This window comes from Ignavibacteria bacterium (assembly GCA_036262055.1).
GTDB lineage: Bacteria > Bacteroidota > Ignavibacteria > Tepidaquicellales > Tepidaquicellaceae > DATAJP01.
In genome coordinates this window covers 576,714-634,384 of the sequence record DATAJP010000003.1, presented here as the reverse complement: position 1 = coordinate 634,384, position 57,671 = coordinate 576,714, and the positions used below count along the sequence as shown (strand labels likewise).

Genomic DNA, 57,671 nt, shown 5'->3' with positions numbered 1-57,671 from the left:
CTGGCAGGTCCTAAAACATTTTATAAAATAGATTACCGCGGTGGCGATGTAGTATGGTCAAATCCCGTAGATAACACATATATACTTGGTGCTGCAATTTTAGGAAAAATATTTACTGCAGCAGGCACTGACGTTGCAGCTGCTACTCTTGGAAATAAGGTTTTTGTGATGAATGAATCCGGTGTAACACAGTGGACTTATGAGTTTGGAAGCGGTAATACGGATTTTGCGGCTGAGAGAGTAATAGGTCTTAAAAATATTAATTTTAATTTGGGGCAAGTTAATAATTCGGATGAAATTCTTGCGCAGTGCAGAGACGGAAGAATAAAATGCTTCTCAGGCGGAAATCATGTTGAGGTTAATATCCAAAATACTGGAACGGGTGTACCTGAAAAATATGAGCTTCAACAGAATTATCCGAATCCGTTTAATCCTGTGACCACAATTAAGTTTGGAATTCCGAAAGCTGAAATGGTTAAGCTGAAAATTTATGATATGCTTGGAAGAGAAATCCAAACTTTGGTAAATGAAAATCTCAACGCAGGAAATTATGAATTTAAGTTTGATGCTTCTGCAGTTTCAAGCGGAATCTATTTTTATAAGCTTGAAGCGGGTTCATTCAGTTCAGTAAGACGAATGGTTCTTGTGAAATAAAGCAAAAGTAAAAAGTAAAAAAGCAAAAATTAAATGGGGCGAAAGCCCCATTTGTTTATAAATGAATTTTAAAATATTGAATTATGGATTCAAAATTTATAACTACGACTCCTGATTTTCACGGGTATAAAATCACCCGCTATCTTGGGATGGCGTGCGGATATGGAAATGGCTGGGGAAAATTCGGAACAAGTTCATATGACGAGGCATTTCATCAAATGATTAATTATGCAGAACAGCTCGGAGCCAACGCAATTGTCGGCTTGAAAGTTACCATAGATAACCCGGGTCTGACCTCACAATTTTTCGTTTATGGAACTGCTGTGATTGTAGAAGCTTTATAAAAAAATTTAAAAAACAATTTATAAAATAATTATGGATACAAGATTTATTACAACGGCGTTTGAGCTTCCGGGATGCAGGATTTCACATAATCTGGGAATAGTGAGAGGTATCACAGTGCGCTCAAGAAATTTCTTTGCTAACATCGGCGCAGGTTTCCAGACTCTTGTCGGTGGTAACATAACTTTATATACCGAGCTTTGCGAACACGCCAGACAGGAAGCTTATGAAATTATGATCAAGCATGCCGAACAGCTTGGCGCAAACGGGATTATCGGGATGAGATATGATGCGAATGAAGTTATGTCAGGCGTTACGGAAGTTCTTGCATATGGAACAGCGGTAGTGCTGGTGTCATCTCAATGATTTATTCATGAATGTGTAGAGACGCAAAATTTTGCGTCTCTACTAAGTGAGCATATTTAAAACAAATCCATCTGGTCGGGGTTGCGGATGAATAAATCTGTTCTAAGCGGACTTCGTTCCTGATTGAGCTTATATTTTTTTACGTTCAGATAAAAAATCTGGTTTATTGTTTCCGCCCATTGTCCGCTGCCTCTGAATCTTTCATGAAACTCCGAGTTATAAAGTTTTCCGCTCATTAAGCTTTTTATGCGGTTTAAGATTTTATCTTTTCTGTCGGGAAAATTTTTTATTACCCAATCGACAAATAAATCTTTGTTCTTGTAGGGCAGGCGGAGAATTACTTTTCCGACGCTTTTTGCTCCTGCTTCGGCTGCAGCTTTCATAATCTCGGGAATTTGTTTATCATTAATGCCCGGAACAATGGGAGCGATATTCACTCCCACCCTTATTCCTCTTTTCGCAAGTGTTTCCACTGTTTTTAATCTTCGTTCGGGACGAGATGTGCGCGGCTCCATTATGGCGGTTAAATTTCTGTCGAGTGTTGTGATTGAAATCGTTACGCTGACTAACTCAAGCTTGGCAAGTTCTTCAAGTAAGTCAAGGTCACGTTCGATTAAAGAATTTTTTGTTATCATTCCCAAAGGGTTTCTGAATTTTAAAAAAACTTCAAGTAGTCTTCTTGTGATTTGGAATTTTCTTTCACCCGGCTGGTAGCAATCTGTATTACCTGAAACAATAACGACCTGCGGCTGCCAGGATTCTTTGCGAAAAGTTTTTTCAAGCAAGGTTGCAGCGTCAGGTTTGTACATTATCTTGGTTTCGAAATCAACTCCCTGATTGAATCCCCAGTATTCGTGTGTGGGTCTTGCGTAACAATAAATGCATCCGTGCTCACAACCTTTGTATGGATTAATGCTGTACCCAAATCCCAAATCGGGACTGTCGTTTTGTGATAAAACATTTTTTGAATGCTCACGGATAAAAGTTGTTTCAATTCTTTTATCAAGTTCATCGGGAAACTGCTCGTAGTAATCCATGTCTTTGATTACTTCAGTTGTTTCAAACCTGTTGCCCGGGGCTAAGTCTGTTCCTCGTCCTTTCATAAATTTTCTCCTTAAAATTTTAATAATTTATACCCATAATAATTTATGGTATAAAATTATGAGAAGCAAGATATATTTTATTTTCAAGAATGGGATTCCCGCGTGACCCATAGGGTACCTCGCGGGAATGACTTCTTATGAAATAATATTTTTTCTCACTCTTACTCATTCCTTGAATTGATTTTATAAAGCATTTTTGGTATTTTTATGTTTGTCTGTTTATGGGTATAAATTCTGACAAACTGAAGGATAACGGTTCTTCTAAGAGCCAATCCCCAAGCAGTTCTCAAGGAAATTCAGACAATTCGAAAGAGAGTTCTTTGAAAAAATTTCTTGTCAGTCCGTTAATAAAATCGGACTCAAAAGCATTGCAATATTCGGGATTAGGAATCCAGTTAGCAGGTACAATTCTGGTGTTTCTCTTTATTGGTGTCTGGCTTGACGGTGAGTTCGGGACAAAGTTCATCTGGACTTTGGTTCTGACATTTGTCGGTTTTGCCGGAGGGTTTTATAGCTTCATTCTGACTATAAACAAGCTCACGAAGGAAGAGGACGCAAAGAAAACAGAAAAGAAATATATTAAGTAAGTATGATGACGATTCAGGAAAAGGCGAAGTTTAACAAGTTTATAATCTGGATATTAGTACTTGGAGTTGGTATCAGTCTTATTTCAGGATTGATTGTTAACTATTACAGTAAAACATTTCCGACAGCAGATATACTTGTATCATTCATTGTTGCTACGGTAAATGTTCTTGCGGGGGCTTTCGTAATTGTCCGGGTTCTGCATAAATCAAACAAAGCATTTTTTATTTACATGCTGTTGAGCGTTGGCGTCCGGATGTTCGTTATTATGACTGTGTTTATTGTATGCTTGCTGGTTTTTAAATTTAGTCCTGTATATTTTACAATCACTTTTTTTGCTTTATATTTTTCATATTTGATACTCGAGTTATTTTTTATTATCAAGTTTAAGGAAACAACTAATATTTAATCTAAAGATTTGAAGCCTTTTCACTTTTCTTTTAAATCAAATTCCATTCGTTTTTTAATTACTGCTCTATTCTGTTTTATTTTATTTTCATCAACTGCGCTTGCATCCGATGCACCGACAGAAGATGAAGGTAAGGTTGACATAATAGATAAAGTAGTTGACCACCATTATGTGGATTTTTATTTTCTGGGTAAACTTCCTTTGCCGCATTTTGCTCCCGTAACAATCGGCGGCATTACTTTCGATTTTTCGATTACGAAGAGTTTGTTCATGATGATGTTATCAAGCTTGCTTCTTGTCATTGTTTTAAGCGCAGCAGCATCGTCGAACACAAAGAATAGGGTGCCTAAGAAACTGGGCAACATGATTGAAACACTCATCGTGTTTGTCCGTGATGAGATTGTCGTTCCGAGCATGGGACAATCAGGCGTTAAGATGCTCCCGTTTTTTCTGACAATATTTTTCTTTATTCTTTTTGCCAATCTGTTCGGTTTGTTTCCTTTCATGGCGCAGCCGACAAAGAACATTAACGTAACAGCGGCGCTTGCATTAATAGTATTCTTCACCGTTCAGGCAAAAGGCATAAAGCAAAACGGATTTATAGGATACTTCAAAGGGCTTGTTCCTCATGGAATTCCGGTATTCGTTCTTCCGATTATGATTATCATTGAGTTCATCGGATTGTTCATTAAACCGTTCTCTCTCATGATCAGGTTGTTTGCGAATATCACAGCGGGTTCTATTATAGTTTTATCATTGATTGGATTGATTTTCATTATGGGTTATGCAGGAATAGTTATTGCTGTTCCGTTTACATTATTCATTTACATACTTGAACTTTTCGTAGCAGTTTTACAAGCATATATTTTTACGATGCTCGCGGTCTTATATGTCAATATGGCAGAGCATCAGGAACATTAATTTTTACGAACCCTAAATGGTTCGGCTACATTTTAATAGTAATAAAAAAAACAAAACCTTAAAAGGAGAATTAATTAAATGGACTTAGCATATTTAGGAGCCGGTCTCGGAGCCGGATTAACAGTAATCGGAGCAGGTATCGGTATCGGTAAGCTTGCTGCATCAGCTTTAGAAGCTATCGGAAGACAGCCGGAGGCAATGGGCGGTATCAGAACTTCGATGATTATTGCCGCAGCTCTTGTTGAAGGTGTTGCGCTTTTCGGATTGGTTATCTGTATATTGCTTGCTATTAAAGCGTAAGCTTAATTTTAAATTTTAAATATTTTTTAAAATGATACATTATTTGATAGCTTATTCAAGTAATATCCTGCTATTGATGGCACCGGAAGAGAAACCGTCTTTGCTTTCTGCAAATCCGGGACTTATCATCTGGACTATTATCATCTTCACGCTGCTCTTGCTTCTGCTTAAGAAAATTGCGTGGGGTCCGTTGATTAAAGCATTAAACGACAGAGAGAACACGATTCAGAATGCAATTGAGAACGCTGAGAATCTTAACAAGGAAGCTCAGAGACTGATTGAAGAGAATAAGAAAAATCTTGCTGAAGCAAATGCGCAGTCAATGAAAATCATCGGTGAAGCAAAGGATATGGCAAACAAGCTAAGAGACGAAATAATCTCGAAAGCTAACGATGATTCAAGGAAAGTTATTGACCAGGCGAAAAAAGAAATTGAACAGCAAAAGGAATCTGCTCTCAATGATTTGAAAGATAAGATTTCTGATATTGCAATTAATGCTGCGGAGAAAATTATTTCAGAAACGCTTGATAAAGATAAGCAGAAAAAGTTAATAAAAGATTTTTTAACCCAGGTTCCTAAAAACTAAGAAATATGTTTCAAAAGATAGCACGCAGATATTCTAATGCTTTATACGGAGATGCCTTAGCAACCAAGAAACTTGATAAAATTTCTTCAGATGCTGCAGTTATTCTCGATGCGGTGAACAATTCGAGAGAGCTTGAGCTTTTCTTCAAGAGCCAGATTATAGATAAAACAAAAAAAGAAGAAATCGTTAAAGCTATTTTCGGCAAAAAAGTTGATTCTTTAAGTCTTAACTTTTTACTTTTGCTTATTGAAAGGGGACGGGAAGAGTTTGTAAAGGAAATTCTTGACGATTATCAGAATCTCGAAAACCAGAAGAACGGGATAGTGAAAGTTGAGATAACTACTGCGGTTGAACTTTCAAAAGACGAACAAGAGTCTTTGAGGAAAAAAATAGATGAATATACCGGCTTAAAGAGCAAAGCTGTTTATAAACTGGATAGGGGTCTTATCGGCGGTTTTGTTGTGAAGATTACAGATGTGATTCTGGATGCGAGTATTAAAAGGCAATTGGAGCTGTTGAAAAAGAAATTTAAAGAAGGCGAATTAATTTTAAACTAAAGAAAATTAAATTTTAAGTTATGGCTGAAGTTAAATCAGATGAAGTATCCTCGATACTTCTGAAACAATTATCAGGATTTGAAAGAGAGCTCGACATTTATGAAGTCGGAACTGTGCTTTATGTCGGTGACGGTGTAGCGAGAGTTTATGGTCTTTCAAACTGTATGGCGAGTGAGCTTATAGAGTTTCCAAACGGAGTGGTTGGAATTGCTCTTAACCTTGAAGAAGATAACGTCGGATGTATTTTGTTCGGTGAATCGTCATTGGTAAAAGAAGGTGACCTTGTTAAGAGAACAGGAAAGATTGCATCAATGCCTGTCGGTGAAGCGATGCTTGGAAGAGTTATAAATCCGCTTGGACAGCCAATCGACGGTAAAGGTGAAATCAAAACCGATAAGTTTTTACCAATCGAAAGAAAAGCTCTTGGTGTTATTCAAAGACAGCCGGTTACCGAGCCGCTGCAGACAGGTTTGAAATCTGTTGATGCGATGATTCCGATTGGCAGAGGTCAAAGAGAGCTTATAATCGGTGACAGACAGACAGGTAAAACTGCTGTTGCTATCGATGCCATCATCAATCAAAAAGGAAAAGGCGTTTATTGTATATATGTTGCTATTGGTCAGAAAGGTTCGACAGTAGCACAGGTATTAAAAAGCTTACAGGATGCAGGTGCAATGGAATATACTACGATTGTTTCAGCAACCGCTTCCGACCCTGCACCTATGCAGTTCATTGCTCCTTACTCAGGTGCAACTTTGGGCGAGTATTTTAGAGACAACGGAAAACATGCATTGGTTGTTTATGATGATTTGTCAAAACAAGCAGCTGCATACAGAGAAGTTTCTCTTCTTTTAAGAAGACCTCCGGGACGTGAAGCATACCCGGGTGACGTATTTTATTTGCACTCACGTTTGCTTGAGAGAGCATCTAAGCTTTCGGATGATTTGGGCGGCGGAAGCTTAACAGCGCTTCCGATTATCGAGACAAAAGCAGGTGACGTATCGGCATATATTCCGACAAACGTAATTTCGATTACTGACGGTCAGATTTATCTTGAGCCGAATCTTTTCAACGCAGGTGTCCGTCCCGCTATCAACGTAGGTATTTCTGTATCCCGTGTGGGCGGTAACGCACAGATTAAAGCGATGAAAAAGATTGCAGGTACCTTGAGACTTGAGCTTGCTCAGTATCGTGAGCTTGAAGCTTTTGCAAAGTTCGGTTCTGATTTGGATAAAGCTACACTTCAGCAGTTAAGAAGAGGTGAGAGACTTGTTGAGATTTTGAAACAGAAACAGTATTCACCGATGCCTGTTGAACAGCAGGTTGCAATTATTTATGCAACAACAAAAGGTTATCTGGATGAATTACCTGTAAGCTCAGTAAAAAAATATGAAGCTGATTTATTGACTCAATTGACAAGCATGAACCAGGATATATTGACAGAAATAGCTGAGAAGAAAGTGATGAGTGATGAAACCGAGAAGAGATTAAATGATGTATTAAAAGAGTTCACTGAAAGATTTAAAACTACAGTTCAATAAAAACAAGGCAGTCGTTACTGTCAGAAATAATAGGACAGTCAAACTGTCCAAAAATTGATTTAAGAATTTGGCAACTTTAAAAGAAATAAAAGTCAGGATAGGCGCTGTAAAGAATACGCAGAAGATTACTAAAGCTATGCGTATGGTTGCGGCAGCAAAATTAAGAAGAGCTCAGGACAGAATGATTTCTGCAAGACCTTATGCAAGAAAGATAAACGAATTATTGACTCATCTTGTTTCTGCTTCTGAAACGGTTAAAAATCCTTTAATGGAAAGAAGAGAGGGAGCAACTTTAGTTGTTGTTGTAACTTCAGATAGAGGATTATGCGGTTCGTTTAACACTAATCTTTTGAAGGTTGCCGGAAACCATATAAAGCGTCTTGGTGCAGGAACTAAAGTTGTATGTGTAGGCAAGAAAGGATTTGATTTTTTTAAGAGCAGAAACGTTGATTTATATGAAAAATATCTTGGTGTTTTCAACAATCTTAATGTTGAAGCATCAAATGAAATCGTGAATAGAATAGTAGATGGGTATATGAAAAGGGAGTATGGCAAAGTTGAAATAATTTATAATGAATTTAAATCCGTTGTGAAACAAGAAATAAGAATTGAACAGTTTTTGCCGATAGTAAGCAAAGATACCGACGGTAAAAAAGCTAAGAATTTATATTATATTTATGAGCCGGATATGGAAAGTATTCTGAATACACTTATTCCACGCCAGCTTAAAATTCAGTTCTGGAAAGCACTTTTGGAATCAAATGCCTCGGAGCAAGGTGCAAGAATGACTGCTATGGAAACGGCTTCGCGAAATGCAACTGATCTAATTAAATCACTTGAGATAGAATATAACAGGGCACGTCAGGAAGCGATTACGAAGGAAATCCTCGAAATCGTCGGCGGTGCTGAAGCTCTTAAAGAAGCATAATTTTTAACTTTAGAGTTCATTCTTTTATAAATATAGTTTTACTAAATTAAACCAACTCATTATCAGGGTTGGTTTTTTTGTTTTATAAAGATTTTATGAAGGTAAATAATTATTACATAATAAAAGAAACTGCAAAATTTTTTGACAAAGAAATCACAGGGTGCATTATCGATGAAATAATTACTCAGGAGAAGAATATTCTTAATCTGATTTTAAGAAACGATGTCGAACAGAAAATTCTTGAATTCAGCATCGAGAAAAATTATGAATATCTGATTTTAAAAGATAGTTTTGGCAAAGCCAGGAAGAATGTGCTGAGTTTATTTCCTGAGATTTCAGGCAAAATAATTGATAAGGTTTCATTGTATGGTGATGATAGAGTTGTTTCTTTTAAACTGAATGACAATTATGAAATTTTATTTTCATTCATTACAAACAGTGCAAATTGCTTTATTGTTTTAGATAATAAAGTGATTGATGCTTTAAAGAATGCCAAGATTTATACAGGCAAGCATATTGAAGAGTTATTCCCCAGACCAGATACAATTGCTGAACCAAAAACTATTCAAGATTTTATTTTTGCAAAGTACTTTAAATACGGTAAAGAAATAATAAGCTATGTATCGAGAAATTATGATTTGAGTTTGGAGCTTAATGCAAAAGTGCAGAAATCAGTTGATGATAGGTTTTCGAATATAGAGAATGAATTGCGAAAACCTGGTTACTCTTTGTTGAAGGGCAAGCAATATTCAGTTTCATTATTAAGCACAAAATATTTTCAGGGAGATATAATAAAAGAATATGATAATATAAATGAGCTTATCACCGATTACATCAGGAAAAATAAATCTTTTGTAAATGTTTCTGCCATAAAAGAACAAAAGCTTAAAAATCTGAACAAAAAAATTGCGGAGAAGGAAAGAAAGATTGATAATCTGAAGATGCAGTTGTTTAATTGCGAGAATTCAGAACAGTTAATGCAGTTTGGGAATATTATTTTAGCAAATCTCGATAAGATTAAAGCAGGGGATAAGCTGATTGAAATTGATAATCTGAAAATAAAACTGAAAGAGGATAAAACACCCGTTGAGAACTCACAGATATATTTTGAAAAGTATAAAAATCAGAAAAATAATATTTCTTTTCTGAAAGCAAAAATTAAATCGACTGAAAGTGAGTTAAAAGAATTAAAGGATGAATACGAAAAAGCAAAGTTAACTGAAGACTTTAAGGATATAAAGAAAATGGATAAAGAAAATAAACGAGCTGACGAAAAAGATGAAACAAGCAGATTGAGGAAATTTAAACTGAATGAAAGTTATGAGGTTTGGGTGGGTAAGGACAGTGTTTCGAATGATTTGCTGACTATGAAGTTTTCGGGACCTGAAGATTTGTGGTTTCACGTACGGGGTGCAAGCGGTTCTCATACTGTTTTGAAACGTGCAAACAAAAAAGAATCACCTGATAAAAAAATGGTTGAAATGGCGGCGAGCATTGCTGCATATTACAGCAAAGCAAGAGCAGGAAGAAATATTCCTGTGGCTTACTGCGAACGTAAATATGTGAAAAAGAAAAAAGGATTTAAAGCTGGGAGTGTGATAATGGAAAGAGAAAAAGTTATTTTTGTGAATCCGAAACTGCCGGAAACAACCCCCTAACCCCCTTTACTAAGATGGAATTTAGCTTTCTTATACTGAAGCCAATTTGAAATATAGATTGCGTTCATTAATATTAGCAAATAATCAAAAGGAAGGCGGAACCGTATTCTTGTAAAGAACACAGAGGTAACCAAAGCATTTAATACATAACATCCTAAAATAAAAATTTCCAGTTTGCTTAAAGGAAATCTTTTCCTGTCTATAATTCTTATAATTATCATTATTAAAATAAAATAGTAAGTTATAAACATTATAATGTCATAGTAAATGCTTTGCTGTTCTGTTGTTTTTAAATTATTTCTATAATTAAAATAATTCAGAAATTTAATAAAGTATAACTTTAGTGCTGCGAATGGATTATCTTTTATGAAAGTTAATGCAGCGGATTTCAACGCTGAGTCTCTTTCAACTTCGTTTTCTATTTTTGCAAACTTCCCTTCATCCATGTAATCAATATCTGCCACCGCATAAGGATTGTCATTTGCAAACTGGGAATTTCCGTAATAAAAATTAATACTCAGGTTGGTTGAGAATATAACAGGTTTTCCAAAAACAAAATAATTTCTCAAAAACCACGAACCGATTAATATTGAAGCAATAATAAAAACCCACTCCAAATATTTTTGTTTTAAAGAAAATCTTGTAAATAATAAATAAAATAGGAAAATAATAAGAAAAGTCGGAATTGATAAAATTAAAATTCCCCATAGTAATCCAATCACTACTGCCTTTTTAAAGTTCAAAACATCCTTAAAAGTCACATATAATATTACTAAAAGCAAAAGTGAAGCTAATGTCTGGGGATATAAAGTTCCTGCTGTGTAAAATAAAACCGGATACAAACAAATTAGAATTGCATATAAAGTGGGAGAAGTATTATAAGAATATTTTTTTGCGATTAACCCACCGGTAAAAATAGCAGCGAGATAAAATAAAAAATTGACGCATTTTATTAAATCAATATTGTCTGAGATTTTGAAGAATGCATATAAAACAAATGAAAATCCCGGTGGTTTTATTGCAGTTGGGACAAGATTATCGAGCGCATATACATTATGCTCAACAAGATTTTTTGTCAAATCATAATAAATTTGTTCATCTGTGAATTTGAATGGCTGTGAAGATTGAGAGAAGATGTAAAATAATCCGCACATAAGAATAGCTATAAGCAATCCATTGTATACTTTTTTATTTTCTAATAGGGATGCCAATATGTTACGATTTATTGAAACTCAGAATCTTTTATGAAGTTTCTTTCGAGAGCTATGAGTTTTTCTTCTATGCGCTTTTTATTGGGTGAACCTGCTCTGATAAGAAAATTATACGAATTAAATGCTTCTTTGAAGTTTCCTTGTTTGGCATAAATATCGGCGAGAGTTTCGGTAATTATTTTCATTTTTGACATTACATCATAATCGCTCGTTTCTTTAGGTTCAGTTTCCGACTCTGATTTAGAATCAGAATCTTTTTCAAGTTTTAATGCAGACAATTTGTCGAGAAACAAATCATATGTATTCATATCAAACTCTTCATTTGAATTGGGATTAAATTTATCGAGATTTATTCCATTAGTATCATCATTTGGTTCAGTGAAAGAAATATCTTTAACAATTTTCTTAATTTGTTTTTCAAAAGCTTTGTAATCGAGGGATTTATATAAATTACCGGAATAATAAATCCGTTCCTGGCTGGAAGTTTTTTTAAGAGTCGAAATTTTATTTATGAAAATCTGGTAAATGTCTGTCTTCAAAATTTTATTCTCAATTTTTTGTAGTTCCGTTTCAGCTTCACTGATATACTCAAGCTTTAATAACGCTTTAATCAAAAGTATTCTTGGAGTAATATAATCAGGCATCAACTCAATTCCTATTTTGCATATATTTATACACTCATCGAACTTGTTATTGAGATAAAAGATATTTGCTAAACGCAAAAAAGAAGGGGAGAAAAAATCTTCTTCGAGCTTTTCTTTTAAATTATTAATATGACTGTCGAGACTATTCAATTTTGCAAGCTTAATTTAGCAAGTTTATTGGACGTTACAACTTGTTTAATCGATAAAAAAGAAATTAAACCGAATCCAAGTGTAAACATCATCAGAAAGGGAATTGCGGCAATCTGCGCATTTGCAATGGCAATGACGACGCCTGCAAAGCAATATAGAGCGAGAAATGCTTCGATATAAACAATAAAGTTTAATTTCTTCGGCACATAAGTTTTTCCTTTCCAGGAGTCTTTTTCATTAGTGATTTTAAACTTAGGTGTGCGGACAAACTCACTTTTCTTATTTATTAAACCTTCAAACACGGCTTTGGTATTGTTTACGGAAAGCCCCATGCTTCCCGCCATGAATACAGGAAAATAAATAATTCTTTTTTGCCAATCAGTATATATGTCTTTCTGCGAGTATAAATAAAAAAGAAATGAGCTTATAAAAGCAAAAATGAAAATCGACATAAATTTAAAAACTTCATCATAATCTCCGGTTAGTTTAATCAATAAAACCGGTACCTGCAGAAGAGCGCATAAAAGTATGAACGGGTAAGCAATGTTGCTGCAAAGATGGACAAATGATTGAAACTTTAACTTTGCAGACATGTCGGATTTCAAAACTTTTGGGAAAATTTTCTTTGCTGTTTCAATTGCACCTTTAGTCCAGCGAAATTGTTGGGAGCGCAGTGAATTAATCTCCGCTGGAAGCTCTGCCGGTGAAGTGAAATTAACTAGATATTTGAAATTCCATCCTTTCATCTGCGCGCGATAAGACAGGTCAAGGTCTTCTGTCAATGTATCAGCTTCCCAGTTACCTGCATCGAATATGCATTCTTTGCGCCAGATGCCTGCGGTGCCGTTGAAGTTTATAAAAAATCCTGCGCGGTTGCGGACTGCCTGCTCGATTACAAAATGTCCATCAAGAGCAACTGCCTGCGTTTTGGTCAGTATTGAGTAATCACGGTTGAGGTGCTCCCATCTTGTTTGCACAAGACCAAGCTTTGGGTATTTATAAAAATAAGGAATGGTTCTTAATAAGAATTTTTTTCTGGGAATAAAATCGGCGTCAAAGATTGCAACGAACTCTCCCTTAGCAGTTTTCAATCCTTCTTTTAAAGCACCGGCTTTATAACCACTGCGGTCTTTTCTGTGAAGAAGTTTTATATCATATCCTTCGGCAATCAATGGCTTTATATGTTCTGCAATTATTTCAGTGGTGTCGTCGGTTGAATCATCGAGGATTTGAAATTCAATTTTATCCTTGGGGTATTCCATTCGTATCGCTGCATTGATTAATCTCAAAATAACATACCGCTCGTTGTAGAGAGGGAGCTGGATTGTTATTAAAGGAAATTCTTTAAGATCAAAATCTTCGGGATTCAAGTCTTCAGTCCGTTTGCGGAAAGTTCTGAAATAATGATAAATCATTGAGAAGCCGTGCGTGCTGAAAAAGAAAAGTATGGTAAGAGAGACTATGTAAACAATTAAAATTATGGATTCAATCTTCATTAATTGTGGCTTACCAGTTTGAGGTTAAGTCGTTCAATATATCCTGACATATTTTATTAGTTGCTTCGATAACGCCGGCATCGCGATTTGAAAACCCTGTGTTGTCTGAATTATATTCGCCGAAGTTCGAGAAAGTTTTATTCCAGATGCTTCTTTGTTTTTTAATATTCTGAAAATTCACATCAACTGTAATGGTAATTTTTCTTTTCGTAACAGTTTCATTTCCTGAAATTACCAAAGGGTCATCGGTTATGGTTTTTATTGTTCCGCTTACTAAACCGTCTGCTAAAGTTCTATCGGTCAATTGAAAAGTATTATCAGAAATAACAAGATTTTTCAGAGTTTCGGTAAACCTCTCTTTCACACCCGGTTGTGAAAACCCGCTAACATCCTCGAAAAGAGGAATATTAATGCTCTTTATTCCCTCAGGAGGGTTGTTGCCGCGAAAACCATAAACTCCGCACCCGCTGAAAAGAAACAAAAGCAATACCGGAATTAATAAATTAATCTTCGAAACGTATCTCATATTTTTTTACTTTGCGATAGACGCTTCTTAAAGATTGATTAAGGATTGCAGCAACTTTTTTTACGTCCCAGTTATTATTTCTGAGTAAATATTTCAAATATTCTTTTTCAAATTCATCGATGTTCATATGCATAACCTGTTCTTTGGGGATAATAAAATCATCTTCATTAAATGTGTTCTGAATTTTTGAAATCTCCTGCTTGTTCAGGAAATTTTTTACATCAATAATATCAGATTTTAATTCAATTAATGCACGTATAAAAAATTCCTTATCGTAATTATCTCCGGTTTTATTTACGAGAACCGGAAGAGCGGAATTGTATGTCTCAATATGAAGATGTTTCTTTACATCGTCCAAAGTTAATTTCTTGCCTGCATTTAAAACCAAAATACTTTCAACAAAATTTTTAAGCTCCCGTGCATTACCCGTCCAAACGTAATTCATAAGGAATTCCATTGCATCATCATTGATGCCGTTGAACGTTATGTTGTTATCTCTCGTAAATTGCTGAACGAAATAATAAAAAAGCAGTTTTATATCCTGTTTGCGCTCGCGAAGAGGAGGAATGTGAAGGTTAATCGATTTAAGACGGAAGTATAAATCTTCACGGAAGTTTTTATTCTGAACTTCTGACAGCAAATCTTTATTCGTTGCGGCGATTACACGGACATCGACTTTGATGTTTTTATTTCCACCAACGCGCATGAATTCTCCGTTTTCAAGAACTCGAAGAATCTTTACCTGAGTTTTCAAAGGCATATCACCTATTTCATCTAAAAAAATCGTTCCGCCATCTGCCATTTCAAAAAAACCTTCTCGGCTTTCAATTGCTCCCGTGAACGCTCCTTTCTGATGTCCAAATAATTCGCTTTCGATTATGCCTTCGGGTATTGCACCACAGTTAACTATTATGAGAGGTTTTGTTTTCCGTTTGCTTAAACTGTGAATTAAATTCGCGACAACTTCCTTACCTGTGCCGCTTTCTCCAGTAATTAAAACGCTGATATTTGTCGGCGCAACCTGCTTAATGGTTTCATTTAATTCTTTTATCTGAACCGAATCGCCTAATAACTTATAATTCATATACAAATATAACGTTTACCTTTGCGTTATTAAAGTTAATTAATAATGTTAATTACTTTGAAATTCACGTTTAATTGTGATATTTTTAGTGTTTGCACGATAATTTTAACGGCTACATTTATAAAATTTGAGTAAAACAAAAGCGAAAACCACTTCTCATATCCAAACGGATAAAACTATTCCTTTAGACAAAAACGAGTTACTGAATAAATATTTCTGGCTGGTCATTCCCATGTTTGCTGCCATTTATTTTATAATGAGCAAGTATTCAGTCGGATTTTATCAGGATGATGAGATTGCGCAGTATCTGAATATGGTGCAGTTCTGGAATGACCCGGGAGTGATTTTGGGGAACAATCCGAAACCGGGATATAAAATTTTTCTTGTTCTGCCTGCACTGATAAGTTATGATGCAGTGCTATTGGTCAATGCGTTAATTGCATCGGTAACGGTTTATATGACTTATCTTCTGATAAAAGCTTACGATATTAATTATGCTTTTTTCGGAGCAATACTTTTAGGATTGCAGCCGTTATTTTTTGATTTATCATTCAGATCGTATTCTGAAATTTTTACTGCGTTGTGTCTTGTATCTGTGCTGATGCTTTATCTGAGAAAGAATTTTGTGTTGAGCGCATTACTGATGGGATATGTATTTACAATCAGACAAGAACTTGCGTTATTAATCATTGTATTTTTTATTCTGTTCATTAAAGATAAAAAATTTATTGCTGCTATTTGCTTGGCGGTATTTCCGGTTTTATACAACCTATTAGGGTTTATAAAGACAGGTGATATATTGTTTGTGCTGACCGAGATGCAGAAAGTAGCAGGGTTGAATTACAAGTCGCAAGGATTGATGCATTACTTTGCTGTTTATATTTACATTGTCGGTCCTGTGAGCTTGACGTTATTTCTTTTGGGGTTTTTTGGATTTTTTCAGAATAAAAATAATTATTCGGCATACATAAAAAAATATTTGCTGCTGTATATTACATTCATCTCTATATTTGTTGTGCAGATGCTGACGATGATAAATGATGGACCAAACCCGGGGAACTGGCGTTATTTATTACATATTTCGCCTATTTGTGCGGTTTTTGCAACGCTTGGATTGAACAATCTTGTAATTGAAAATTTCAAAAAAATAGGAATAATCATTGCCGGAATTTTTGCTTTTATTGTGCTGATGTTCTTGTCTAAAGCAACGGATGGGTTTGTGCTGACTGATGAAAGCAGTTATTCAAATTTGTTGATAACTGTTGCTTTGATTGCATTAGCGTTCATGTTTTCAAATAAGTCAAAAGTAAAGTATCTGAATAATTTGTCATTGAGTTACCTTGTGTTGGCATTAATTTCTTTGCTGTTAATTTTTCAACCTAAAAAATTATCCGCTGAAAATGTTTCGGTCAAAGAAGTTTCTGAATTTATTAACACGCTGCCTGATGCAAAGTCAAAAAAGATTTTATCTAATCATTCAATTCTTCAATTTTATTCATCACAGTTAAAGTTTAATCCGAACAGTTTCAGTTCGATTAACAAAAAGAGCTTGGATGAACTGCCAAGCGGTTCCATAATCGTTTGGGAAAATCATTACGGATACAGACCTGAGTGGGGAAGTGACGTCAACATCGAAACATTCCAGAATAATCCTGATTATGTTTTGTTAAAACAATTTCCTGCTGCGGATAGAAGATTTATAGCATATGTCTTTGAAAAAAAATAAAAGGTGCATAATATACGGCGGCGGCGGATTTATCGGCTCACATCTTGCAGATGCGCTTATCGAGAAAGGGCATAGTGTTACTATTTTTGACAAGCTGAATTTTTCGAGAAATAATATTTCTCATTTAGGGAAAAAAGTTAAAATAATCGAAGGTGATTTTAATAACGAGATTGACATAAAAAATTCTTTAAAAAACATTGATTATGTTTTTCATCTTGTGAGCTCTACTTTACCCGCGAGTTCAAACACAAACCCGATTTATGATGCAGAGACTAACCTTGTTTCTTCCTTGCGCTTGCTTGAAGAGTGCGTTGCAAACAAAATTGAAAAAGTAATCTTTGTTTCTTCGGGAGGAACAGTTTACGGCGACCCGCAATATTTGCCTGTGAACGAAAATCATCCGCGTCATCCGATTGTTTCATATGCGATAATAAAAAATACGATTGAAGATTATTTGTTTATGTTCAACAAGCTTTACGGACTTGATTATACTGTCTTTCGTCTTGCAAACCCTTATGGAGAAAGGCAAAACCCGCTTGTTGCTCAGGGAGCTATTGCAGTTTTTTTGCATAAGATAATTCATAATCAGCAAATAGAAATCTGGGGAGACGGAAGCGTTATTCGTGATTATATTTACATTAAGGATGCTGTTGAGGCGATAGCAAAAGGAATCGATATTGATAATAAGCTTAAAATTTTTAATGTTGGTTCAGGCAAAGGGTACAGTCTGAAGCAATTACTGAACTTCATGAAAAAGATTTCAGGGAAAAAAATTAAAGTAAAATATGAAGAGGGAAGAGTCATTGATGTGCCGGTGAATATTCTCGATATCTCACTCATCAAAAAAGCTTATAACTGGAAACCTCAGACTTCAATTGAGACAGGAATAAAAAATACTTATAATTTTTTTGTGAATAATAGTTAATGTTTATTTGATGCAAAGCTCTCCAATCTTAGATACTTCAAAAATCTCCATTACTGCATTTTTCCCTGCGTATTATGATGAAGGAAATATCGGTAAAGTCGTTTCTAAAGCCGTTGAGGTTCTTGAATCATTGAAACTGAAAGACTATGAAGTGATTATCATCGAAGACGGAAGTCCTGACAAAACCGGGGAAGTTGCAGATGAGCTTGCTGTAAAATATGAGAAGGTCAAAGTAATCCATCATAAGAAAAATATGGGTTACGGCGCAACTCTAAAGGATGGTTTTTTAAATGCAAAAATGGATTATGTTTTTTATTCGGATGGTGACAATCAGTTTGACTTGGATGAGTTGAAAAAATTTGTTGCATTGATTCCGTTCACGGATATTATTGTGGGTTACAGAAAACACAAACAATACTCTCTCTACAGGAAATTTACATCGTTGTGTTATAATTATTTATTGAGATTGTTGTTTGATATTCATTACTGGGATATAGATTGCGCTTTTAAGCTTTTCAAAGCTGACCTTTTCAAAAAAATAAACATTGATTCGATCGATGCTTTTATTGATGCGGAGATTATGCTGAAAGCGAATTTGCTGGATTACCGTGTTACTGAAATGGGGGTTGAACATTTGCCTCGCCTTGATGGTATATCAACAGGAGCAAGACCTTCTGTTATAATTAGAACTATTAAAGAAGTGATGGAATTTAGGAAAGTGTATAAGAAAGAATTAGAGAAGAAGAAAATGTCTAAGTCTTAAAATTATTTTGTCACCCTGAACTTGTTTCTGAGTCAATGTAATGTATTTCTTTGATATTTTAGTTTGGATTCCAGCCTTCGCTGGAATGACAAATTAGTTTTTACTTGCCATAACGAAGTATTGACCACCCATCGGAATAAACCTCAAATAATTTTCCATAAATCTCAAGGACTTTAAAAAAGCAGGGAAGAAGAGTGTGTAATTCATTTTATCGAGCTTTAAGCCTGCATAAGAAATTAACTCCTTTGTTTCTTGCGGCTTTAACAAAATCGCATCTGCATCCCATACGCAGTCTTTTACGATTTTCAAAGTAACAGGGTTATAAGGATTGTGTTCAAATATGAACAACTTACCTTTGCTTTTTAAGAGCTTTGAAATATTTGTTATTGCTCCATGGCGCAAGGAAGGTTCGATGTGATGAAATACACAGGAGACAAAAATTAAATCAAATTTACCAGCGTTTTGATTTACAAACTCATCGCTTATTAAGTTAAACTTCACATCAGGGTTTTCTTTTTTTGCTATTTCCAGACTTTTTTCAGAAATATCACAAGCTTCGACATTTGCGTTAGGAAAATACTGCTTAAAAAATTTGACATTGCGACCTATACCGCAGCCGTATTCCAGAATATTTTTTGAAGGAGAGCTTAATAATTCTTCGACGAGCTTGATTTTGTATTCTGCAAAATAAGAATTTTCTTCACCGAAAAATTTTAAATCATCTTCGAGAGTTTTTTCATAAACATCAGCATATTGGTCAAAGTCAACTTTATCTGCTTTTTTTGCTTTCTCTATGGACATATCAAGCTGTTTTATATTTTATGTAGTCTGCAATTTTTACCGCACGTAAATTTTCTTTTATATCGTGAACCCGCAGGATATTTGCGCCGTTCATAATACCGATTGTATTTGCGGTAATAGTTCCTTCAAGACGTTCGTTCATTTCAACAGGAAAAATTTTATTCATAAAACTTTTTCTTGAAACACCAAGCAAAATGGGATGACCAAGTTTCTGAAAATAATTCAGATTTTTTAATAAGACCGTGTTATGTTCGAGTGACTTGCCGAAACCAATGCCGACATCGGTAATAATCTGCTTTACACCGGCATTCTTTGCAATGTTAATTGAATCATTTAAATAATCATAAACTTCTTTAATAACATTTTCATATTCGGGATTCTTCTGCATGTCTTTAGGCGTTCCTTTGATGTGCATCAAAATGCATGAAGCATTGTGTTTCGCAGTAATATCTGTCATTTTGTTATCAAACTTAAATCCGCTAATGTCATTTACAATCTCTGCACCGTTTTTTAAAGCTTCTTCTGCAACTTGGGATTTATATGTATCAATTGAAATGGGAATTCTAATTTTTTTTGAAAGCTCCGAAATTGCAGGAATGACACGATTTAATTCTTCATTAAGTGAAACCGTTTCAGCACCGGGACGGGTTGACTCACCGCCAATATCAATGAAATCCGCTCCATCTTTTTCCATTTGTATCGCGTCGGCAACAGCTTTTTCAGTTAAAGCGGTTTCGGAATAATATTTGCCGCCATCGGAAAATGAATCGGGAGTAATGTTGATCACGCCCATTAAAAAAGTCCGTTCGGAAAAATTATAAATAAAATTTCGGAATTTGTATATCAAGGTTTTAGATTAACTTACTTCAGCGCCGTCATCGATTTCATTATCAACGGTCACAATACGAAGCTTGCCGTCTTTCTTTGCTGCGAGAAGCATTCCCTCAGAATCGATTCCCATTAATTTCGACGGCTTCAAATTATCTACGATAACTATTGACTTACCGATAAGCTCTTCGGGGGTATAATGTTCTGAAATGCCTGAGACAATCTGCTTGGTTTTATCACCTGTTCTTACTTTCAGCTTAAGAAGTTTTTTGCTTTTAGGAACTTTCTCTGCTTCAATTATCTTGGCAATTTTTAATTCGGTTTTTTTGAAGTCATTTATATCGATGAGATTATCTTTTTGGTTAATAACGGGTTCTTTGTTTTCTTCTTGCACAGGTTTTTCAAGTTTAGGAAAAAGGATTTCATTCTCGCCGAGAGAATTTCCTGATATTAAATTTATTTCTCCGATTCTTTCCCAGCTGAAATATTTTTTATCTGTATTTAAAATATTAATAATTCTATCTGAAGTAAAAGGAAGTACGGTTGAAATCGCAATTGCAAGACTGTAGCTTATTTGCAGACAGTTATTTATTATGTGACCGCATTTGTCTTTATCTTCTCTGATAACTTTCCAGGGTTCGCTGTCGTTGAAATATTTATTTGCAAGGCGAGCCATGTTCATTGTTTCGGCTAATGCATCTTTGAAGCGATATTTTTCATAATGAGAAGAAATTAATTCAGCTTGTTTTTTAACTTCATTAAGAATCTCATCGTTTCCGTTTTCAATTCTGGCAGGAATTTTGTTATCGAATTTTGATTTTGCAAAAACAGACACACGGTTTATATAGTTGCCAAGAATATCGGAAAGCTCGGAATTGTTTTTGTTGTAAACATCATCCCAACTGAACTCAGAGTCTTTGTTTTCGGGCATGTTAGAAGCCATTGCATAGCGTATAACATCAGGATTAAATTCTTTAACGACATCTTTAACAAGCACACCGATGCCTTTGCTTTTTGAAAATTTTGCTCCGCTGATATTCAGATATTCATTTGCCGGAATGTTATCAGGCAGAACAAAATCACCGTGAGCCATCAACATAGACGGGAAAATGATTGCGTGAAAAATAACGTTGTCCTTGCCGAGAAAATGAATGAGCTTTGTATTTTTATCTAACCAATAGTCTTTCCATTTATCAGGTTCGTTTCTTTGTATGAACAAATCTTTAGTTGCAGAAATATATCCGACGGGAGCTTCAATCCATACATAAATTACTTTATTCTCATATCCCTGAACGGGAACAGGTATGCCCCATTTTAAGTCTCGTGTAACGGAACGGTCAACGAGTCCTGTTTTGAATAAACCTTTTGCGTAATTTACGACATTCGGCTTCCAGTCTTTTTTAGTATCAAGCCATTTTTGTAAATCATTTTGAAATTTTGTAAGCGGAAAATAAAAATTAGAAGTTTCCTTAACAATCGGAACATCACCTGAAATTTTTGAAACCGGATTTATCAATTGAAGCGGGTCTAAGCTGTTGCCGCAATTTTCGCATTGGTCGCCACGTGCGGCTTCGTATCCGCATATGGGGCAAGTTCCTTCAACAAACCTGTCGGCTAAGAATGTATCGAGCTTAATAGAGTAAAGTTGTTTTTCGGTCTTAGTATATAAAATGTTTTTGTCATAAAGATTCAGGAAAAAATCACGGGCGGTTTGTTTATGAATATCAAGCGAAGTTCTGGAATAAACATCGAACGAGATTCCAAAATCTTCGTAAGCTTTTTTATTTGCGGTATGGTATTTGTCGATAACTTCCTGAGGAGTGATATTTTCTTTTATCGCAGCCATTTCGATTGCGGTGCCGTATTCATCCGAGCCGCAGACATAAATAATATCATCACCTCTTAAACGGCGGTAACGCGCATAAATATCACCTGGTAAAATTGAACCGGCAATATGACCTAAATGTGTATCTCCATTGGCATAAGTAAGCGCTGAGGTTACAATATATTTTTGAGATTTTGGTTGTTCTTTTGATAATTCTTTGGACATATACAAAGATACCGAATTTGGATGAGTATATAAATGAATGGTTATTTCTCTTCGAGGCGATGACAGATTATTCTGAAGTCACAATACTTGCATCTTTTCATATCAGTTGCTTGTGTAAACGGTATTGATTTATCGAAAATGTTATTAAGAATAGTCGTAATATTTTCAGATGCATTTTTATAATCTTCATCTGAAAATTCCTCGCGTGAAATCACTGCTTCATTTGCAAAATATCTCATTGAATAAAATCCTGTTCTTAATGATTTTCCTTCGAGCAGTTTTTTTAACTCGTCGTCATTTTTTAGCAAATAGCTGTAAAACATCAATTGAAACTCAGTGGAATAATCAGGATTGGAATAAATTTCATCAGGTGTTTTTGAAATTTTTACTTCCCCTGTTTTATAATCGATTATTCGGACAATCTTATCGGTATAATCAATACGGTCGATTGCTCCTTTTAAGCTAATGGGTTTATCATAACCGGGAATTTTTACCGCTTGAATAATTTTTTTCTCAAGAGCATAGATTCTAAACGGAGCATGAGCAATGTCCATGTTGAGAATTTTATCGATGTAAAACTTTAGAGTTCTCTTTATAAGAATGAATCTTCCTTTGTGTTCAATGTTTTTAAATTTTTGAGTTAAAATTTTATTTATGAGATCATCGATCTTAGCTTTTAAAGAATTAATATAATCTTCCGTTACTTCAATGTTTTGTTCTTGTGCTTTGCTATATAGTTCCTGCATAGCATTGTGAAGCAAAGTTCCGAATAATCCTGCATCGACATCAAGCGCAAGTGTCTCGGGTTCTTCAAGCTCAATAATGCTTTTAAAATAAAATTGAAGAGGACAGTTTATATATTTATTTAAAGAAGTTGCTGAGAAATATTTTTTGTCTTCGTTGGTGTCAGGGTAATCAAAATCATATTTTTGCATGCCGGTTAAAATCGAGTCGGATTTTTCAACAGTAATTTCACCAGGCTCTACATATTTATCTTCAAAAATTGCGGATTCATTTTTAATGGTTATGTTTGAATTTCTTGAAAGCTCATATTCAATCTGATAAATATATCTGCTCTTTTCTTTGCTTTCGGATGATAAATCAGAATTATAAAGCAGGTTAATGTTTTTACTTTTTTGCATAAGCCGGTAAAAAAGATACGCGTAATTTTTCTCCATATCTTCAGGCAGAGTCATTCCGAATGCTTTGCGTAGATTATATGGGATTATGCTTTGATGTGATGGCATAGGTGGAAACTTGCCTTCATTTGCAGAAAGAATAATTACGTTTTCAAAATCTATAAGGCGGCTTTCAAATAATCCCATGATTTGCAGACCTTTCAGCGGTTCGCCTGTGAAAGGAACGGTTTCGTTATAAATAAGCTCGGTGATTAAATTTGCAAAAGCAGTATAATCCATTTCATATTGGTTCTTTTTCAAAATATCACCAAGGTTATTCAAACATAAAATTGTTTTATATAAAAATTCTATTTCAATAGAATTAATTTCATATTTTTTTAAATTGTTAATTATTTCCGTAAAAATGTTTTTTATTAAATTAACAATATCCGAAACAGATTTAATTTCTGCAAACAATAATTCAAAAATACTGAGGTCGACTTTAGATTTTGTAAAAAAAGATTTTACTTCATTATATGAAATATAGAATAGTTTATTTTTCGTAATATTAAATTTTATATTATATATTACTTCCGTATTTAAAAATTTAAAATAAGGTTGAAGAATGATTTTTTGAAAATCTTCGGTGTTAAAATGAATTATGCTATCGAAATATTTTTTATTTTTATGAAGAGATATAATATCGTTTATGAAACTTTTAACCGGGGTTAGATAAAGTGGATAGCTCATTGAGACGTTAAACTCTTTGCATGATTCAGGAAGGGAATTAAGAACTGGCATGAGCAAATTTTCATCAGAAAGAATTAAAACAGTTGAACCCGCATCATATTTTTTTTCATTGATAAGCTGAGATGCAAGTTTTGACTGTCCGGAATCAGACGCAACCGAGTAAACAGAAATATTTTTTGTGCCGGTTTCAAAGTTGTTGTCAATCCATTTTAAATTTTTACTGTTAAGTCTGAGTATATTAACATCTTTTTGTATGAACCCCCCTGCCTCGTGATTTTTAATGTTATCATTAGAATAGTAATATGAATCAGCATCAAAATAAAATTCGGCAATGTTTTTTTCTTTATAGTACCTAAATATCGCGAGTTCGGATTTAGTTAGATAATTAAATCCTGCAAAAATGATTTTTTCAAATTTATTTTCTAAGCCTGATTCTGAAATTTTATCAACAAAATTTCTATAAATCATTCCTTCATAACCAATATTTTTCGCTGTTAAACGGGCTTTGTATGAGTTATATAAATCATCAATTTTATTCCAGAATTCTTTGAAAAAATCATTTTTGGAATTAGAAAGATAATTGTCATAGTTTTTAAAAAATTCTTTCAGCGCTTCCTCATCTTCAAGCGGGTGAGTAAATTTGAAGTCAATTTCTTTGTAATTTTTAATTAATCCGAATAATCTTTCCGTATGAGTCAGAGCTTTATCGATATTATTGAAATCATTAATGAGCAGGTTTCCGAATGAATAAAATTTTTCAAAGACAAAATCTTTGCTGTAAATCTCTTTATATTGTTCAAACAATTCATATACAAGCACTAGATTATCGGCAAGAATTAAATCGGAATGAGATTCAATAAAATCCTGTATACTTAGAATATTGGGTGGAAAAAAATTCTTTTGAAGTATACCGGATAAATATTTTTTTAAATATAAACCTGCGCGTTTAGTAGGAAATACCACGCACAATTTATCGAAATCAGTTTTTTCGCTTACTATTTCGTTTGCTAATTTATATAAAAACTTATCCTGCATTGAATATTTTATCAGTAACTTTTGAGCTGTTTTAATCTAGTGTATAAAACAAATTTTTTGATATTTTTGAAATTCATTCCTGTCAAAGCATTTTCATAAGCTTCCATTTGTTTTTTATGTTCAGATAGTATGGTCGTAGTCGATTTAAACTCTATAAGTTTTATCTCATTATTTTTAACAATCATTTTATCAGGTCTTATTATCTCGACGTTTGTTAAGACAATTTCTTTTTCATTGTAAATCAAAGATTCTTCTTCAGTGAACCACGAATTAACTTCCTTGATTTGTAATAGCTCAGTTATATCATTTTTAATCATATCAATTTGTTCTGTACTGATTAATCCCTCATAATGAATTTTATTAATTGACGGTTCCAAATCTTCAATAAAATACATATTAGAAAATATTTTGTGAATAATATTACCTTCGATTAAACTTGTCTGAATATTTTCGTTCAGGAGCTTATCAGTGTCAATAGAATTTTTAATAATAATTTCTTTTCGCCAGTCTATATTTTTATAATTATTTATTTGCACTGAAGCTGATACATCTGACCGAATTGTGTCAAAATATTTATTTTCGCCAAGTTCAAATTTATTGTTCGGTTGATTCCAGTGTGCAAGAAATGGGAACGAACTTGCGGAAATTGTTTTATGTAAAAGTGAATGAATACTTATCCTCTTTTCATCTTCCGTATCCTTTGGTTTGTTTGTTGATTCAGACGGTAATTTCGTCAAAACAAATAATTTTTCTTTTGCGCGTGTGAAAGCAACATATAATTTATTGAGCTTATCAAGCATAATTCTATTAGACTCAATGGAATATTCTTCAGCAAAGGGCGTATTTGATAAGTCTTTGACTGCTTTTATAAGAACATTTAACTTAATGTCATCAGAATTAAACGTTGTCCATAAGGTGTCCTTAGTCCCTTCAGGGTTTAGCGGGTAATCACATAAAGGAATTATCACAATTTCTTTTTCGAGACCTTTTGCTTTGTGAATTGTCATGACTTCGACTGCATTCAAGTTATCAGGAACGGCAATGGAAAAATCTTTAGATTCATCATTTGTTACTTCGTCCCACCAGTTAAGGAATCCATCGATATCGGAACTATACCGGGATGAATAATCCGAAACAACATCGATAAATTTGCTCAAAAAGTTTCCTGAGAATTTATATAAATCAAAAATCTCTATAAGCTTTAAAACAAGCTCGGCAATTGGAAGTTTTAAATAAGCAACACGGTGTTTGATAAATTCTTCAGGAAGGAGTTTCTCAATTAAAATTGACGCATCATCAATGTGCAAATTTGACGCAGTAGATTTATTTAGTAAATCAATATGTTCCGAATAAAAATTTAATATGCTATAAGCAGCTATGTTGTTATTGAAATCATTGAGATATGTCATTAAGCTGAGAAGAAAATTAACTTCGGATGAATATTTTAATTTTAAAGATTCAGAGGATATAATCTCATAGCTAATCCTATCATTTTTCATTTCGTTTTTTAAAAACTTTATAATTTCCGTTCCTTCGTTATTTTTATCAACAAGTATTAATATATCCTTATAGCTGTAGCCCAAAGCAATCTGCTCATTAATGATTTCATATAATCTCTGTTTTGCTGTGTTTTTCCAAAGCTCTTTTCTCCCGCTGTTTTGGTTATCAATGAATTCAACTGAAACATATCCATCTGTATTTTTTGGTCGAGCTTGCTGTCTTATTTTTGTGTAAGCTTTGTGTAGATAATCGTTTTGCAGTTCAACGAGAGCAGATGAGAAAAATTCATTATTAAAATTCACAATATTCTCACGGCTTCTGAAATTTTCCGTTAGTTCTTTCAGATTAATAGGGTGAACAAAATGAGATTCGATTTCAATCAATGTTTCAGGATAAGCATCTCTGAACCTGTAAATTGATTGTTTTTCATCGCCGACAAAAAAAACTTCATTACCGTTACTTAATGAATTTTCTATTAACGGTTTGAGGTTTTCAAATTGAAGACGGGAAGTATCCTGAAATTCATCAATGAGGATATATTTATAAAATGTCCCTGTCTTTTCATATAAAAACGGAATGTCTTGCTCAAACATCAATTTTGAAATAATAATATTAAGCTCTGAAATTAATGTAACATTATTCTCCGACTGGTATTTGTAAAGCAATTCCTTGAGTATTTTTAAAAGAGCAACGGAGTAAATATTATTAAGAACTATATTTGTAGAAATATATTTTTCATATTCCAAGCTGTGATAATTTTTCACTGAAATTAATTTGTCAAGCAAACCGCTGTTTATGCAGTCTTCAATCGAAGATTTATCTTTTTTAGTAGTTGATGAAGCCCATCCTTGATTCTGTTCTAATACATTAAAAAAAGTATCTGCAATTACAAAATTTGCTTTATAAAAATCTTTCGGATGCTTATTTATGTATTTTATAAAACTTTTTCTGAAATCTTTTTCATCTAAACCATGGCTTTCCATAAACGCAACTGCTTCTTTGCATAAGCGCAGCAAGTTTTGTTCAAAATTCTTTTTATAGTTTTCAAGAGATTCTATAAAATTCAGATAATCTTTTTCATCTTTCTGAGTGTTTTCATTTTTATGAAGCAGGTTATAACGGTCTTTGAAGATTTCTTTGCTGACGGATAAAATTTGGCGTTCTATGTTTCGGGATTTTGCTTCTGAAATATTTTTGAGCAAAAACTTTTGTAAAATTTCAGTCTCAAATTGGTCTTCTTCGAGATTATTTAAAAAATCATTAATTATATCATTTAATACCTGAGTCGTATTAATTTCTATTTCATTACCGATATTAAGATTCAGCTCAAGCGAAAAAGACTTCAGTATCCTGCTGAAGAAAGCATCTATAGTCATTATAGAAATATCGGAAAAATTATGAAGCATCATTGAAAGCAAAACAGGTGAGTTTTGCTTAATGGTTTTTTCATCCAAACCATTTTTCTTAAGCTCGTTAATCATCCCCTTAACATTCTCGGCGTCGGTATTGGTTGAAATACCGTGCAAATATCTGAACAACTTTCTTTTAAACTCTTCAGTTGCCTTGTTGGTAAAGGTTATGGCGAGAATATTCTTGAACTCGTGAGGACGCTTCAATGCAATGGTGAGATATTGCAAAACGAGGTTAAAGGTTTTTCCAGAACCTGCTGAAGCTCTATATACGGTTAAACTGCTTGTCATTTAATTTATGTAAAAATAAATAATTAAAATGCATTTATATTCTAAAAAATTTAGAATAATTCAATCGAAGTCATTCCCGCGAAAGCGGGAATCCCAAGAGTTGGCTAAATGCAAAACTTGTTTTTGGCTTTTAAATTTTTAAAGGTTACTATATTTTGTAAAACTGTGAGTCGGATAACAATTATTATACCCTATAAATTAATTAATGGTTTCTGATAATACTATTGCTGTGATTGGGGACATACACGGATGTATAAACACCCTCAGAGCATTATATGAGAAGATAATAAATTTTACGACGGAAATTTATTCAGTTGGCGACCTCGTTGACCGGGGAAATTTTTCAAAAGAGGTTGTGGAGTTCTGCATTAAGAATGAAATTTTGTGCGTGCGGGGGAACCATGAGGACATGCTCATCAATGCTGTCGAAAAGCCTAATGAAAAAACTATTCATCTGCATTTTAACAATGGCGGGAAAAAAACTTTTCATTCTTATCTTGGAAATCTTGTGGATGCGACATTCAAGGATTATCTCGATGCTTTGATTCAAACAAAACATCTTTATTATTTTAAGAACCTTCCGCTTTATATCGAGCTTGAAACAATAATGATTTCGCATGCGGGATTTTTCAGCTATGAAGATAAGGAATATATTTTATGGAATCGCGAAAAGCCAAAGAAGCTTGAAAACAAGCTTCAGGTTTTCGGACATACGCCGAAAAAAAGTCCGGACCACAAGCGGCATCATTACGTTAATATCGATACCGGCTGTGTTTATTTTAATAAATTATCTGCAGTAATTATCAATAAAGAAACGGGTAAAGTCATTGATTTTATTGATGAAAAATGTAACTCGTTTGATACTTCTCTAAACCTCAGTCGCTTCCTCTAAATTCCTGATTTTTTAGTAAAATATATCAGTCTATTCATTGAAAAAGCTAAAAAATTTTGTTATTTTTGTTAATACAATTCTACAGGAAATTTATTAACATTTCAGTTACAAAAAAATTAAATACGCATAAGTAAAATGCCAAATGAAAAAATCATTCCCGTCAATATAGAAGACGAAATGAAGTCGTCTTATATTGACTATTCCATGTCTGTTATCGTATCTCGCGCACTTCCTGATGTTCGTGACGGCTTAAAACCCGTTCACAGAAGAGTGCTTTACGGCATGAACGAACTTGGGCTTGCTCCGAACAGACCTTATAAAAAGTCAGCAAGGATAGTAGGGGAGGTTTTAGGTAAGTATCACCCGCACGGTGATAAAGCAGTTTATGATACTATGGTAAGAATGGTGCAGGATTTTTCTTTGCGTTATCCGTTGGTGGATGGTCAGGGAAACTTTGGTTCGGTTGATGGTGACTCTCCCGCAGCAATGCGTTATACTGAAGCGCGTCTTGCAAAAATATCCGAAACGCTTTTAAGAGACTTAGAAAAAAATACGGTTGACTTCGTTCCGAACTTCGATGATACTCTTACCGAGCCGGCAGTATTGCCATCTGTTTTACCAAGCTTGCTTGTGAACGGTTCAAACGGTATCGCGGTTGGTATGGCAACAAATATTCCTCCGCATAACTTAAATGAAGTTATTGATGGAATTTCTTATCTGATAAAAAATCCTGATGCTGATATTAAGAAGCTTATGAAATACGTTACTGCTCCTGATTTCCCGACAGGAGGCATGATTTATGGTTATGACCCGGTCATCGAAGCATACAATACAGGAAGAGGAAAAATAAACCTGCGCGCAGTTGCAAGCATTGAGACTGAAAAGAACGGCAGACAAAGTATTATCGTATCTCAATTGCCTTATCAGGTGAACAAAGTTGCATTGATTGAAAACATTGCCGACCTTGTGCGTGATAAAAAGCTTGAAGACATTGCTTCAGTAAATGATGAGAGCGATAGGGACGGTATGCGTATCGTGATTGGCTTGAAACGAGATGCGAATGCAAACGTGATTATGAATAATCTTTATAAACATACGCAAATGTCGGTGACGTTTGGTATCATTATGCTTGCGCTTGTTGATGGTATTCCGAAAGTTCTTAACCTGAAGCAGATGATGGAGTATTTTATTAAGCATCGTCTGGAAGTAATCATAAGGCGTTCAAAATATGAGCTTGAAGCTGCCGAAAGACGCGCACATATACTCGAAGGGTATATTATTGCTCTAGATAATATCGATGAAGTAATCAAAGTTATCAAAAAATCCAAAGACGCGCCTGATGCAAGAGCGGCTTTGATGAAAAAGTTTAAGCTTTCTGAAATTCAATCGCAGGCAATACTTGATATGCGTTTGCAAAGATTGACAGGGCTTGAAAGAAAGAAAATCGAAGATGAATATAAAGAGATTTTAAAAACAATCGAGCGTTTAAAAAGAATTCTTGCAAGCGACCAGTTGAGAAGAGAGATAATTACGGATGAATTGAAAGCATTAAAGGAAAAATTCGGTGATGAGAGAAGAACTCAGATAATTTATGATGCCAAAAAGATGTCAGATGATGACATGCTAAAAGAGCTCGTGAAGGAAGAAGACGTTGTTATTACGATTTCGAACAAAGGTTTCATAAAGCGTATTCCTGTTACTTCATATAAAGCACAAGGAAAAGGTGGAAAGGGAATTACGGCAGCATCGACGGGAAGCACTGAAGAAGATTTTATCGAGCATATGTTCATTGGCTCGACGCATCAGTATATAATGTTCTTCACCGACAAAGGGAAATGTTACTGGCTGAAAGTCTATGATATTCCTGAAGGAAGCAGAACATCGAGAGGTAAATCGATTTTGAACCTCATTGAAAAAGATAAAGATGAGAAAGTTAATGCGTTTGTGATGGTGAAGGATTTTGCGGAGCCGCTTTTTGTAACTATGGTTACGAAACAGGGTGTGATAAAAAAATCAAAGCTCGAGAATTATTCCAACATAAGAAGAAACGGAATCATTGCGATTAACCTTAACTCAGGCGATTCACTTGTTGACGTTCGCTTGACAAACGGCAGCCAGGAGCTTCTCATCGGAACTCACGACGGACAGGCAATCAGGTTTAATGAATCCACAGTAAGAGACATGGGCAGAACCGCAACGGGTGTTCGCGGTGTGAATCTTGCGAAAGGGGATTTTGTTGTCGGGTTAGTTGCTGTGACCAGACAAAGCGCTACGATTCTTGTTGTTACGGATAAAGGATTCGGTAAACGAAGCGACCTTGATGATTACAGAGTAACAAACCGCGGAGGTAAAGGTGTTCGTACGGTCAAAACCAGTGATAAGAACGGAAAGCTTCTTTCGATTAAAGAAGTTACCGACCATGATGATTTGATGATTATCACAAGCAAAGGAATTCTTATTAGAATACGAATGAAAGATGTCCGCGTGATGGGAAGAAATGCGCAGGGCGTTAGATTGATAAGAATAAAAGAGGGCGATACGATTTCTGCGGTTGCAAATATACTTGAAGACGATAAATCCGGACAGGAAAAAATATTTTAATTTTTCTCAACGCAGATTATTTAGACGCTGAACAACGCTGATGATTATGATTTGTTCATAGAAATTCTTAATTAAATCTGCGCAAATCAGCGTCAAAAATTTATATGAAATATATTGATTTAAGAAGCGATACTGTTACGAGACCGGATAAGCCGATGCTTGATGCAATGATGTCGGCGGTTCTTGGCGACGACGTTTATGGAGAAGACCCGACTGTTAATGCTCTTCAGGAGAAATGCGCAAAGCTCACAGGCAAGGAAGATGCTTTATTTGTTCCTACAGGTGTGATGGCTAATCAGCTTTCCATTAAAGCACATACGCTAGATGGAGATGAAGTAATTGTTGAAGCTGAATCTCATATTTTAAACTATGAGACTGCTGCTCCGGCTGTAATTTCGCGTGTTCAATTGTTGCCTGTAAGAGGAACTAATGGAGTTCTTTATGCGAAGGATATTGCGCAGTTTGTCCGCTCAAAAGAATATTATTTTCCGGCTACCAGATTAATCTGTCTTGAGAATACGCACAACCGCGCAGGCGGGGTCATACTTCCGATTGACAGCATAAAAGACGTCTCAGGGTTCGCAAAAAAGAACGGCATCAAAATGCATCTCGACGGCGCAAGGGTTTTTAATGCGGTAGTTGAGACAGGAATTTCATTGAAGGAGTATGCGGGATATTTTGATTCGATTGCTTTTTGTTTTTCAAAAGGACTTGGAGCGCCGGTTGGCTCGATTATATGTGGAAGCAAAGAATTTATTGCCATTGCAAGAAAATGGCGCAAGATTATAGGCGGAGGAATGCGGCAGGCAGGGATTCTTGCTGCTGCCGGACTTTATGCTCTGGAAAATAATGTCGAACGCCTCAAAACCGATAACGACCGCGCAAAAAATTTTTCAAAAGAGCTTCAGAACTCAGGTAACTATGAGCTTTCAAGTGAAGTTCAGACCAACATCGTAATATTCAAATCCAAGAAACACACCAAAGAAGATTTCATCACAATGATGAAAGAAAGGGGCATCCTCGTCTCCTCAGGCAGTTACGACTGGCTGAGAATTATTTTTCACAAAGATGTGAGTGAAGAGGATATGAAGAAGGCGAAGAAAGAGTTTTTGAGTTAAAGGGTAGGACAGACATTCTGTCTGTCCCGACAGGCAGGAATGCCTGTCGTACCAAGCATTTTTATTTAAGTAAACTTATTATCTCCTCCATCCATTCAATTTTATGCATAGGGAAGTTGGCGATGCGGATTTGGGAATTTAGGTAGTCGCCATAACCGGAGCCGATTATGTAACCGTGTTTGGCTAACTTATCTTTTATTTCTTTTGGGTTTGGGGTATCGACAACAATAACTGTCTGTGAGCGGTCTTGTTTGTTTTTCACAAACGGCTTGAACTCCGAATTATCAAAAAAATCATACAACAGTTTTGCTTTCTCTTCAGTTTCCTTGCGCATTTTATCTACTCCATAATTATTCAGATGCTCGGCGACTTTTCCAATGAGGTAAATTCCGAGAACGTTTGGCGTTTCGCTTGTCTGAAATTTGATTGCGTTTTCATGAAGCCAAATCATGTTATGAAATCCTCCGATGTGAACTTTCTCCGACCTCAACTTTGCGCTTCGCTCGATGACTTTTTCATTTACAAACAGAACGCCAAGTCCTGAAGGCATTCCGAATCCTTTTTGCACGGAAAAAAACGACGCATCAATGCCGGAGTAATCAAGCTTCATATAAGGAGCTGCGGTTACGATATCGACTACAAGAATGGAATCGGGGAATTTTTTCTTTATGTTTGTAATGTAATCGGATTGGATTGCAACTCCCGTGCTTGTTTCATTCTGGGTAATGGCGATAAGTTCGGGATTGCCGGGGATATCAATATCATTTAAATCAGAAAATGCCTGTCCGTAAGGAACGTCGATTTTTTTTGCTTTTTTTTCGACTTCGTTGGCGATATTAAAAAATCTTTTTGAAAAACCTCCGTTGACGAAATGATATGAATACTCGCGGGCGCATCCACGCAGGATTACATCCATGCATTCGGTTGCAGAGCTGACAAAAAGCATGTGAAAATTATCGGGTATATTTAAAAGCTGCTTTAGGTTATCAAAAGTATGCTTGTAAATATCCATAAACTGCTGAGAACGATGGCTCAAACAGCAAATATCTTTATCGATTGCTTCGGCAATAGATTTTTTTACTACAGGATAAAGCTCCGTCGGTCCGGGTGTGAGGTATATACTTTTCAAATTTATTGAAATTATTAAATTAAATTTTTAATGTTACTTTCTTTTCAGATGAAAAGAAAGTAACCAAAGAAAAATCTTCCGCTTCTGAAAAATTGTCTAAATTATAAAATAATTGCTATAAAAATTCAAACTCCTCACTGCGTTCGTCAGACAGCGAATTTTTATTGACGCAATTATTATATAATTTTAACGCCAATTTTTCAAATGCGGATTAAAACTTATATTCTCTTTCATTCCTCTGACCTTTCACAACTTCGCTATTTCACAAATTCACATTTAATAAAGAACTCTGAATTTTATTGTATGTTCGATTTTTTTAAGCTCGTCGAGAACCTTTGGATTGTATTTTTTTGAAATGTCGGTGATAACATAACCGATGTTTTCATTTGTTTTAAGATACTGCCCGACGATGTTAATTTTTCTTTCACCGAGAATATTGTTAATCTTTGCGAGTATGCCTGGAACATTTTCGTGAATGTGAATCAATCTGTGCGAATTACGAAGCTCAGGTAGTTGCAGGTTAGGGAAGTTCACGCTGAACTGAGTATCGCCTTTGTTTATGAAATCGATGAGCTTTGTCGAGACAAACTTTGCAATGTCAATCTGAGCTTCTTCGGTGCTGCCGCCGATGTGAGGAGTTAGGATAACATTCGGAAGTCCCTGAAGCTCGCTAATGAATTTTTCATTATTGCTGTGCGGCTCATAAGGAAAAACATCAATTGCTGTGCCGAGGATTTTCCCTGACTCAATATTTTTCTTAAGAGCTTTCATATCGACAACAAACCCACGGCTGAGGTTTAAGAAAATCACACCGTCTTTCATCAGCTTGAATTCTTTTTCCCCAATAAAATTTTTGTTCTGCTGGTTATCGTCTATGTGCAATGAAACTACATCAGATTTTTTCAAAAGCTCTTTCAAGGTCAGGCATCGTTTTGCATTGCCGAGCGAAAGACGCTCGATAATGTCGTAATAGATGACGGTCATTCCTAAATCTTCAGCGAGAACGGAAAGCTGGGAGCCGATTTTCCCGTAACCGATTATGCCAAGGGTTTTTCCGCGAAGCTCATAGCTGTGTGCAGATGATTTATCCCAGATGCCTTTATGAAGAGCGGAAGACTTATCAAAAATTCTTCTGATTAGCATAATCATCTCGCCAAGGGCAAGCTCAACAACACTGCGGGTATTGCTGAAAGGAGCGTTAAAAACTGCAATTCCTTTGTTCATTGCTTCATCTAAATCAACCTGGGTAGTACCTATGCAAAACGTTCCGATTGTAACGAGACGGTTTGCATTTTGCAAAATTGATTTTGTAATGTTGGTCTTCGAACGTATGCCGAGAATGGCAACATCTTTAATTTTTTCTTTCAGCTCTTTTTCAGATAAGCTGTGATTCAAATCTTCAATCTGGAAACCTTCATCCTTGAAAATTTTTATTGCATTATCGTTTATTTTTTCGAGCAATAATACTTTGAGGCGATTTTTAGGGTAAGAAATTTCCATCGGCAGCTTATTTACATATAAGAACTCATCAAAGCTTGGCGTAACGTGGTCAGCTTTTTTTGTAACTTTATCACGAGAAACGTTCTCGGTGAAGGCATAAAATTTTTCTGCGACACCTGATTTTTTTAGCTCATAGTCTGTGTAACCGTCACCGATTACATAAACATCACCTTTAAGCTTCAGATTTTTTATTACGTTAATCTTGCCGTTATTTTTTGCTAGAAGGTTTTTTTTATCAAAGCCGGTTATCTTTCCTTTTTTATCAAACTTAAAAGTATTTGCAAAAATATTTTCTTCTTTAATATCGAAATCTTTAATGATAGGGAGAATCAGCTCTTTGAAGCCGGATGAAACTATATAAATATTATCTGAATTTTTCTTGAAGAAAGGTTTGTTGCGTTTTATAGATTCGGAAATTCTTTTTTTGATTTTATGAACAGCTTTATCTATGTGAGCTTTATCGGCATCAAGTAAAGCCATGCGTTCTTCGAGAGATTTTGAGATTGACAACTCGCCATTCATTCCTTTTTTGGTAAGTGCGGAAATTTTTTGAAGAACCTTATCTTTGTTTTTTATACCGTTTAGTGACACTTCAAAGAGCTCTTCAAGGGCTTCTGTTTTTATGAAAGTGCTGTCAAAATCAATTATGTAATATTGCTTTTTTTCAGGCATTAGCAAAAATCGGAAATTAAAAGATGAAATATTAGTCTGAAAGGATGGAAAATTTAAGAAATTTATTCAATCCAAGTAAGTTCTGAAAAAATTAATTCCCACTTGCCGTTATTGTTTCTGAGAAAGGCGTGACCTCCTTGATAAATCATCCTGAAATCAATTTTTGCATACTCCATATTTTTATCAAATATAATAGACCCTACCGGATATGTATCTAATTGCCAGTAACCGCCCCAATGACCATAGAAGATTTTAACAAAGTTTTCCAAGAATTTTTTTCTTTCTGCACTTTCTTCTACAGAATAAGCCGGCATCATAATATTATTCTCTCCTAAAGAAACATGGTCACTACCTAAAAATTTATTCAATATCATTTCATATTTTTCATTGAGATAAACAGGAATAGCAAAATTTTTTGAAACAACTTGAGGACGGAAGTTTGTGATTGAGTCAGTTAATTTTTCTTTCAGATCAAATAGCATGGAATAAGGACCCCACATATCTATTACTCTTTGGGAAAACTTGCCATTTTCTCTTTTCAGAAGCATTGCTCTTACCGAATCATTATCTTCAATTTCATAGATATAAGCAATTATAGCAGAATCAACTTCTGCATCATTGAAATATACTTTGTCTGCAAAATAAATTCTTATATAATTCTGAACAAGAAAAAATCTTACACTATCATATGTATGAAAGCCAAACTCCGGATTGCCAATTTTTTTTAAATCTTGTGGCTGGTAAAATTCCTTAAAAGCGAGATAAGCATTTTTTAATGTATCATTTAGCTGATTAAATTCTTCTTCCGTAATTGTCGGAATTTCTTTATGCCATTGCAAAAAAAAATTCCAAAGCTGTAATTTTGAATTATCATTATAAGCTTCTTTTAATTTGAAATATTGGGGTTGAGAGAAAGAGTTGTCAGGTGACGAAATAAAAACAATCAATATTAAAAATATAATTTTCATAATAATATATAAATTTACTTAATTTTTTTCATTATTTGAAATGCCAAATGTTTAAAAAATACTATGAATTTGCTAACTTTTAGTTTTAAAACATACAATAGAAGTTTTTTTACTCATATATTATAAAAAAAAGTAGTTGCTATATTCTTTTTAATTAGGGATTTTGGCTAATGTTTAAAAATAAAAGCCGATTAACTTAAATCGAAATTAATAATAGCAAATAGACTATGAAAAAAATTTTAGTAGTTGATGATGAAAATACCTCTCAACAAATCATCAAAAGAGTTTTAGAAAGCGCAGAGAATGACGTAACCATTGTTTCGGATGGTTTTGAGGCGCTGACGAAAATGAAGAAAGTAAAATATGATGTAATTGTTACCGACTTAAATATGCCGGACATGAACGGTATTGAGCTTACGAAAAAAGCTCTTGAGATTGACCCGGATATTATGATTATTTTGATTACAGCATACGGAACAATTAAGTCTGCAGTTGAAGCTATAAGAATAGGTGCTTATGATTATTTAACAAAACCGGTTGATAAAAAAGAATTGCTGCTTTCAATTGATAAAGGCATGGAGCACCAAGCGCTAATAAAAGAAAATTTATTATTGAAATATGAGTTGGATAAAGTCGAAGACAAAACCGAATTTCTGACCGACAACGAACAGTTAAGAATGCTTTTAGGTGAAGTGAAAAAAGTTGCTAGTTCGGATTCGACAATTTTGATTTCAGGCGAGAACGGAACAGGAAAAGAATTGCTTGCAAAATACATCCACGAAAATTCTCCGAGAAGAAAACAGCATTTTGTTGTGGTGAACTGCGCATCGATTCCGAAACAATCACTTGAATCAGAATTGTTCGGACACATTGAAGGTTCATTTGAAGGAGCAATTCGCGACCACAAGGGCTATTTTGAAATTGCAGATAACGGAACGATATTTCTTGATGAAATCGGAAAAATTGACCCCTTGGTTCAGATAAAAATCCTGAGAGTATTAAAAGACAGGCAGTTCACGAGAATAGGAGATTCAAAAACTCAGACAACGAATGCGAGAATAATTGTTTCTACAAGTGATAATCTTGAAAATCTGATAAAAGATGGAAAGTTTATTCAGGATTTATACTACAGGATAAATGTATTTGATTTCTTCCTGACTCCTTTGAGAGAAAGACCTGATGACATTATTTATTATTTTAAAAGATTTGTAAAAGAATTTTCAGAAAAAAACGGTAAAACGATAAAAGATATTTCTCCTGAAGTTAAAAAAATTCTTTTAAGCTACAGCTGGCCCGGTAATGTAACGGAATTGAAAAATGTTGCTGAGCGATGCACTATACTTTGTGAGGGTGAAAAAATCACTACCGATTATCTACCGGAAAGACTTAGTTACTCACGTGAATATAAAGAAGCGGTTGCGTCAAATGATTTTAATAAAAACAAACGTGCACGTGTTCGCGATTTCGAAATGAATTTCATAAAGAAATTTCTGCGCATTAACCGCGGTAATGTTACTGCCACAGCAAGAGACATTAATTTTCATCCGGTAACGTTGCGGCAGAAAATCATAAGACTTGGAATTAATCCAAAGGAGTTTAAAGGCATTAAATTGAACTCGTATTATTAATCCTCCATAATGTCCCGCGTATACGATGGGTTGGGGGTTATACGCGGGATGTATGTTTTTCATGCCATAACATTCCATTAAATAGACTAAATTATTATAAAATTATTGAGTAATTTTGTCATTATGAGAAAATTACTCCTCATTTTTTTTATATTTTTTAGCTTTTCTGCTCAAATTTTTCCTCAAAATTCTCCCAAAGTTCTGGTTGCAATTGCGCATCCTGATGATGATGCGACTTTTGCCGCTTCAGTCTATAAAATCACACATGATTTAAAAGGTCAGGTTGATTATTTATTAGTTACAAACGGCGAGGGTGGTTATAAATATTCAACTTTGTCGGAAGATATATATGGCTTGGAGCTTACTGACGAAGAAGTCGGAAGAAAATTTTTGCCGGAAATCAGAAAAAAGGAATTGAAAAACGGCGGGGATATTATCGGGGTGAAAAATTATTATTTCTTAGAACAAAAAGACCATAAATACACAAACAATATTCGCGAAGTGCTGGACAGCGTATGGAATGTCCCTTATGTCAAGAGTCAGATGAAAGAATTAATCGAACGAGAAGGATATGATTATGTCTTTGTTTTGATTCCGACGGAAACAACTCATGCGCATCACAGTTCGGTTGGAATTTTGATGCTGGAAACTGTAAATGAAATGCCGATTGAAAAAAGACCTGTTGTGCTTGGAGGACGAGGGCAAAATATAAATGATACCACGAATTTTGTATATAGGGGATTGAAAGAATTTCCGCTTACGAGTTTTACTGATGATAATTTGATTTTTACTTTTGACAGAACAACACCGTTTGGATTTAATGATAGATTGAATTACAAAATAATTGTGAACTGGCTGATTGCCGAACACAAATCACAAGGAACTATGCAATTGGGAATGAACTATGGTGATTATGAAAAATATTATTTCTTTGACATGAATGATAAGAGTAAAGTCGAGCAGACGCGACAGCTATTTGAAAAATTAAAAGAAGTAACTTATAAGAAAAAAGAATATCAGGAATAAATTGAAAACTAGATTTTATATAATATTTCTATTTACCATTTCACTGCTCACCACTTCGCTAATAAGTTGCGGTGATTCTAAAAGAAAAGTTGTGGTATATTCTCCTCACGGCAAGGAAATGCTTGCTGAGTTTGAGAAACAGTTTGAAACAGCAAATCCTGAAATCGATGTTCAGTGGTTGGATATGGGTTCGCAGGAAGTTTATGACAGGGTCCGCAATGAAAGCGCGAATCCGCAGGCGGATATATGGTGGGGGTCGCCGTCAACGTTGTTTATGAAAGCGGAGAAAGAAAATTTGCTTGCACAGTATACACCAAGCTGGAGCAGTTCAATTTCAGCAAATCATAAAAGCAAAAATAATTTTTGGTACGGGACTTTTTTAACTCCCGAGGTGATTTCTTTCAACAATAAAGTTTTAACAAAAGAGACCGCTCCGAAAAGCTGGGAAGAAATTATTGCGCCTGCATGGGATAATAAGTTTGTAATTAGAAATCCGATGGCATCGGGAACGATGAGAATAATTTATTCTGCAATGGTTGAAAATTCTGTTAAGCAAACGGGCAGTGATGTTAAAGGTTTTGAATGGCTTAAAGCACTGGACAGAAATACAGGTTCTTATGCTGCCGACCCGACACAAATGTATCTGAAACTTTCGAGCAATGAAACACCTGTTACGCTCTGGAATATGCCCGATATAATTTTGCAATCGAAGTTGTATAATTATCCTTTTGATTATAATTTTCCACAGCCATCAACTGTAGTTGCCGTGGATGGAATAGCGCTGGTTGCAAATTCACAAAATCCCGAGGATGCAAAAAAAGTTTATGAGTTTGTTACTTCGCAGGAAGCAATGATTTTGCAGGCGAATAAGTTTTACAGGATTCCGTCGAGGACGGATATTCCGAAAGATAAGCTTCCTGATTGGATTCAAAATGCGAAGTATAAGGAAATGCAACTTGATTGGGAAATGATTTCCGAAAAAGAATCCGAATGGATGAAAAAATGGGACAGCGAAATTAAAGGCAAAGGCAACTAACATCGATGTCGTTTTTAGAGATAAAAAATGTCAACAAAAGCTTCGAAACAAAAAAAGTTCTTGATAATATTTCTCTCAGTATAAACAAAGGAGAGTTCTTTTCAATAGTCGGACCGAGCGGATGCGGGAAGACGACGCTTCTCAGGATAATCGCGGGACTTGAAACTGCAACAAGCGGGGATATTGTGCTGAACGGTGAAAACATTTCTAAAAAATCTCCGCAAGAAAGAGATATAGGGATTGTTTTTCAGAACTATGCGTTGTTTCCGCACATGACTGTATTTGAAAACGTTGCATACGGATTGAAGATTAAGAAAGAATCTAAGGAGACGATAAGAAAAAAAGTTTATGACGTTCTTGAAAAAGTTAAGCTTACTGATAAAACTGATGTTCGAGTAACAAATCTTAGCGGAGGTGAACAGCAAAGAGTTTCGCTTGCGCGCGTAATTGTGATTGAACCGAAAGTAATTTTGTTCGATGAGCCGCTTTCAAATCTTGATTATATTCTGCGTTTGGAAACTCGCGGAGAAATAAAACGGCTTCAAAAAGAAACCGGGATTACTTCGGTTTATGTTACGCATGACCAATCAGAGGCGCTTGCATTGAGTGACAGAATAGCGGTGTTGAGCAAAGGTGTGCTACAACAGTTGGGAAATCCTATTGATGTATATTATAATCCTGTTAATTATTTTGTAGCTGATTTTATATGCCATGCGAATTTTTTTAATGCGGAAGAGAGCAATAAGTTTTTTGGATTAAACATAGAGAACAATAAAAACTTAGTTGTGCTTCCCGAGGAATTATTTTTATCGAATGAAAATGTTAATCAAGATTTGATTATTTCAGATATTCAGTTCAACGGTTTAACAACGGAGTATTTCATTAAATACGGTGATAAGTTTTTCAGATCGTTTATGGTTTCTAAATCAGGAAACCATTTTAAAATCGGTGATGCTGTCGGAATTTCCATTCCGCAAAATTTAAACAGGAAAGTTTTAATTGCGTAAAGCTTCTTTAATCGGTTCGGTTATTTTATACCTGCTTTTGATTTATTTCATAGCGGGATATATTATTTACCCGCTGATAATTTTGGTAAAAGAAAGTTTATTCCAGGAAGAAAGTTGGTTTGCAGTTGGTTTTATACTGTATAATTTTACTTCCATTGAATCCATTACAAATACTTTGTTGCTCTCAGTCATTTCGGTTATTGGAAGCTGTATTATTGGGACTTATTTAGCGTATATTATTCATTTTAAAAGACTGAAAAATAAATCAATAATTTCTTCATTAATCTTAATTCCCATTGCCACACCGCCTATTATTGGAACAGTTGCGTTTTTGTATCTTGTCGGTGATAACGGAATTTTGATAAGATTATCAGAATTAATAGCAGGTTCGAAGATCATTCCTTCTCTTGACGGATGGACTGCAATAATTATTGTTCATTTGTATTCATTCTATGCATTTTTTTATTTGTTTTTATCGGCATCATTGAAAAAATTAGATCATAGCTTAGTAGAAGCATCTTATACTCTGGGGGCTAATAAAGTAAAAACTTTTTTTAGTGTTATATTACCGCATTTGTTTCCGGCAATAATCGGAGCATCACTTTTGGTGTTCATGGCAAGCATGGCTTCATTTTCTGCACCTTTCATTTTTGGAGGTAATTTAAAATTCATAACAACTTCGATTTATTACAATAAAATAAATGGCGACACAGTTGTTTCATCTCTTTTTTCATTATTATTAGTAATAATTTCTTTAATCTCATTAATTATTTTTACAAAATTCAGAAAAAAGACCGATTATAAGTTATCATCTAAAGGAACGATAAGAATTCAAGGTGAGCAATCAAAAGAAAACGCAGGAGCGTTGAACATTGGCTTAGTAACATTAATGATTACGATTATTCTGCTTCCTTTGCTTGCGTTATTATATTTATCATTGATTCCTGAAGGCGCATTGCTGAGAAATATTTTTAAAGAATCATTGACGCTGGCTAACTATATAAACTTGTTTAAAGACCCGGCGATATATACACCGTTTCTTAATAGCTTTAAAATGGCTTTGGTAACTGTTGCACTATGTATGTTAATCGGATTGATTGCATCTCTGCAAATCACAAAAGGGAAATCATTTTTCTCGAAGATTACGGAAATATTCATTTCGCTTCCTTATGGAATACCGGGAACGGTCATAGCTTTGACATTAATTTTGAGCTTTAATACACCGAACTGGATAACGATTGCACCGCTGGTTGGAACGTTTATCATTTTGCCGATTGCATATACAATCAGGAATATTCCTTTGTTCACGCAATCGACGATTTCAGGATTGAATAATTTAGATAAGTCACTTGAAGAAGCGTCATATTCGCTTGGGGCTAATAAATTTTATACATTCAGGAAAATAATTTTTCCGTTAATACTTCCTTCGATAATAAACGGTTCATTGCTTGTGTTTATTAACTCGATGGGAGAGTTTGTATCAACAATTTTGCTTTATAACTATGCAACAAGAACAGTCTCGATAGAAATTTATTCGCAGTTAAGAATGTATAACACAGGAGCGGGAGCAGTTTATGGAATTTTATTATTTGCATTTGTAATAATTACAGTTTACATAACAAGAAAATATTTAAATGAAAGGATAGCAGTTTAATGCTTGAAGTTGAAGAAGAAATAAAAAAAGAGAAAACAGAAAAATCAGACGGCATCGATAATGACCTTTTGATGAAGGCGTATTATAAAATGTGTCTTGTAAAAAACATGGCACAGATATACGATGACAACAGGCAGATTTGCAAGTATGTGCACTCAACGTCGCGAGGACATGAAGCAATTCAGCTTGCGGTTGGATTTCAGTTAAAAGAGTATGATTATTTAAGTCCTTATTATCGTGATGAGTCGATAATGCTCGGGCTTGGATTTGAACCTTATGAGCTTATGCTTCAGCTACTTGCAAAAGGAGATGACCCTTTTTCAGGAGGGAGAAGTTATTATAATCATCCGTCGGTTAAAAAACCCGGCTATCCGACAATTCCGCATCAGTCAAGTGCAACGGGCATGCAGGCAATTCCTGCAACTGGAATGGCTCATGGAATTTCATATATTGAATCGGAAAAAAATCTAAAGGGCAAAAGCAAAAACAAACCTGTCGTGGTTTGTTCGCTTGGTGACGGCTCGATTACAGAAGGTGAAGTTTCGGAAGCGTTTCAAATGGCAGTGCTAAAAAAGCTTCCTATACTTTATCTGATTCAGGATAACAAGTGGGGAATATCCGCTTATGCAGATGAAATGCGCGCGATGGATGCTTATGAATTTGCTGCGGGATTCAAAGGATTGAAACGTGAGAAAGTTGACGGTTCGAATTTTATTAAGTCGTATCAGAAAGTTCGAGATATTTTTGAATACATTCGCAAGAAAAGAAGTCCGGTATTGCTTCATGCATCTGTTCCATTGCTGGGGCATCATACATCAGGCGTGCGCAAAGAATGGTACAGAACAGAAAAAGATTTGACGGAGCATTATAAAGACGACCCGATTCCGAAGTTAAGACAGGTATTGGTTGATTTGGGAATAGGTGAAGATGAAATTTCAAAAATTGAAAATGATGCGGCTGAAAAAGCAAAGAGTGATTTTGATAAAGCAGTGAAAGCAAAAGACCCTGCAGCTGAAACTTTGTTTATGTATGAGTTTGCAGAAACTCCCGTGACTGAAGAAAAAGGTGAGCGCGAGCCAAAGGGTGCTGAGCCGGTTATTATGGTTGACTCTGCTTTGCATGCAATCGATGAGCTAATGAAAAAACATCCTGAAGCGATTTTATACGGACAGGATGTAGGCAGAAGATTGGGAGGCGTATTCAGAGAAGCAGCAACTCTTGCGCAGAAGTATGGTGATAATCGTGTATTCAATACTCCGATTCAAGAAGCATATATTGTCGGCTCGACTGCGGGAATGAGCGCAGTCGGAATAAAGCCGATTGTTGAAATTCAGTTTGCTGATTACAGCTGGGCGGGTATGAACCAGCTCGTGGTTGAGCTTTCAAAGTCCTGTTATTTAACCTGTGGGAAGTTTCCTGTGTCGAGCATCATAAGGATTCCCGTTGGGGCATACGGCGGTGGCGGACCTTATCACTCCGATTGCGTTGAGTCGAGTTATCTGCCGATTCGCGGTATTAAGATTGCATATCCGAGCAACTCAGCTGACATGAAGGGATTGATGAAAGCGGCGTTTTATGACCCGAATCCTGTCTTGATGTTTGAACATAAAGGTCTCTATTGGAGCAAAGTTCCCGGAACGGATGCTGCAAAATCAATCGAGCCGGATGAGAATTATATTGTGCCGTTTGGTAAGGCGAGAATTTTTTTGAAAGCAGATGATAAAAAAATTGAATCAGGTGAATCTCTTGTCGTGGTTACTTATGGGATGGGAGTTCATTGGGCATTAAATGCCGCAAAGAATTTTCCGGGACACATTGAAATTCTGGATTTAAGAACTTTAAATCCACTGGATGAAGAAGCAATTTATGAATCGGTTAGAAAACACGGAAAGTGTCTGGTTTTGACTGAGGAACAAATTATGAATTCATTTGCCGAATCACTTGCCGGAAGAATTGCAAAAGAATGTTTTCAGTATCTGGATGCACCGGTTGAGTTTATGGGTTCGGTTAACGTTCCTGCTGTTCCTTTAAATATGGGACTTGAAAAAGAAATGCTGCCGAGTGCAGAAAAAGTTGCAAAGTTTTTCAACCAATTATTAGGTTACTAATTTAATATTAAAACAGGTATTTTACACATTACTCATTTATGCCTTCGAATAAAGATATACTCTTAATAGACGACGATTTAGTTACCAGAAAAATCATTATTAAAAATTTAGAAAAAAACGGTTATGATGTTATTGAAACCGATAAAGCTTCAGATGCAATGAGGCTTCTTAATGAAAATGATATTGATTTGGTTTTATGTGATATTGTAATGGATGACATGGACGGATTTGAGTTTTGCAACAACGTGCGTCAGGAAGAAAAATATAAAGCACTGCCGTTTATATTCGTTTCTTCGAAAGATTCTCCTGAAGACAGAGCAAGAGCATTGAGCTTGGGTGCAGATGATTATATAACAAAACCCATTGATGTTGATAATTTGTTATTGAAAGTTCAGTCTTTATTAAAACGCGTTGAAATTTATAAACAATTCAGTGTCAGACAGAAAATCAATGCTAACCTTACTGACGAACAATATAAAATATTAATTCTTGATGACGATCCTGTACTCCAAAAAGTTCTTACTCAAACTTTAGAGAAAAAAGGTCTTGAATGTGTGAGTGTTATGAACGTTACTGAGGCAATGGAAAAAGTTAAACAGGTAAAACCGGATTTAATTTTATCGGACTTGGTTATGCCGGACATAAGCGGTTTCGAATTCAGGAAGATGCTTTTGAAAGATCCGATTCTAAGTGAAATCCCATTCGTGTTTCTCACTTCGGTTGAAGAAGAAAGCTCCATAATCGAAGGATACGATTTAGACATAAAAGATTTTATTTCTAAAGCACAAAATCCTAAAGTAATTGGGATAAAAGTTAAGAATGTTTTAGACACTATAAATAAGGAACGAAGAAAATCCGTTCTTGAGCTTCAGCAGGTTGCTTCGTCGATTTCAATTGAAGTAGTTCCTGAAAAGCCGAGACAGCTCGATGGATTTTTCATTAAACAGCTCCACATTCCATACAAAGGAATGCCCGGCGGTGATTTTTTAGATTATATTCCTGTCGATGATGACAGAATGGTGATTATTGTAGGCGACGTTATGGGCAAGCAATGGGGGGCGTGGTTTTTTACTTTTTCTTTTATAGGATACATAAGAAGTGCAATCAGAGTTGCAATCAATAGTATCAATGTTCTCAATGCAGGTGATGTAATGAAAAATGTAAATGCAGCAATATACAAAGATGCTAAGGTATCTGAAATATTCAGCACAGTAACCTGCGTGATTCTTGACAGAAAAAATTATACTGCCGAATATACAGGGGCAGGTGATTTATCGATTCTTGTTCATCGTGCTGCAACAGGTAATGTTGACCAGTTTGAGTCTCAAGGTTTATTGTTGGGAATCTCCGAGGATGGTGAATATGATAACATACAAATACAGATGGAACCTGAAGATGAAATGATTATTTTTACTGACGGCATCACGGATTCCAGAAGCAAGGACGGCAAGGCATTCGGAATGAGCCAGGTAATTGAAACATTAAAAGGCAAATCAACGAATGGATTAAAATTCGACCAGCTGAAAGATTCGTTTATGAAATATACTCAGAATGTTTTTGACGATGATATTACATTGATTGGAATTCAAAGGACTAATCATAATTAAATAGTGATTATATTAGAAATTCTATTCTGGTTTTTTCTTATCATAGTTTTTTATTCTTACATAGGTTATGGAATTCTAATAACTCTCATTTCAAAAGTTTCCTTTCTTAAAAAAATTCTTCCTAAACCGTATAATTCAATTAAACAGGAATTTCTTGTTTCTGAAAACGAGGAATATTATCCGACTGTCAGTATGATAATTTCCGCATCGGGTGAAACAAGCGAAATTATCCGAGAGAAAATTATTAATACATATAATCTTGATTATCCAAAAGACAAGCTCGAAGTAATTTTCGCAGTTGCATTTGAGCAAGGTGATATAAATGATGAAACAATAAATGAATATTATGACAATTTCCTTGAGGAAATAAATTTTAAGGATATTACATCAAAGGATGAAGAGCTATATGTTCACTTTATGCAGTTTGATGAAGCAGATATAAAATCGAAAGAAAAATATCTCGATGAGCTGACAAAAAAACTTGAAATGTCTGAATTTTCTTCTGAAGGAATAACCCCCGGGGCAAAATCAAAGATGGATAGTATGTTCAAAGGTGAATCTGAAAATGAACTGCGTGTGTTTGTAACAAAAGACATCGAACGCAAAGGAAAAATTTCGCAGGTTAACCGGACTGTAAAAACTGCAACGGGTGAGATTTTTGTTTTCTCCGATGCAAATTCGATGTTCAATAAAGAATCTTTAACAAATCTCACAAGACATTTCAGAGATAAGTCTGTCGGCTGTGTTGCAGGTGAAAAGAGAGTTAAGACTAACGAGAAATCAACGAGCGGTGAAGGCGAAGGATTGTATTGGAAATACGAATCTTACTTGAAAAAAATGGACTCCGATGTTTATTCCGCAGTCGGCGCAGCGGGAGAAATTTTTGCGGTCAGAAAAGAACTTTGGGGAGAAGGAGCTCAGCATAATGCAATCATCGAGGATTTTGTTTTATCCATGCAGATTGCCGAACGCGGTTATAGAGTTGTATATGAACCGGATGCTTATGCAGAGGAAGACCCGACTTTGAATGTTCAATCAGAATATAAACGTCGTGTTAGAATTGCTGCGGGGGGATTTCAGTCTATTAACTGGTTAAGACCATTACTTAATCCTTTTAAGTTCGGAGTGCTTTCGTTTGAATATATCTCTCATCGTGTTCTGAGATGGGCGGTTGTTCCATTTCTGCTGCCGATTATTTTTTTAATCAATGTCATTCTTACGTTTAATAATTCTTTATTTTATACTTATATTTTATTGCTTCAAATAGTATTTTATGCACTGGCACTTATAGGATATTTTCTGGAACAAAGAAGAATTAAGATCAAAGTTTTTTATCTGCCTTTTGTGCTGACAATGATGAACGTTGCGGCAATTGCAGGTTTTATGAGATATAAAAAAGGCAGACAGAACGTTGTGTGGGAAAAAGTCCAAAGAGTTTAAGCTTACAATAAATAAAATCAAAAAGGAGATTCAATGAATTATGAAGTTACCGAAGAAAATGGAGTAACCATTATCAAGGTAAATCTTAAAAGGGCAACGGTTGACGTAGTTAAAGATTTTAAAAACTTCTTGTTTAATCTTATTGATAACGACCAGAAGAAAAAAATAATTCTTGACCTATCAAACGTTGAATTTGTTGACAGTTCATTTCTCGGAGCTGTTGTCTCCGGCTTAAAAAAAGTAACTGCAATAAAAGGAGACATAAAAGTTGTTGAGTTACAAGCGCCTGTGAGAGCTATGTTTGAATTGACAAGATTATATAAAGTGTTTGAGATTTTTGATAATAAACAGGATGCAATAAACAGTTTCTAAGCATAATCCTAACTACTACTGATGGATAAAATTATTCTATACGTTCCGTCATCAATAGACAATGTGCATTTCGTAAGCGATGTTACCGAATCCTTTGCAAGGTCAATAATCACCTTCGGAAACAAGAAACTGGAAGCTGATTTTATGAATGATGTGAAGCTGATAATGTATGAACTTTTTTCCAATTGTGTTCTCCACGGATATACCGATAACATAAAAGTTACTTACGGACTTGAAGATGAGCATATGATAATCGAGATGGAGATGAAAGGTAAAGGATTTATGATTAAACCCGTCAAAAGTACAAGCGGAGAAGAAATAGATAATTATTACCCTCCTTATCCCCAAAAAATTCACGGTAAAGAATTTATTTTATATAACGACCCTGAAAATCAGGTGTTGTGCAAAGTGCTTGGTGAAAAAGAGTTATTTTTTTTCCATAAAAAAGTTAACTCTGAAGAAGAATCACTTGACAATATTCCGGAACATTACGGCATTTTACTGATAACATCGCTTTCAAAACATTTTTCATATAAAAGAACAAATGAAGGTGTTGATACCTTTTTGTTAAAGAAAAGCGTTAAAGACTTTATATGAAAGCATTCATACTAGCTGCAGGAATCGGTTCAAGATTAGTGCCACTGACTTTGACCATCCCCAAGCCAATGCTTCCGATAGTTAACAAGCCCGCATTAGAGCATATTATTAATCTCTGCAAAAGACATAATATTTCCAAAATAAAAATTAATCTTTTTTATCTTCCTGAGGCAATCGATAAATATTTTAAAGACGGAAAAGAATTCGGCGTAGATATTTCATATTCTATTGAGAAAAAATTGCTTGGAACTGCAGGAGCAATAAAAAGAACAGAAAGTTTTTTTGATGAGACATTTGTGATTTTAAGCGGTGACGGTTTCACGAATATTGATTTAACAGAGATGCTGAAGTTTCATCGCGAGAAAAAAGCCAAAGTTACTATTGCTACAAAAAAAGTCGATGACCCTTCAAAATTTGGTGTAGTTGTTACGGATAAGGAAAATAAAATAATAAGTTTTCAGGAAAAACCAAAGAAAGAGGAAGCAAAATCAAATTTAATTAACACAGGAATTTACATACTCGAGCCTGAAATTATTGGTTTAATTCCTCCAAAAGTTGAATACGATTTTGGTTATCAACTTTTTCCGAAATTGCTTGAATTAAATACACCATTTTATGCTTATCCGACGGATTGCATATGGAGCGACATAGGAAGTTTAAGCGAGTATTGGAAAGTGAATCTCGATGCTGTTTCAGGAAAAGTGCCGGGATATGGGTTCGATGACTTTACGGTTAAGGGAAACATAAAAATTGACCCTTCGACAAAAATAAACAGAAGAGTTTATGAAAACGCAAAGGGAAGCGTTTTAATCGGCAAGAATTGTGAGATACGCGATGGCGTTGAGCTGGTCGGTCCGTTAGTAATTGGTGATGAAGTGTGCATAGATGAAAAAGCAAAAATTCAGGAGTCGGTAATCTTAAGTAATACTTATGTAGGTAAAGATGTTGAGCTGAAAGAATCTGTCGTTAATCAGAATTATCATTTAAGCATCCCAAATAATTTTGGTGTATTCATTGATGATGACAAAGTCTTAATGTCGCATTACATTGTCCCGACAAAGACAAAAATCAATTTATTTTTGATTAATGCAACCGACAGAGTAGTGGCATTTTTTATGCTTTTGATTTTGTCTCCTTTGTTTCTGATTGTCGCAATTTTAATTAAACTTGATTCAAAGGGTCCGGTTTTTTATGTCTCAAAAAGATTAAAATCTCCTGAGATAGAAAAAAAAGGAAGCCACTGGTATGTTTTCTTCAAAGAAAAGCCGGTGAAATATTATGTATTCAGGACAATGTACACCGATGCGGACAAGAGAATTGCAGATTTAAAAAATAAATATGATTCAGGTCCGTTCAGAAAAATAGAAAATGATCCCAGAGTTACAAAGGTAGGAAGGTTTTTACGAAAAACATCTATTGATGAATTGCCGCTATTCTGGAATGTTCTTAAAGGGCAAATGAGTTTAGTCGGAATCTGGGCATTACCGACTTATGAAGCAGATGAATTATTAATTAAAGGTTTAAAAACTTCCGAAGGCGACGGGGAACTTGATTTATCAGATACCGCGCAGGTGCGGTTTCAGGGTAAGCTTGGCTTGGCAGGATTCTGGCAGGCAAGAGGGCGTTCAAATCTCACTGCAGAAGAAAGAGCATTGCACGATACAATGCAGTCCGTAATGGAAAATATTGATTATAAGGATAAGGAATATCTCGGGGAGTATGGTGAGTTTAAAACATATAAAGGTTATTTAAAAGTATTATTCGAAACATTTAAATCTGTTGTGAAGAGAGAGGGAGCAATTTAATGAAAGGAATTGTGCTTGCAGGAGGAGCAGGTTCGAGGATGTATCCTGTTTCAAAAATTTACAGTAAGCAATTAACATTAATTTATGACAAACCGTTGATTTATTATCCATTGTCGATTTTGATGCTTGCAGGAATTACTGACATACTTATCATTTCTAATAAAGAAACCATTCCCTTATATGAGAAACTTTTTGACAACGGGAAGCATTTGGGAATATCAATCAGCTATGCAGTTCAGGATGCACCAAATGGAATTGCTGAAGCATTTATTCTTGGAGAAAAATTCATCGGGTATGACAGTGTAACTTTGATTTTGGGAGACAATATTTTTTATGGACGGCTGGATTTCTTTTATCATGCGTTGAAGAATAATCATGGTGCTACAATATTTGGTTATCAGGTCAATGACCCGGAGAGATACGGCATAGTTGAATTTGATAAGGAAGGAAACGTAATTTCAATAGAAGAGAAACCAGAAAAGCCAAAATCACATTACGCAGTGCCGGGTTTATATATTTATAATAATGATGTTGTTGAAATTACTAAAAGTCTGAAACCATCTGCTCGCGGAGAACTTGAAATTACTGACGTGAATAAGGAATACATGAAAAGAAAAATGCTTCGGGTTGAAAAAATCGGAAGAGGATTAGCATGGCTCGATACGGGGACGCCTCAATCATTGCTTGCGGCATCGAATTTCTTCGGTGTCATTGAGGACAGGCAGGGTTTAAAAGTCGCATGCCTTGAAGAAATTGCTTACAGAAATAATTTTATTGATAGAACACAGCTTGAAAAATTAATTGCCGGCATGCCAAATTCTTTATACAGGTCTTATCTTGAAAAATTTTTAAATGATGTTGGTTAATGAAAATAATCGAAACGAACTTAAAAGATGTTTTGATAATTGAACCGGATGTTTTCAATGATAACAGAGGATTTTTCTTCGAAAGTTATTCCGAGAAAAAATATAGCGAAGCAGGGATGAATGAAAAATTTATTCAGGATAACATTTCAAAGTCAACGAAAGGAACAATACGGGGTTTACACTACCAAATCGGCGAAAATGCGCAAGGAAAGCTTTGCCAGGTGCTGCTCGGAAGAGTGCTTGACGTTGCGGTTGATATAAGATTCGGTTCTCCGACATTCGGACAGCATTATGCAATAGAATTGAATGAAGAAAATCATAAACAAATCTGGATACCAAAAGGATTTGCTCATGGGTTTTCAGTTTTATCCGATGAGGCAATTTTTATGTACAAATGCACAGCATATTACAGTAAGAAAGATGAACGAAGCATAATTTTCAACGATGAAGATTTGAACATTGATTGGAAAGTTGAAGCATTAAATCTTTCAAAGAAAGATTCTGAATCAAAAAAATTCAAAGAAATAGAAAAAGATTTTTATTTTAACTGATAATTAAATAAAAAACAGATATTTTTGTGAACAAACTACAGGATATAGCTAAAATATGAATTTAGGAATTATTGGAACCGGATATGTCGGGTTAGTATCCGGAACTTGCTTTGCAGAAATGGGTAATCAGGTCTTGTGCATTGATAACTCGCCAGAAAAACTAAAGAAGCTAAGAAACTCAGAAGTTACAATATATGAGCCCGGACTTGAGCTTTTGTTTCATAGAAACATAGAAAAGAAAAGGTTAACCTTTTCTGATGACCTTAAGAAAGCTGTCAAGGAATGCGAGGTTATTTTTCTTTGTTTGCCGACCCCGCAAGGTGAAGACGGTTCGGCTGATTTGCAATATGTTATGAAAGTAGCCGATGACATCGGAAAGATAATGGCTGATGAAAAAATTAAAGATTTTAAAGTAATAGTTAATAAAAGCACTGTTCCTGTTGGAACAGCAGGCAAGGTTGCCGGTGAAATAAGCAAGCACGGAATTAATAACTTTGCGATTGTATCTAATCCGGAGTTTTTGAGAGAAGGTTATGCTGTTGAGGATTTTATGAAGCCGGACAGAATCGTAATCGGAAGCAGTGATAAAAAAGCTCTTTCAATAATGAAAGAGTTATATGAGCCGTTTGTCCGTCAGGGGAATCCAATAATTGAAATGGATACCGCAAGCTCGGAGGTAACAAAGTATGCAGCAAATTCATATCTCGCGATGAGAATTACATTTATGAATCAGCTTGCTAATTTTTGTGAACAGACAGGTGCAAACATAGACCTCATAAGAAAAGGAATGGGTGCGGACAATCGTATTGGTAAAAGGTTTTTGTTCGCAGGAATCGGTTATGGCGGTTCTTGTTTCCCTAAAGATGTTAATGCTTTAATAAAAACATCGATGGAAAATGATTCCGAGATGACATTGCTGACTGAAGTTGATAAGGTAAATAAAAAACAGAAACAGGTTCTTGTTGAAAAAATAATGAAGTATTACAACGGCAACATCAAAGGAAAACATTTTGCAGTGTGGGGACTTGCGTTTAAACCCAATACAGATGACATGAGAGAAGCTCCTTCAGTAGTTATTATAAATGAGCTTTTAAAGAATGGCGCAACGATTTCTGCGTATGACCCTGCGGCGAATGAAACTGCAAAGTTTTATCTGAAAGATACAATAAAATATATGGATAACGAAATGGATGCTTTAAAGAATGCAGATGCTTTATTAATATTGACAGAATGGAATGAATTCAGGAATCCCGATTTGGAAGATGTTAAAAGAGATTTAAAGTCACCGTTGATATTTGACGGAAGAAACATTTTTGCTCCTGAAAAAATGAAGGAAGCCGGCTTTACTTATTACAGTATCGGCAGAAACGCTCAATTGTAAAATTGAAATTGCAAAACGAAATTTAAAAAAATATGAAGTTTTACTTTACTGTCTTTATTGTTTTTTTGTTTTGTGCAAATACCGCATTTTCTCAATTGGATACCAATAAAATCATTCCCCCAAATCCACCTATCACAGATACCGTTGCTTACCTTGTTAATATTGCATGGCTAAATAACCCTATGCCGCAGACATACAGGAGTAAAAAAGTTCAGGCGGAGGAAGAACTTCATCAATCAAAATGGTCATGGCTGGATGCAATTAACTTTGCGTATCTTTTTGATCCGAGCGTAACAAGCACAACAACAAATTCACAGGATAAATCACAGAGATTCGGGGTCGGTTTAACGGTAAATCTTGGAATGCTTTTCAGAGTTCCGAGTGTGATAAGACAGTCTGAGGAAGAAGTAAAAATTGCAGATGCGAATTTAATGACTCATAGATTATACATAAGAACCCAAGTAATTCAAAGGTATTGGGTATTTAAACAAAATATTTCGATGCTCAGAATCAGAACGGATGCTATGAATGACGTGCAATCGTCATTAGTGCTTGTGAGATACAGATATGAAAACGGCGAGGTAACACTTGAACAATATAATTCTGCATTAACCGCATATACAGACAGCCAGGAAAAGCAGATTGTATCGCTTTCGGAAATGTATTCGAGTAAAGCTGCACTCGAAGAAATTTTAGGCAAACAATGGGAGGAAATATTTAAATAATGGATTTAATACACTTCATAAAAGTTTTATTGAGAAGAAAGCTATTGTTGATTGTTCTGCCGTCAATTGCAGTAATCATAACATATCTTCTTGTAAAAAATCTTCCTGATGTTTATAAGTCGTCTGCTCAGCTTTCAACAGGCATAACAGACGAGACAAAACTCTCTCTTACAACAGAAGGTCAGGCAATACAGCAATTCGACATTCAGAATAAATTCGGCAACTTGATTGAGTTGATGAACTCAAAAAAAGTTGTTGATTTAGTTGGTTACAAATTATTGCGGCATGATTTAACCAGCTCTCCTCCATTCCGCGAGCCGAGCAAGTTAATGCAGACTTTAAATCAGGAAGCAAAGAATAATGTTATCAGAATTTTAAATGAAAAAATTGATTCAATGGCTTCCCTGACAAATGCTATTGAAGATGAAAGAGGAATTATTGCGCTTCTTGAAAGCATGAAGTATGATTATTCTGCATTGTATAACAAATTAAAAATAAACAGGGAAGGAACAAGCGATTTTATTAAAATTGAATTTGAATCCGAAAACCCTGACCTGTCTGCTTATGTAGTAAACGAGGAAGTTACAGAGTTTATAAGATATTATAAGCAATTAACTGCAGTAAAAAGTGATGCAACTATTAATTTCTTTGCGGATTTATCCGAGCAAAAGAAAAAAGAACTTGATGAAAAAGTCGATGAACTGAAAAGGTACAAAATGGCGAATGGGGTTATCAATCTTTATGAACAGACAAAATCATTAGTTGACCAGAAGGCAGAGCTTGAAATTGCAAGGGAAGAGGAAAACAAAAAAATTCCTGCTCTTCAGGAAGCAATAAAATTAATTAATAATAAATTTACAAATAAAGATAAATTATATTACGAAGCAAACTCAAGAACGTATAATGCGCGAATCGTTGAACTTAAAGATAAGATTAAAAGACTAACCGATGATTTAATTACTCAGGGATATACTAACCAGGCACTAAAGGATGAAATTGAAGCAACCAAAAAACAGCTTGAGGTTGAAATTGTAAGCGGTGCTGATGATTTTCTGCTCGACCCTAACACCTCAAAGAATGAACTTGTAACTCGAAGAATAGGATATGAAGTTGATCTGGAAATTGCAAGATACAGCACCAAGTCGATGGACAAAGAACTTGCAAGGTTGGATGCTCAGGTTCAAAGTTACGCCCCTAAGGAAGCCGAAATAGCTGCATATGAAAGAGAGATTCAGGTTGCATCAGATGTATATCTAATGGTTTTGAACCGTCTCAATCTTTCAAGATTCGATACAATGAATCTTGGAAATTCATTAAAGCAAACCGAATACGGCGAACCGGCAAATAAGCCGGAAGCATCAAAAAAGATGCTTACGGTTATACTTGCTGGAGTAGTTAGTCTTTTAATGACGGTAATTTTAATTTTCGTAATCGAATATTTAGACCAGACAATAAAAAGTCCTGCGCATTTTCTCAAGCTTACGAATATTGAACTTCTTGGAACTTTGAACCGTCTTAAAAAATCTCAGATAAATTTAAGAGAGTTATTTAGTGACAGAGAACTTGACGGAGATTCGGAATTGTTTAAACAGTTATTGAGGTCATTGAGATTTGAAATACTGAAAAAATTGAATGGCAAAAGAATAATTCTTGTAACAAGCACCGAAAAAGGTGCAGGCAAATCTCTTATAATTTCCTGTCTTGCATACTCTCTGGCGCTGATTAATAAAAGAGTATTATTAATTGATACAAATTTCTCTCATCCTTCGTTGACCTCAAGCTTTAATGCTTCACCTGTGTTTGAAGAATATCTTGAAGAAACTTTACCCGCAGATAAAGTGATTTCAAGAACAACAATGGGAAATATCGATATTGCAGGCAGCAAGGGAGGTTCATATTCTCCGGATGAAATTGGAGGAATCGATAATCTAAATAAAAAGATTCATGAGCTTGCTAAAGGTTATGACATAGTTTTTATGGAAGGTGCGGCATTAAATAAATATTCTGATTCAAAAGAGCTCTCGAATATTTCCGATGCAGTAATCTCAGTATTCTCTGCAAATAATGTCATTGAAGAGTCGGATAAAAACTCAATTGAAATTCTTAATTCAATGGATCCTAAATTCATCGGGGCAATTTTGAATAATTTATCGACTGAATATATTGAAGAAATTTACGGGGATTTTTACAAGAAACGAAGCTGGGCAAGAAGGGTTACTAAAAGCATCATCAAAAGAAACCTTTCTAAAAAGAAGTTGAAGGATACATCCGTCTCTTAAAATTATTTTTAATCTTTAACTTATGGGGGTTCTCTCCGTTTTATTTTATGCTGTCCAGATTTTAATTCTATTTTTTTTATTATTCCCTTTCCTCAGTGTCATACTATCTCTGTTATTTAGAAAGCCGCGCTTAAAAAACAAAATAAATCAAAAATTTGACTTTGGTTTAATCATTACTGCCTATAAAGAAACCGAAATAACACTTCCTTTAGTCGATTCATTACTCAAGCAAAACTATGATAATTATCTGATATATCTTGTCGCAGATGAATGCGACGTATCTAAGCTGAAATTTGATGATGAAAGAGTCGTTGTTCTTAAACCAGAATCCAAGCTTGGTTCGAAGATTAAATCTATTCTTTATGCTATTGATAACTTCAAAAGACAGCATCAGTATGTAACGATTTTTGATCCTGATAATCTTGCCCACCCGAAATTTTTAGGAGTTACCA

At 35.0% G+C, this 57,671-nt stretch carries 49 protein-coding genes (2 of these 49 cut by a window edge); 35 read left to right on the top strand and 14 right to left on the bottom strand.

The genetic code is table 11. The features are described 5' to 3' along the window. The 3 genes from VHP32_09900 to VHP32_09890 all read left to right on the top strand — a co-directional run. Positions 1–654: the end of a choice-of-anchor D domain-containing protein gene (locus VHP32_09900; protein ID HEX2788208.1), read on the top strand. 2,325 nt of this gene lie to the left of the window's left edge; 654 of the gene's 2,979 nt are visible here — the last part of the coding sequence; the start codon falls outside the window, past its left edge; the stop codon is at positions 652–654. Between the two features lie 83 nt (positions 655–737). Further along, the gene (locus VHP32_09895; protein HEX2788207.1) at positions 738–998 is read left to right on the top strand and encodes a heavy metal-binding domain-containing protein; all 261 of its coding nucleotides are present in this window, start codon (positions 738–740) and stop codon (positions 996–998) included. Positions 999–1,029: 31 nt separating this feature from the next. Continuing rightward, on the top strand, positions 1,030–1,362 hold the full coding sequence (locus VHP32_09890; GenBank protein ID HEX2788206.1) for a YbjQ family protein: 333 nt from the start codon (positions 1,030–1,032) through the stop codon (positions 1,360–1,362). A 56-nt stretch (positions 1,363–1,418) separates the two neighbouring features. Here VHP32_09890 and VHP32_09885 read toward each other — a convergent pair whose 3' ends face one another. Further along, positions 1,419–2,465 carry a PA0069 family radical SAM protein gene (locus tag VHP32_09885; GenBank protein ID HEX2788205.1) on the bottom strand — a complete coding sequence of 349 codons (1,047 nt, stop codon included), beginning with the start codon at positions 2,463–2,465 and terminating at the stop codon, positions 1,419–1,421. 320 nt (positions 2,466–2,785) lie between these two features. Here VHP32_09885 and VHP32_09880 point away from each other — a divergent pair, with 320 nt between their 5' ends. From VHP32_09880 to VHP32_09840, 9 genes are all read left to right on the top strand, one after another. Next, positions 2,786–3,052, top strand: coding sequence for an AtpZ/AtpI family protein (locus tag VHP32_09880; protein HEX2788204.1), 267 nt, complete (start codon positions 2,786–2,788; stop codon positions 3,050–3,052). A 2-nt stretch (positions 3,053–3,054) separates the two neighbouring features. Further along, a complete protein-coding gene (locus tag VHP32_09875) occupies positions 3,055–3,459 on the top strand; it encodes a hypothetical protein (GenBank protein HEX2788203.1) in 405 nt (134 codons plus the stop codon). A 9-nt stretch (positions 3,460–3,468) separates the two neighbouring features. Next, a complete protein-coding gene (gene atpB / locus VHP32_09870) occupies positions 3,469–4,380 on the top strand; it encodes a F0F1 ATP synthase subunit A (protein ID HEX2788202.1) in 912 nt (303 codons plus the stop codon). Between the two features lie 78 nt (positions 4,381–4,458). Continuing rightward, complete coding sequence (gene atpE, locus VHP32_09865) at positions 4,459–4,680, top strand: ATP synthase F0 subunit C (GenBank protein HEX2788201.1); 222 nt, start codon at positions 4,459–4,461, stop codon at positions 4,678–4,680. A 76-nt stretch (positions 4,681–4,756) separates the two neighbouring features. Beyond that, positions 4,757–5,266, top strand: a complete 510-nt coding sequence (gene atpF / locus VHP32_09860) for a F0F1 ATP synthase subunit B (protein ID HEX2788200.1) — start codon at positions 4,757–4,759, stop codon at positions 5,264–5,266. 5 nt (positions 5,267–5,271) lie between these two features. After that, positions 5,272–5,823 (top strand): ATP synthase F1 subunit delta, encoded by a 552-nt coding sequence (gene atpH, locus VHP32_09855; GenBank protein ID HEX2788199.1) that lies wholly within the window; start codon positions 5,272–5,274, stop codon positions 5,821–5,823. Positions 5,824–5,843: 20 nt separating this feature from the next. After that, positions 5,844–7,364, top strand: coding sequence for a F0F1 ATP synthase subunit alpha (gene atpA, locus VHP32_09850; GenBank protein ID HEX2788198.1), 1,521 nt, complete (start codon positions 5,844–5,846; stop codon positions 7,362–7,364). Positions 7,365–7,431: 67 nt separating this feature from the next. Then, a complete protein-coding gene (atpG, locus tag VHP32_09845; protein ID HEX2788197.1) occupies positions 7,432–8,292 on the top strand; it encodes an ATP synthase F1 subunit gamma in 861 nt (286 codons plus the stop codon). A 95-nt stretch (positions 8,293–8,387) separates the two neighbouring features. Further along, entirely contained in the window at positions 8,388–9,950 is a 1,563-nt protein-coding gene (locus VHP32_09840) for an NFACT RNA binding domain-containing protein (GenBank protein HEX2788196.1), read from the top strand. On the opposite strand, the gene VHP32_09835 is transcribed toward VHP32_09840, so the two are convergent. From VHP32_09835 to VHP32_09815, 5 genes are read right to left on the bottom strand one after another with little or no spacing between them, the layout of a single operon-like run. After that, a complete protein-coding gene (locus VHP32_09835; protein HEX2788195.1) occupies positions 9,947–11,161 on the bottom strand; it encodes a hypothetical protein in 1,215 nt (404 codons plus the stop codon). The two genes, VHP32_09840 and VHP32_09835, sit on opposite strands and share 4 nt — an antisense overlap. A gap of 11 nt (positions 11,162–11,172) precedes the next feature. Further along, positions 11,173–11,955, bottom strand: a complete 783-nt coding sequence (locus VHP32_09830) for a hypothetical protein (protein ID HEX2788194.1) — start codon at positions 11,953–11,955, stop codon at positions 11,173–11,175. Further along, entirely contained in the window at positions 11,952–13,451 is a 1,500-nt protein-coding gene (locus VHP32_09825) for a cellulose synthase family protein (GenBank protein HEX2788193.1), read from the bottom strand. Before VHP32_09825 ends, VHP32_09830 begins: the two co-directional genes overlap by 4 nt. Before the next feature lie 10 nt (positions 13,452–13,461). Next, a complete protein-coding gene (lptE, locus tag VHP32_09820; GenBank protein ID HEX2788192.1) occupies positions 13,462–13,977 on the bottom strand; it encodes an LPS assembly lipoprotein LptE in 516 nt (171 codons plus the stop codon). Further along, complete coding sequence (locus VHP32_09815; protein HEX2788191.1) at positions 13,955–15,061, bottom strand: sigma-54 dependent transcriptional regulator; 1,107 nt, start codon at positions 15,059–15,061, stop codon at positions 13,955–13,957. Before VHP32_09815 ends, lptE begins: the two co-directional genes overlap by 23 nt. Positions 15,062–15,188: 127 nt before the next feature. Between VHP32_09815 and VHP32_09810 the strand changes: the two genes are divergently transcribed. From VHP32_09810 to VHP32_09800, 3 genes are read left to right on the top strand one after another with little or no spacing between them, the layout of a single operon-like run. Beyond that, positions 15,189–16,787 carry a hypothetical protein gene (locus VHP32_09810; protein HEX2788190.1) on the top strand — a complete coding sequence of 533 codons (1,599 nt, stop codon included), beginning with the start codon at positions 15,189–15,191 and terminating at the stop codon, positions 16,785–16,787. Beyond that, a complete protein-coding gene (locus VHP32_09805; GenBank protein ID HEX2788189.1) occupies positions 16,774–17,712 on the top strand; it encodes an NAD-dependent epimerase/dehydratase family protein in 939 nt (312 codons plus the stop codon). The genes VHP32_09810 and VHP32_09805 overlap by 14 nt, the downstream gene beginning before the upstream one ends. Before the next feature lie 10 nt (positions 17,713–17,722). After that, positions 17,723–18,475: a glycosyltransferase family 2 protein gene (locus tag VHP32_09800; protein ID HEX2788188.1), complete on the top strand. Its 753-nt coding sequence runs from the start codon at positions 17,723–17,725 to the stop codon at positions 18,473–18,475. Positions 18,476–18,568: 93 nt separating this feature from the next. Here VHP32_09800 and VHP32_09795 read toward each other — a convergent pair whose 3' ends face one another. The 5 genes from VHP32_09795 to VHP32_09775 all read right to left on the bottom strand — a co-directional run bounded on the left by VHP32_09795 (position 18,569) and on the right by VHP32_09775 (position 28,257). Beyond that, positions 18,569–19,276, bottom strand: coding sequence for a class I SAM-dependent methyltransferase (locus VHP32_09795; GenBank protein ID HEX2788187.1), 708 nt, complete (start codon positions 19,274–19,276; stop codon positions 18,569–18,571). A gap of 1 nt (position 19,277) precedes the next feature. Next, positions 19,278–20,069 carry a dihydropteroate synthase gene (gene folP, locus VHP32_09790; GenBank protein ID HEX2788186.1) on the bottom strand — a complete coding sequence of 264 codons (792 nt, stop codon included), beginning with the start codon at positions 20,067–20,069 and terminating at the stop codon, positions 19,278–19,280. A 63-nt stretch (positions 20,070–20,132) separates the two neighbouring features. Continuing rightward, complete coding sequence (gene metG, locus VHP32_09785) at positions 20,133–22,154, bottom strand: methionine--tRNA ligase (GenBank protein HEX2788185.1); 2,022 nt, start codon at positions 22,152–22,154, stop codon at positions 20,133–20,135. 41 nt (positions 22,155–22,195) lie between these two features. Further along, on the bottom strand, positions 22,196–25,057 hold the full coding sequence (locus tag VHP32_09780) for a PD-(D/E)XK nuclease family protein (protein HEX2788184.1): 2,862 nt from the start codon (positions 25,055–25,057) through the stop codon (positions 22,196–22,198). An 11-nt stretch (positions 25,058–25,068) separates the two neighbouring features. Beyond that, positions 25,069–28,257 carry a UvrD-helicase domain-containing protein gene (locus VHP32_09775; GenBank protein ID HEX2788183.1) on the bottom strand — a complete coding sequence of 1,063 codons (3,189 nt, stop codon included), beginning with the start codon at positions 28,255–28,257 and terminating at the stop codon, positions 25,069–25,071. 205 nt (positions 28,258–28,462) lie between these two features. On the opposite strand from VHP32_09775, the gene VHP32_09770 reads away from it, so the two are divergent. The 3 genes from VHP32_09770 (at position 28,463) to ltaE (ending at position 32,868) form a co-directional block, all read left to right on the top strand. Further along, positions 28,463–29,149, top strand: coding sequence for a metallophosphoesterase family protein (locus VHP32_09770; protein HEX2788182.1), 687 nt, complete (start codon positions 28,463–28,465; stop codon positions 29,147–29,149). Between the two features lie 135 nt (positions 29,150–29,284). After that, on the top strand, positions 29,285–31,750 hold the full coding sequence (gene gyrA / locus VHP32_09765; protein HEX2788181.1) for a DNA gyrase subunit A: 2,466 nt from the start codon (positions 29,285–29,287) through the stop codon (positions 31,748–31,750). A 104-nt stretch (positions 31,751–31,854) separates the two neighbouring features. After that, a complete protein-coding gene (ltaE, locus tag VHP32_09760; protein HEX2788180.1) occupies positions 31,855–32,868 on the top strand; it encodes a low-specificity L-threonine aldolase in 1,014 nt (337 codons plus the stop codon). A 61-nt stretch (positions 32,869–32,929) separates the two neighbouring features. Here ltaE and VHP32_09755 read toward each other — a convergent pair whose 3' ends face one another. From VHP32_09755 to VHP32_09745, 3 genes are all read right to left on the bottom strand, one after another. Then, positions 32,930–33,997 (bottom strand): aminotransferase class V-fold PLP-dependent enzyme, encoded by a 1,068-nt coding sequence (locus tag VHP32_09755; protein ID HEX2788179.1) that lies wholly within the window; start codon positions 33,995–33,997, stop codon positions 32,930–32,932. Between the two features lie 276 nt (positions 33,998–34,273). Further along, the gene (serA, locus tag VHP32_09750; protein ID HEX2788178.1) at positions 34,274–36,169 is read right to left on the bottom strand and encodes a phosphoglycerate dehydrogenase; all 1,896 of its coding nucleotides are present in this window, start codon (positions 36,167–36,169) and stop codon (positions 34,274–34,276) included. Between the two features lie 62 nt (positions 36,170–36,231). Further along, positions 36,232–37,137, bottom strand: a complete 906-nt coding sequence (locus VHP32_09745; protein HEX2788177.1) for a hypothetical protein — start codon at positions 37,135–37,137, stop codon at positions 36,232–36,234. A gap of 227 nt (positions 37,138–37,364) precedes the next feature. Between VHP32_09745 and VHP32_09740 the strand changes: the two genes are divergently transcribed. The 17 genes from VHP32_09740 to VHP32_09660 form a co-directional block, all read left to right on the top strand. After that, entirely contained in the window at positions 37,365–38,765 is a 1,401-nt protein-coding gene (locus VHP32_09740; GenBank protein ID HEX2788176.1) for a sigma-54 dependent transcriptional regulator, read from the top strand. Between the two features lie 123 nt (positions 38,766–38,888). Then, positions 38,889–39,791, top strand: coding sequence for a PIG-L family deacetylase (locus tag VHP32_09735; GenBank protein ID HEX2788175.1), 903 nt, complete (start codon positions 38,889–38,891; stop codon positions 39,789–39,791). 1 nt (position 39,792) lies between these two features. Next, entirely contained in the window at positions 39,793–40,827 is a 1,035-nt protein-coding gene (locus VHP32_09730; protein HEX2788174.1) for an extracellular solute-binding protein, read from the top strand. Positions 40,828–40,832: 5 nt separating this feature from the next. Continuing rightward, the gene (locus tag VHP32_09725; protein ID HEX2788173.1) at positions 40,833–41,834 is read left to right on the top strand and encodes an ABC transporter ATP-binding protein; all 1,002 of its coding nucleotides are present in this window, start codon (positions 40,833–40,835) and stop codon (positions 41,832–41,834) included. Continuing rightward, positions 41,827–43,488 carry an iron ABC transporter permease gene (locus tag VHP32_09720; protein ID HEX2788172.1) on the top strand — a complete coding sequence of 554 codons (1,662 nt, stop codon included), beginning with the start codon at positions 41,827–41,829 and terminating at the stop codon, positions 43,486–43,488. Before VHP32_09725 ends, VHP32_09720 begins: the two co-directional genes overlap by 8 nt. Further along, positions 43,488–45,596, top strand: coding sequence for a thiamine pyrophosphate-dependent enzyme (locus tag VHP32_09715; GenBank protein ID HEX2788171.1), 2,109 nt, complete (start codon positions 43,488–43,490; stop codon positions 45,594–45,596). The genes VHP32_09720 and VHP32_09715 overlap by 1 nt, the downstream gene beginning before the upstream one ends. A gap of 38 nt (positions 45,597–45,634) precedes the next feature. Next, on the top strand, positions 45,635–47,203 hold the full coding sequence (locus tag VHP32_09710; GenBank protein ID HEX2788170.1) for a response regulator: 1,569 nt from the start codon (positions 45,635–45,637) through the stop codon (positions 47,201–47,203). A gap of 3 nt (positions 47,204–47,206) precedes the next feature. Continuing rightward, positions 47,207–48,643 carry a glycosyltransferase family 2 protein gene (locus tag VHP32_09705; GenBank protein ID HEX2788169.1) on the top strand — a complete coding sequence of 479 codons (1,437 nt, stop codon included), beginning with the start codon at positions 47,207–47,209 and terminating at the stop codon, positions 48,641–48,643. A 33-nt stretch (positions 48,644–48,676) separates the two neighbouring features. After that, positions 48,677–49,015 carry an STAS domain-containing protein gene (locus tag VHP32_09700; GenBank protein HEX2788168.1) on the top strand — a complete coding sequence of 113 codons (339 nt, stop codon included), beginning with the start codon at positions 48,677–48,679 and terminating at the stop codon, positions 49,013–49,015. Between the two features lie 21 nt (positions 49,016–49,036). Next, entirely contained in the window at positions 49,037–49,612 is a 576-nt protein-coding gene (locus tag VHP32_09695; protein ID HEX2788167.1) for an ATP-binding protein, read from the top strand. Next, entirely contained in the window at positions 49,609–51,417 is a 1,809-nt protein-coding gene (locus tag VHP32_09690; protein HEX2788166.1) for a sugar phosphate nucleotidyltransferase, read from the top strand. The genes VHP32_09695 and VHP32_09690 overlap by 4 nt, the downstream gene beginning before the upstream one ends. Continuing rightward, a complete protein-coding gene (gene rfbA, locus VHP32_09685) occupies positions 51,417–52,283 on the top strand; it encodes a glucose-1-phosphate thymidylyltransferase RfbA (GenBank protein ID HEX2788165.1) in 867 nt (288 codons plus the stop codon). The genes VHP32_09690 and rfbA overlap by 1 nt, the downstream gene beginning before the upstream one ends. Next, entirely contained in the window at positions 52,283–52,834 is a 552-nt protein-coding gene (rfbC, locus tag VHP32_09680) for a dTDP-4-dehydrorhamnose 3,5-epimerase (protein HEX2788164.1), read from the top strand. Before rfbA ends, rfbC begins: the two co-directional genes overlap by 1 nt. A gap of 55 nt (positions 52,835–52,889) precedes the next feature. Then, positions 52,890–54,215: a UDP-glucose/GDP-mannose dehydrogenase family protein gene (locus VHP32_09675; protein ID HEX2788163.1), complete on the top strand. Its 1,326-nt coding sequence runs from the start codon at positions 52,890–52,892 to the stop codon at positions 54,213–54,215. Positions 54,216–54,310: 95 nt separating this feature from the next. Then, positions 54,311–54,940, top strand: a complete 630-nt coding sequence (locus tag VHP32_09670; protein ID HEX2788162.1) for a TolC family protein — start codon at positions 54,311–54,313, stop codon at positions 54,938–54,940. Next, on the top strand, positions 54,940–57,219 hold the full coding sequence (locus VHP32_09665; protein ID HEX2788161.1) for a Wzz/FepE/Etk N-terminal domain-containing protein: 2,280 nt from the start codon (positions 54,940–54,942) through the stop codon (positions 57,217–57,219). The genes VHP32_09670 and VHP32_09665 overlap by 1 nt, the downstream gene beginning before the upstream one ends. A gap of 22 nt (positions 57,220–57,241) precedes the next feature. Further along, on the top strand, positions 57,242–57,671 hold the beginning of the coding sequence (locus VHP32_09660) for a glycosyltransferase (GenBank protein ID HEX2788160.1). Its footprint extends 1,904 nt past the window's final position; the window shows 430 of its 2,334 coding nt (coding positions 1–430); it begins with the start codon at positions 57,242–57,244; its stop codon lies beyond the right edge, outside the window.

Bases quoted from the DNA above. Each gene is read 5' to 3' on its own strand.
- VHP32_09895 (HEX2788207.1), top strand. From the start codon at position 738: ATGGATTCAAAATTTATAACTACGACTCCTGATTTTCACGGGTATAAA.
- VHP32_09890 (HEX2788206.1), top strand. From the start codon at position 1,030: ATGGATACAAGATTTATTACAACGGCGTTTGAGCTTCCGGGATGCAGG.
- VHP32_09885 (HEX2788205.1), bottom strand. From the start codon at position 2,465: ATGAAAGGACGAGGAACAGACTTAGCCCCGGGCAACAGGTTTGAAACA.
- VHP32_09875 (HEX2788203.1), top strand. From the start codon at position 3,055: ATGATGACGATTCAGGAAAAGGCGAAGTTTAACAAGTTTATAATCTGG.
- atpE (HEX2788201.1), top strand. From the start codon at position 4,459: ATGGACTTAGCATATTTAGGAGCCGGTCTCGGAGCCGGATTAACAGTA.
- atpF (HEX2788200.1), top strand. From the start codon at position 4,757: ATGGCACCGGAAGAGAAACCGTCTTTGCTTTCTGCAAATCCGGGACTT.
- atpH (HEX2788199.1), top strand. From the start codon at position 5,272: ATGTTTCAAAAGATAGCACGCAGATATTCTAATGCTTTATACGGAGAT.
- atpA (HEX2788198.1), top strand. From the start codon at position 5,844: ATGGCTGAAGTTAAATCAGATGAAGTATCCTCGATACTTCTGAAACAA.
- VHP32_09840 (HEX2788196.1), top strand. From the start codon at position 8,388: ATGAAGGTAAATAATTATTACATAATAAAAGAAACTGCAAAATTTTTT.
- VHP32_09825 (HEX2788193.1), bottom strand. From the start codon at position 13,451: ATGAAGATTGAATCCATAATTTTAATTGTTTACATAGTCTCTCTTACC.
- lptE (HEX2788192.1), bottom strand. From the start codon at position 13,977: ATGAGATACGTTTCGAAGATTAATTTATTAATTCCGGTATTGCTTTTG.
- VHP32_09815 (HEX2788191.1), bottom strand. From the start codon at position 15,061: ATGAATTATAAGTTATTAGGCGATTCGGTTCAGATAAAAGAATTAAAT.
- VHP32_09800 (HEX2788188.1), top strand. From the start codon at position 17,723: ATGCAAAGCTCTCCAATCTTAGATACTTCAAAAATCTCCATTACTGCA.
- VHP32_09795 (HEX2788187.1), bottom strand. From the start codon at position 19,276: ATGTCCATAGAGAAAGCAAAAAAAGCAGATAAAGTTGACTTTGACCAA.
- folP (HEX2788186.1), bottom strand. From the start codon at position 20,069: ATGGGCGTGATCAACATTACTCCCGATTCATTTTCCGATGGCGGCAAA.
- metG (HEX2788185.1), bottom strand. From the start codon at position 22,154: ATGTCCAAAGAATTATCAAAAGAACAACCAAAATCTCAAAAATATATT.
- VHP32_09780 (HEX2788184.1), bottom strand. From the start codon at position 25,057: ATGCAGGATAAGTTTTTATATAAATTAGCAAACGAAATAGTAAGCGAA.
- VHP32_09775 (HEX2788183.1), bottom strand. From the start codon at position 28,257: ATGACAAGCAGTTTAACCGTATATAGAGCTTCAGCAGGTTCTGGAAAA.
- VHP32_09770 (HEX2788182.1), top strand. From the start codon at position 28,463: ATGGTTTCTGATAATACTATTGCTGTGATTGGGGACATACACGGATGT.
- gyrA (HEX2788181.1), top strand. From the start codon at position 29,285: ATGCCAAATGAAAAAATCATTCCCGTCAATATAGAAGACGAAATGAAG.
- ltaE (HEX2788180.1), top strand. From the start codon at position 31,855: ATGAAATATATTGATTTAAGAAGCGATACTGTTACGAGACCGGATAAG.
- serA (HEX2788178.1), bottom strand. From the start codon at position 36,169: ATGCCTGAAAAAAAGCAATATTACATAATTGATTTTGACAGCACTTTC.
- VHP32_09745 (HEX2788177.1), bottom strand. From the start codon at position 37,137: ATGAAAATTATATTTTTAATATTGATTGTTTTTATTTCGTCACCTGAC.
- VHP32_09740 (HEX2788176.1), top strand. From the start codon at position 37,365: ATGAAAAAAATTTTAGTAGTTGATGATGAAAATACCTCTCAACAAATC.
- VHP32_09735 (HEX2788175.1), top strand. From the start codon at position 38,889: ATGAGAAAATTACTCCTCATTTTTTTTATATTTTTTAGCTTTTCTGCT.
- VHP32_09725 (HEX2788173.1), top strand. From the start codon at position 40,833: ATGTCGTTTTTAGAGATAAAAAATGTCAACAAAAGCTTCGAAACAAAA.
- VHP32_09715 (HEX2788171.1), top strand. From the start codon at position 43,488: ATGCTTGAAGTTGAAGAAGAAATAAAAAAAGAGAAAACAGAAAAATCA.
- VHP32_09710 (HEX2788170.1), top strand. From the start codon at position 45,635: ATGCCTTCGAATAAAGATATACTCTTAATAGACGACGATTTAGTTACC.
- VHP32_09700 (HEX2788168.1), top strand. From the start codon at position 48,677: ATGAATTATGAAGTTACCGAAGAAAATGGAGTAACCATTATCAAGGTA.
- VHP32_09695 (HEX2788167.1), top strand. From the start codon at position 49,037: ATGGATAAAATTATTCTATACGTTCCGTCATCAATAGACAATGTGCAT.
- VHP32_09690 (HEX2788166.1), top strand. From the start codon at position 49,609: ATGAAAGCATTCATACTAGCTGCAGGAATCGGTTCAAGATTAGTGCCA.
- rfbA (HEX2788165.1), top strand. From the start codon at position 51,417: ATGAAAGGAATTGTGCTTGCAGGAGGAGCAGGTTCGAGGATGTATCCT.
- rfbC (HEX2788164.1), top strand. From the start codon at position 52,283: ATGAAAATAATCGAAACGAACTTAAAAGATGTTTTGATAATTGAACCG.
- VHP32_09675 (HEX2788163.1), top strand. From the start codon at position 52,890: ATGAATTTAGGAATTATTGGAACCGGATATGTCGGGTTAGTATCCGGA.
- VHP32_09665 (HEX2788161.1), top strand. From the start codon at position 54,940: ATGGATTTAATACACTTCATAAAAGTTTTATTGAGAAGAAAGCTATTG.